Genomic DNA, 57,671 nt, shown 5'->3' with positions numbered 1-57,671 from the left:
TGGCAGCCCGGAAAGCCGGCGGTCGATGAGATCCGCTATCCGGCCTTCGATTCGAATACGAGCGCCGAGCTGTTGCTCAGCCGCGGCGATGTTGACTGGACCGGCCTCTTTACGCCCAATATCCAGCAGACCTACGTGGCGAAGGACCCGGCCCACAATCACTACTGGTTCCCCAACCGCAACATTGTGATGTTGTATTTGAATACGGCCAAGGCGCCGTTCAATCAGTTGGCCGTGCGCCAGGCCATCAGCGCCGCGATCGACCGCGAGCAGATCTACAAGGTAGCCGAGAGCGGCTATGAGCCGGTGGCCAGCCCGACCGGCCTGGTGCTGCCGGCCAACCAGAGCTTCCTCAACCCCAAGTACGCCAACGTCTCCTTCGCCAAGGATGCCAACAAGTCGCAGCAGTTGCTCGATAGCGCTGGCTTCCATAAGGGGGCCGATGGCATCTATGTCGACAGCAGCGGCAAGAAGCTGTCGTTCCAGATCAATGTGGTGACCGGCTGGACCGACTGGGTGACGGCGGTCCAGATCATCGCCAGCAATCTGAAGGCGATCGGCATCGATGCGAAGGTCAACTCGATCTCCTTCAACGCTTACTTCAGCGCCCTGCAGATGGGCAACTACGATATGGCGATCTCCTGGACGAACCCGGGGCCGACGCCGTTCTACCTCTATAATTCTTTGCTCAACAGCACCAACAGCGCGCCGCTGGGCAAGCCGGCCTCCTCGAACTGGGAGCGCTGGATAGACCCGACGACCGATAAGCTGCTGGCCCAGTATGCCACGACCACCGATCAGGCGCAGCAGCAGCAGGCTCTCTATGGTCTGCAGCAGATCATGGTGGAGCAGTTGCCGAGCATTCCGCTGGTCTATGGGGCCACGTGGTACGAGTACAGCAGCCGCAATTTCACGGGCTGGCCGGATGCTAATAATGCCTACGCTTCCCCGGCTCCCTTCGACTTCCCCGATGCCGAAGTGGTGGCCTTGAATTTGAAGCCCGTTGCCTGAAACCCCGTGCGTAGGTGAGGTGGAGGGGCCGATCGGGTGCGGCCCTTCCACCTCCCTCCGCATCGGCTCCCTCCCTCCTTCCCTCCGGCTCGCCCCCTCTGATCTTAAGCGCGGCGGCGGGCGCGCCGTTCGGTTTGGCCTTGGGCGACCCTGACCGACCGCGGGCTGCGATCAGCGAGAGAGGAGGCCGGGATGCGTGGGAATGGCAAAAGGGAATGATACCTGCCTTACTGGGCACGGGCTTGCTTCAAAAACAGGACAGCAACGGGCTCTCTTTCGACAGGCTTTCCAACTCGCTGACAGCGATAAGATAGTAAGGAACAACTTCGGCTACTACCCGGCGGCAGGCGCTGCCTGGCTTCGCTGGGCAGAAGGGAGACCCAGATGAGGCATTTACTGCGCCGCCTCGGCTTCTACCTGGTGGCCCTGTGGGCCTCGATTACGCTGAATTTCATCATTCCTCGCCTGATTCCGGGCGACCCGGCAGGGGCGCTGATGGCGCGCTTCCAGGGCCGCATGACGCCCCAGGCCATCCATGCCCTGGAGCTGCAGTTTGGCATTACGCATGATCCGCTGTGGATGCAGTACCTTCAGTACCTGGGGAACTTGCTCCACGGCGATCTCGGGACGTCCTTTACCTACTTCCCTACGCCGGTGGCAACGGTCCTGGCCCAGGAATTGCCCTGGACCCTGGCCCTGGTCGGCACCTCGGTCTTGATCAGCTTCGTTTTGGGGTCGCTGCTCGGGGTCTTTATCGCCTGGAGGCGCGGCTCGTTTCTTGATAATGTGCTGCCACCTTTCCTGACCTTTTTTTCGGCTATCCCATATTTCTGGCTGGCTCTGATCGCCTTGTATGTGCTGGCCTATACTCTGAACTGGTTCCCGTTGCACGGCGGCTACGATACGTCGCTGACCGTCGCTCTGACGCCGGATTTCTTGCTGAGCGCCCTTAACCATGCGCTCCTGCCCGGCTTCACAATCGTGCTGGCCTCGATCGCCGGCTGGATGCTCGGGATGCGCAATGCCATGATTACGACGCTGACCGAGGATTATGTGCTGCTGGCTGAGGCTAAGGGCCTGAGCGAGCGCCGCGTGATGTTCTCTTATGCGGCACGCAACGCTATTCTGCCGAATGTGACCGGCTTCGCCCTCTCGCTGGGCTTTGTGGTGGCTGGCTCGCTCTTGACAGAGGTGGTCTTCTCCTATCCCGGCGTCGGCTTCGCTTTGCTGCAGGCCGCCCAGAACTCCGATTATCCCCTGCTGCAGGGCATCTTCTTGCTGATCGCCCTGGCGGTCCTGGGCGCCAATTTCCTGGCAGATCTGGTCTATCTGGTGCTTGATCCGCGCGTGCGCTAGGCGGTCTGGCCTGCTCTGGTCTGGCCTGGTGGCCCTAACTAACCGCTGGCCCGACCCGACCCGACCAGGGGCAGGTGGCTGAGCGCCTGGTGCGCACTGAGCACCTCAACGAGAGAGAAGGAGTGATCGATCATGGCCATACTACCGCAGCCGTCGGAGCCAGTGGCGACCCCGGTCGGTCAACCAGGGCAGGAGACGGGCGCCCCCGCTGCCGGGGACGGCGCGCTGACCGCTCTGCCGGGTCTGAGCGTTGGGCCTGCCCCGGTTTCTGAACGGCCCTGGATGGGCCTCTGGCGCATTTTTACGCTGAATCGCAAGGCGATGGTGGGAATGTGCATTGTGGGGTTCTTTTTCCTGGTGGCTCTTGTGGGACCGTTCTTTATCCATACGGATCCGAGTGCCTTGTCGAACGATGTCTTGATGCCGCCTTCGCCGGGCCACTGGCTGGGGACAACCCAGACGGGGCAGGATATCTTCAGTCAGTTGGTGGTGGGCACGCGCGTCTCGATTCTCTGGGGGATGGCCACGGGCCTGGTGGTGACGGCCATTTCGGTTCTGGTGGGCCTGTGCGCCGGCTACCTGGGTGGAATCGTCGATGAGGTGCTCTCGCTCTTGATCAATGTCTTTCTGGTGCTGCCGAGCTTCCCGCTGGCGGTCTTGCTGGCCGCCTATGTGCCCTTTAAGGGGCCGCTGACGGTGGCGGCGGTGATCGCCTTGACGAGCTGGGCCTATCAGGCGCGCGTGCTGCGCGCTCAGACGCTTTCGCTGCGCCGGCGCGATTTCGTGGAGGCGGCCCGCTCGAGCGGTGAGTCGACCTGGCGCATCATCTTTTTTGAGATTTTCCCGAACGAGATCGCTATTGTGGCCGCCGGCTTTGTCGGGACGGCGATCTATGTGATTTTGGCCGCTGCCGGCCTGGAGTTCCTCGGCCTGGGCGATGTGACGGTGGTCGATTGGGGCACGATGTTCTACTGGGCTCAGAATAACGATGCTTTGCTGCTGGGCGCCTGGTGGTGGTTTGCTGCCCCTGGCCTGTGTATCGCTCTGCTGGGGGCCGGGCTGGCCCTGATCAATTTCGGCATCGATGAGGTGGCCAATCCGCGCCTGCGCAGCGAGGCGCGCCCGAGTAAACGCCTGTTGCGGCAGATGCTGGGGCGCGGCGCCGCGGCGGCAGGCTAGTGAGGGGCAATCACCTCTCGCCGCCTTGCGCGGTCTCGGCCGCCGGCGGCTTCGGTCCTCCCTCTCCTCTCCTCGGCAGGGAGGCGGCAGGGCGGGCCGGCGCCGCCGGCTGAGCAGCTCCGCTGGCTGCTCTCTGACGTGAGACTTCACTATTCCCGAGAGGATAGAAAACAGGAGAAGGCATGACGAGTATCCCCACTGTCTCGTTCCAGGCGGTTGAGGACCTGGCTGAACGCTTTCCAACGGGCTTCTTTTGGGGGGCCGCGACATCTTCTTATCAGGTTGAGGGGGCGGTGGCCGAGGATGGCCGCGGCCCGTCGATCTGGGATGATTTTTCGGCTACGCCGGGGAAGGTGGCCGATGGTCAGAGCGGCGCCCTGGCCGCCGATCATTACCATCGCTACCGCGAGGATGTGGCCCTGATGGGACGCCTGGGCTTGAATGCCTATCGCTTTTCGATTGCCTGGCCGCGGGTGCTGCCCGAGGGCCGCGGCTCCCTGAATCAGGCGGGCCTGGATTTCTATGATCGCCTGGTCGATGCTCTGCTGGAGGAGGGCATTCAGCCGTTCGCAACGCTCTACCATTGGGACCTGCCTTCGGCCCTGGAGCGTGAGGGCGGCTGGCGCGTGCGCTCGACGGCCTACGCCTTCGCCGATTACGCTGAGGTGGTGGCGCGCCGACTCGGGGATCGCGTCCTTCATTGGATGACGCTCAATGAGCCGTGGTGTAGCGCCTATCTGGGCTATGGGGTGGGCGCCCATGCCCCCGGCCTGCGCGATCGTCAGGCGGCGGTCGATGCCGCTCATCATCTCTTGTTGGCTCACGGCCTGGCCCTGCCTCGGATGCGGGCCGTCTTGCCCGCCCAGGCTCAGATCGGGACGGCCCAGGTGCTGGTGAAGGTCTATGGGGCCGATGAGCGGCCGGAAACTCTGCGCGATGTGGCCCTGGCCGATGCGTTCTCTAATCGCTGGTTCCTTGACCCGCTCTATCGCGGCTGCTATCCCGAGGGCCTCTTTGCGGCCCTCGGCCTCAATCCTCCCCCGATCGCCGAGGGCGACCTGGAGCTGATCGCCGCCCCGGTGGATTTCTTGGGGGTCAATAACTATTCGCGCATGCTGGTGCGCGGCTCCCCCGAGCCGCCTCTGGCCGACCAGTGCCGCACGGTCTCGCCGGTCCCCAATGCCTGCTATACCGATATGGCCTGGGAGATCTTCCCCCAGGGCCTGCGCGATCTGCTGCTCGATGTGAGCCGCGACTATCCGGTCAAGTGCCTCTACGTGACGGAGAATGGGGCGGCCTTCCCCGATGAATGGGACGGCGGCGAGACGGTCCACGATCCGCGCCGCGTGGCTTACCTGGCTTCGTATATCCGGGCCTGTGCCGAGGCCCTCGAGCAGGGCGCCCCGCTCTGTGGCTATTTCGTCTGGTCGCTGCTCGATAATTTCGAGTGGGCCGAGGGCTACCGCAAGCGTTTCGGAATCGTCTACGTCGACTATGCGTCGCAGCGCCGCGTGATCAAGGAGAGTGGCCACTGGTACGCCGCCCTGGTGCAGGCCTTCCGCTCTCGCTCCCGCCGCTCGTAGGCCCCGCTGAGCAAAGAAACGCCGGCTCTGGCTAGGGTGGGGCGCTCGTTCTCCTGGCTCCTGCCCCGCAGGGACCGCCAGATGGTCTGTCTTGTCCCTGTGCTTGCTTTCCCTCCCCACCCGGCTCTGCCCTCCCACTGGGAGAGGCAGGGCCGGGCCTCCCTCTCCCGCTCTCTTGCTTCCGGCTGGCTGACTGACTGGCTGACTCACTCACTCACTGGCTGCTGATGGGCCGGGCCAGGGTTGCCCGCCCCTCTCCTCGCTCCGCTTCTCTTGTGGCGCGCAACCCCCTCCTGCCAAATCTGACGCTCTGGCGCGTTTTTATTTCTAGTCCAAAGAATGGTAATATACATTGATAAAAGCGGGAGTTTATCAGCTACGTTGCCCCACACACAGGGTGCGTTTGGAGGGAACGCTGATGGTCGCTGGCGATTGGTGTCTCTTGCAAAAACCTGAATTTCTCCGTGCTCTGCAGGTGCTCTCTCCTAAAGAGATCCGTCTGGTGATCGAGAAGCTGAATCTGCTGCTGAAGGACCCCTTTCCCGATGGGCATACGCGCTGTCTGGTACGCCATATGGGAATGCCGCTCTATCGCTTGCGCTGCGGCGACTATCGCATCTTCTATCGTCTGATGCAACCGTATATTTGCCTGCTGGCGCTGCGCCGGCGCGACCAGGCGACGTACTATGAGGAGCTTGATGGCTCCTGGCCGGAGCGGACTGCCGCCTCTGCTTCGGCGCTGGTGGCTGCCGCCGAGGGGGACGTTGACGAGGAAGGCGTTGACGGGGAGAGGTCGCAGCCTGTCAGGGCCGCGGCCACCCCGGCGGCCTCGTGGGAGCGCTGGCTGGCTCCCCAGCCGCCGTCGAAGCGCCCTCTGCCGGAGCCGATTACGCCCGAGCTGCTCGGCCGCCTGCGAGTGCCGTCGGAGTTCCATGCTCGCCTGCTGCCTCTGACGACTCAGGAGGACTTGCTGGATTGCCCGGGGGTGCCCGATGAGTACTTGCTGCTGATCGATCAGCATATGTTTGAGCGGCCCCTGGTCTCGGTGCTGCAGCAGCCGGACTATCTGCTCAGCGATGTCGAGGATTTGCTGCGCTATCGCGAGGGGGAGCTGGTTGGCTTTTTGCTGCACCTGTCGCCCGAGCAGGAGCGCTATGTGGCGCGCGGCCTGCGGGCCGGCGGGCCGACGCTGCTCAAGGGGGGGCCAGGTACTGGTAAGAGTACGATCGCTCTCTATCGTCTGCGGGCCTTGCAGGAGGAGCTGCGCCGCCAGGGACGGGGCGAGGCGCGCTTGCTCCTGACGACCTATACTAATGCCCTGGTGCGCTCGTGCGAGCAGTTGCTGCGCCAGCTCCCGGGGGTGGATCTGCGCTTCGTGGAGGTTCAGACGGCAGATCGCCTGATCTTTCAGCTCCTCAGCGGCCTTGGCGAGCCACCCAGGCCGCTGAGGCCGCGCGAGGAGGAGCAGTTGCTGGGGCAGGCTCTGGAGAGCGTGCGCTTCATGGGGACGCCTGCCCAGCAGCAGGCCCAGCGCCAGGCCCTGGCCCGCCTGGGGACGGAGTATCTGCGCCGCGAGGTGACACAGGTGATTATGGCGCGCCAGATTCCTTCCCTCGAGGCCTACTTGCGGGCGCCGCGTCCGGGGCGACGGGTGGCCCTCTCTCCGCTGCAGCGCCGCGCGGTCTGGTCGCTCTATGAGACCTTCGTGGCCCTGCTGCAAGGCCAGGGCCGCGAGACCTGGCAACAGGTGCGAGCCCGCGCGGCGGCCTGCGCCAGTGCCGGACGCCTGCCTCCTGGCTACGCCTACGAGGCGGTGGTGGTCGATGAGGCCCAGGATCTCGATCCGGCGGCTCTGCGCTTGCTGGTGCTGCTCTGCCGTGATCCGCGCATGCTTTTTATTACTGCTGATGCGAATCAATCGATCTACGGCAATGGCTTTTCGTGGAGCGAGGTCCACGAGTTGCTGCGCTTTCGCGGGCGTAGCTGGCTGGTGACGGTCAATTATCGCTCGACGCGTGAGATTGGGGAGGCGGCCAGGGCCTACCTGCGGGCGCAGGAGGCGAGCGAGCTGGATAGCGAGTCGTGCGAGCGGCGCTATGAGCACAGCGGCCCCGTGCCGGCTCTGCGGCGCGTGGCCTCGCGCGCCGAGGAGGTCAATCTCTTGCGACGCTTTCTGCCGGCGGCGGCTCATGCGCTGCGGCTGGGCATTGGGGCCTGCGCGGTGCTGACGCCGACGGTGCGAGCCGGCCAGGAGCTGGCCGAGGAGCTGGCCGCCCGGGGCCTGCCGGCTCGCTTTATGCGCAGTCAGGAGCTGGATCTGCAGGCGCCGGGGGTGAAAGTGCTGACGCTGCAGGCGGCCAAGGGGCTGGAGTTCCCGGTGGTGGCCCTGGCCCTGGCCGATTTTCCTGAAGAGGGCTGGCATCAGGGGAGCTGTCCCCCGCTCAGCCCCGAGGAGCGGGCTGAGCTGCTGGCTATCGACCGGCGGACACTCTTTGTGGGGATGACGCGGGCCATGCGCGCCTTGCTGGTGGTGGTCCCGCTGGCGGCAACCTCACCTCTGTTGGAAGGCTTCGATACCGCCTATTGGAACGTGGCCTGAGCCTGGCCGGGGGGCCGATGCTGGTCTGCCCAAAGACGGCCCGTCGGCCCCAGGCTGCGGTTGCTGTCCGTCGGGCGGTGTACTACAATACAGCGGAAGACAGCGCTCTATCGCCGCGCTGTGGTGAGGGGCGGGCTGTTGGCAGTCTGTTTCTGATGGAGTTCTACGACAATGGTGCAGCCTGATGCTGCTCTTGGGGGGGACCAGCCGGGTCCGGGGCCTGCCGTCTCTGGCGTGCCTCCCGCTGTGCCGGCCCACCTGGCGCGCGTCTACCGGCGGCTGCTCGAGGTCTATGGCGAGCCTGTCTGGCGGCCTTCCGGGGAGCCGCTGGGGGAGCTGATTGCGACGATTCTCTCGCAGCATACGTCGGATGCCAATTCGGAGCGGGCCTATGCTCAACTGCGGGCGGCGTTCCCTTCATGGGAGGCTCTGCGGACGGCCCCGCCGGACCGGGTGGAGGCGGCTATCCGCTGTGGCGGACTGGCGCATCTGAAGACGCGGCGCATTCAAGAGGTGCTCAATGAGCTGGCGCGCCAGCGACAGGCCCGGCTCCAGGAACCAGGCCAGGCCGCGTCGCCGGGAGCTGAGGGGCTGGAGGCTTTCTTGTTGGCTGAGCTGCAGCGCCGCCAGCCGCTGGCGGCCTGGGAGTATTTGCAGGCGCTGCCGGGCGTAGGCCCGAAGACGGCGGCCTGTGTTCTCTTGTTTGCTCTGGGGTGGCCGGTGATGCCGGTTGATACGCATGTGCATCGGGTGGCGGGACGCCTGGGCTTGATTGGGCCAAAGGTGAGCGCCGCTCAGGCCCATGTCCTTCTGGCCCAGATGACACCCCCGGCCTGGGTCTATGCCCTGCATGTCAATTTGATCCGTCATGGGCGGCGCGTCTGCCTGGCGCAGCGTCCGCGCTGTCCTGGTTGCCCGTTGCTGAGTGAGTGCCGCTATGCCGGCAGCGTCGTTGACGAGGCGGCGCCGGACGGAGCTGAGGCTGCCGCTGATGCGCGGCGGGCGGAGCCAGAGGCGTGAGGCTCGCTCTGGGATGGCTCGCCGGTAGCTCCATTCGCTGGCCCCTATCCGCCTCCGCGCTGGTCTGTGGCAGGCGGGCGGGCTGGCCAGGTGAGCGTGACCAGGGGAGAGCGAACGATAACGGCCAGGGAGAGGAGGGACCCGCGCCGGACGGGCGAAGAGGAGCAAGCGGGTCGTCGCTGAGCCGTTCCCTGGTAATCGGGAGTTTTCAGGAGGAGCGCGATGGCGTCAGACCAGGACTGGAGCCAGATTATCGGTCAGAGCGAGTCGGAGCGCTTTGTGGGGCGCGCTCAGGAGCTGGAGCTGTTCTTGCAGGAACTGCTGCGGGAGCCGCCGCGCACGCTGCTCTTTTATTTGACCGGCCAGGCGGGGGTCGGCAAGACGACCTTGTTGCGCCGCTACCAGGCGCTGGCGCGCGAGCGGGGCTTTCTGGTGGCCGAGTGCGATGAGCGTCAGCGCGATGTGTTGGCGGTCCTGGGCCATCTGGCCGCTCAGTTGGAGCAGGTGGGGCTGCGTCTGAAGGGCTTCGATGAGCGCCATCGCCTCTATTATCAGCGCCTGCATGAGATCGAGAGCGATCCCCAGGCCCCGCGCGGACAGGGAGGGCTGGCCGTCAGTACGCTCTTGCGCATGGCGGTGATCGCCGGGGAGTTCCTGCCGGTGGTGGGGCCGGTCGTCTCCTATCTCGCGCTCGAGGAGGTGGAGGAGCTGGCCAGGGAGTGGGGGCGCTATCTGTTGCGCAAGTTGGGTAACCGCGAGGAGATCGCCCTCTTGCGCGATCCGGAGCAGGTCCTCAGCCAGTTCTTCTTTGCCGATCTGAATCGGGTGGCCGAGCGCTGGCCGCTGCTGCTCTGCTTCGATAATCTGGAGGCCACGCGCCCGGCCCTCTTCGGCTGGCTCTTGCGCCTGTCGGAGTACAGGCCCTCGAGTCGGATCCGCCTGGCTCTGGCCGGGCGCGAGCCGCTGGATAGCGAGTGGGGCCTTTTGCGCGGCGTGACCCAGGTGATCCGCCTGGATGTCTTTTCTGAGGAGGAGGCCGAGACCTTTCTCGATCTCTATCATGTGCGTGATCCGCTGCGCCGCCGCGAGATTCTCGAGCTGTCGGGCCGCCTGCCGGTCTTGATGAGCTGGCTGGCCGCTCCCCATAGGGCCGGAGGCGCCAGCTATGCGGTCCTGCCGGCAGGCGATATGGTCGAACGCTTCCTGCGCTGGGTGACCGATCCGGCCCGGCGGGAGGCCGCCCTCTTGGGGGCGCTGCCGCGCACCCTCAATCGCGATGTGCTGGCCTGCCTGTTGCGCTGCTCGCAGGGGGAGCAGGCTCCGCAGGTGGAGCGCGTCTTCCCCTGGCTGGTCGGCCTGCCCTTTGTGCTCGAGCGCGGCGAGGGCTGGCGCTATCATTCGGTGGTCCGCCGCATGATGTTGGAGTATCTGCGCCGCCGCAGTCCGGCGGAGTACCGCGCGTTGCATGCCTGCCTGGCCTCTTTCTATCGCCAACTGCGCGATGCCCACTATGAGCCTGAGCGCGCTTTCTGGTCGTCTCCGCGCTGGCAGGAGGCGACGCTCAATGCCCTCTACCATGCGTTGATCGCTGAGGCGCGGGCCTGTTGGGGGGAGTTCCTGGAGCTGTTCGTGCTGGCCCTCTATCAGGAGCGCCGCTTCGCCACCCGCCTGATAGAGGTGGCGATGCTGGAGGAGGTGCGCCGCGAGCTGGAGCGGGAACAGGGGGAGCTGCTGGAGCTGCTGCAGGCCGGCCTGCGGGCGATGGAGGTGGGCGATTGGGAGACGGGCCTGCGCCTCTTCGATCGTCTCTGTCGCTGCCCTGAGTTGTCTGGGCGCGGGCTGGCTGCGGCTCTTTTTTTCCGCGGGCGAGTGCATCGCTATCGGGGGGCCGCTGAGGAGGCCCTGGCCGATCTGGAACGGGCCATTGCTCTCGATGAGGGGAATGTCTGGGCCTTCGTGGAACGGGGCCGCCTGCTGCGCCGCCTGGGCCGCTATGAGGAGGCCCTGGCCGATTTGTCGCGTGTGCTGGACCTGAATCCGCTCGATGCTCGCTCGTTGGCGAGCCGCGGCCAGGTGTTGACGCGCCTGGGTCGCTACGAGGAGGCCCTGCGGGACTTCGGGCAGGCCCTGGCGCTGGATGAGGGCTATGGCTGGGCGTTGGTGCGCCGCGCCGAGGTCTGGCGCTTGCGCGGTCAGTATGAGGAGGCCCTGGCCGATGTGGAGCGGGCTTTGACGGTCAATCCCTACGATGCGCGGGCTTTGGGGGAGCGGGGCGAACTCTATCGGGCGCTGGGCCGCTACGAAGAGGCCCTGAGCACGCTGGCGCAGGCCCTGGCGCTGCGCCCCGACTATGCCTGGGCCCTGGCGACGCGCGGCCAGGTCCTGGCGGCCCTCGGACGCCGCTCGGAGGCTCTGGCCGATGCCGAGCGCGCCCTCGCCCTTGATCCCTCCCTGGAAGCGGCTCGCTCGCTGCGTGAGCTGCTGCTGAGGGCTGAGGCCAGCTCTCAGGCCGCCTCTGAGGAGCCAGGAGCCGATCTGGCCGGCTCGCCTACTCAGCCCCTGCCTTCCCCGGATGAGGGGAAGGCCGCTCCCCCGCTGGCTGGCTGATCCTCCGCCGGCTGGCCTTCCCTACCGGTCTCCCCGGCTGGCTTCTCTCCCCCGCTCTCGCTTCTCCCCGCGCCGAACTCGCTCGCCTGCTCCGCCTGGCTGTCCTGGGGACCTTCCCCGGCCGGGACCGGCAGGCCGAGGAGGCGCATGATCTTGAGGGCGTTGGTGGTGGGACAGGGTCCCGGTCGCAGGCGATAGTCGAAGATCATTGCTCCCTGGTGTACTTCCTCGCGCAGGTGGTAGTTGCTGATGCCGGCGATCTCGTCGGCCAGGGCGGTCAGGTCGAGGTCGTGGGTGGCCAGTAGCCCCGCGCAGCGCTTCTCTCCGCTGGCCAGGGCGCGCAGGTAGGCCCGGCTGCCGATGCGCCGCTCGCGGTTGTTGGTGCCGCGGAAGATCTCGTCGATGAGGAAGAGGACCGCCGGGCTGGCCGGGTCTTGGGCGCTGTCGATGGTGTCCAGGAGGGCGCGCAGGCGCCGGACCTCGGCGTAGAAGTAGGAGTAGCCTTCGCTGAGGACGTCGGTCAGGCGCATGCTGGCGAAGGGACGCAGGGGGGTCAGGCGCAGAGCTTCGGCGTTGACGGGGGCGCCAGCGTTGGCCAGGACCAGGTTGAGGCCGACGGTGCGCAGGAAGGTGCTCTTGCCGGCCATGTTGGAGCCGCTGATGATGGCGATGGCTCCTGGCTGACGCAGGGCGAAGTCGTTGAGGACTTTTTTGGTCGGCGGGAGCAGAGGATGGCCCAGCCCCCGGCCTTCGTAGAGGAGGGCCGGCGCCTGGGATCCGCTGAGGATCTCGGGAAAGTGATAGTCGGGGTTGAGGTCGGCGAAGGTGGCCAGCGAGCAGAGGGCCTCCAGCTCAAACCAGCTCTCCAGCCAGCGCGGAAGGTGGCGGGCCAGGCGGGCTTTCCAGCCGTTGAGGCGCAGGGCGATGAGGAATTCCCAGGGAAGGAAGAGGTGCAGGAGAAGGGTGAGCAGGAGGTTCTGCCCGAGGCCGCTCAGGCTGAGCAGCAGGGAGAGGTGACGCAGGGCGCGCGCGGGGCTGAGGCTGGCTGCGCTCTGGCCGTGGGCGAAGGGCTGGCAGTGCTGGCGCAGGTGGGGCTGCTCTGGGAAGCGGCGCTTCTCCAGGGTGGCGAAGATGGCGCTGAGCTGGGCGCAGGTGCTCTGTAGCTGGTAGGCGTCGTCGAAGAGGTCGCCGGCCTCCCCTCGCCTCAGCAGGAAGAGGAGGAGGCTGAGAAGAGCGCTCGCCGGCCACCAGGGCGGCAGGTGGAGGATGAACTGCCCGGCGAGCAAGAGGAGGGTGAGCAGGTTGAGACCGCTCATGAGGAGGAAGGTCCGGCGAAGCTGGGGCCGCGCTTCTTCCCGGCTGAGCCGCTCCAGGAGCTGCCCGGCCCGAAGCAGGCCGCTCTGGCTGCCCGCCAGCCGGGCTTCGATCTGGAGACGGTGGCGGAAGAGGCGTAGGGGGCGCAGCTCGCCGACCAGGGCCTGGCGCCGCCGAATGGTGGCCGGCTCAACGCTCTCGGCGAGCAGCCAGCTCTTGAGGAGCAAGGCCCCCTCGCGCGTGGTGGCTGTGTTGAGCAGGCGGTGCAGCGAGCGGGGGCCGCTGATGTCCAGGTCGAGATCGAAGGGATGGTCGGCCTGGCTGTCGTAGAGGTCGCGTCCGCCAGGGAGGGGGGCGATGGCCTGCCAGTCGACGAGCAAACGGGCCTGCTCGTCATGGATCAGGTCGGCGAGCAGGCGCAGACGGGTCAGGTGCCGCTCGATGCGCCGGTGCCGGGCGGCGACAAGGCCGAAAAGGATCAGGCTGAGGCCGAAGCCGGCCAGGCCAGGCCACCAGCGCAGGCTGAGGCCGAGGGCCAGGCCGAGAGCCAGGCCAGCGGCAAAGATGGCGACGCGCAGCCAGGAGTAGCGGTTGCTGCGAAGGTCTAGACGGGCGATGCGCCGCTGGAGACGCTCTTCGTGTCGTCGGAGGGCCTCCAGTCGGGCGGCTTTCTCGGGATGCATGGACGGTGCTCCTCTGGCCAGATGCGAGTTGGGTGGGATGGCGGCCGGCCTCCGCCCAGGAGAGGGTGGTGGCGGCCGCGCCAGGCCAGGTCGCGCGAGGCTGCCCGGCCCGGCAAGGAGGCGCCACCTGCCTCGGTCCGGCGCGCCTCCCGTTCGTTCAGATGATAGCGCGCCTGGCAAGGGGGGTGTGGCTGAGGGGCGCGGCTGGTCGGCCCTGAGCCGCGCGGCGCAAAAGAGGACCCTGCCCCCAGGTGCGAGGCAGGGTCCTCAGCAACGAAGAGAGGAGGCTCGGGAGGTTGTCGCTCCGCCAGGAACGCGCTGCAGGTGCCGGGCTTCCCTGCTCTGCAGACCTGTTCAGCTTGAGCGGCTGGTTGAGCGCGCGATCCTTCCCGCGGCTGGTCGGGCATCAGGGGCTATGGCCCGCTGGTGCCGGGAATTGGAAGAAGGGTCTCGCTGCCGTCGTGGCCCGTGATGACGACGCCGATGCCGGCCCGCGGCGCCAGGCGCCACCAGCGACGGATCTGCTCCTCATCGGTGGTGGCACAGCTGAGATCGGGCACGCGCGGATGCTCAGCACGGCAGCCCGCTCGCTCACAGGCACAGCGCCCGTCGGGCAGACGCTCGTAGAGCGGTACGACGCGCCAGCCGTGCCGCGCGTAGGATAGGGCGTAGTCGAGCAGGCGTCTTCTGTCGATGGCTCGGTGACGTTCGAGGGAGGTCGCCATCGGATCGGCTCCTTTGCTCTGGTGGGGCGATGGCCGCACTGTCAGGCTCCCCGGCCGCCTGTCCGGTGCGGCGCTCCACCTGCCCAACTGCCTGTCTGTCTGCCTGACTGGGTCGGTTGCGTGATTGGTTGACTGGTTGGTTGAGTGACTGAGTGAGTGACTGACTGATCGACTCGCTGATTCGCTCGCTTGTAACTTGTAATGCGCCAGGACAGACAGGCTGGAGCAGGCGGGAACAGGCCAGAACGGGCCAGGACAGGCCAGGCTCGGGCGCTTCCTCCTCCCTGGCCGCTGGCGCTGAACCCTGCCCCCCGAGAACTACGCTGTTCCACCGTCCACCCGGGAACCACACCGGCCTCTCCGGCGGAGCCCCCACTCCGCCGGAGCCGGTGGGTGCAGCCTTCCAGTAACCAGAAGGATTACTTATATTGTACGAGATGCTCCAAATATATGTTTGTCTATGTATGGCCGCTGGCGCGAGCCAGGCCTCCGAGCAGGGTGGAGCGAGGTCGCGGCCGGCGGCGACGGGGGCCCCCGGTTGTGGGGACGGCCCGGCTCGCCGCTCGCTCGTCTGGCGCTCCGGGCCTCTGCGCCGCCTGGGCGAGAGTACTAAAGGCCAGCAGTGACTTGCATCACTCGTCGGTCTATGCCATAATGGTAACGATGCTAAGCCGATTGGCGCCTTTGCGGATCGTTTTCCGCTTCTGCCCGCCTGTCCGCTTCCGGGACCAGGCCAGCGGCCCGGCCCTGCCCGCTGCTCCACCGACGACGCTTGCGGCGCTCCGCTCAGGCAGGCGCGACGACCGGCCAGAACGAGGAGGGAACTGGGCTGGCCGGCCGGCAGAGAGGTAGAGGGAACGGGCAGACCGATCAACGGATGAGCAGTGCGGCGAGCGCTCCCGGAAGCCGCCCCGCTCGGGGGCGACTGCCCCGGGCTGGCTGGGCCGGCGATCTGCGCTGGGCGCCGCTTGGGCCGGTAAGGTGACAGGTGGTCGCGCCTGTCTGTGCTCGTATACGAGGCCGGGGAGGGCTTTCGTTTATGACTCAGGATCGTCGCCCCGACGAGCAGGAACGTCCGGAGGCGATCGACAGCCGCATCGGCAATTATCGCTTGCTGCGCCGCCTGGGCCGCGGTGGCTTCAGTACCGTCTATCTGGCCCGCCATCTGATTCTGCAGTCGCGTCCCCCGGTGGCCCTGAAGCGCCTGCTGACTCCGCTCGATTCTCCTCGCGCTCGCTCTCTCTTTATTGAGGAGGCCCGCCTGCTGGAGCAGTTGCGCCATCCCCATATTCTGCCCCTGGTCGATGCCGGCATCGATGAGGAGGGCTGCCCCTATCTGGTGACGCTCTACGCCGCCGGCGGCTCCCTGCGCGAGCGCCTGCGCCGCGCCGCCGGGCGCCCCCTGCCGCTTGAGGAGAGCCTGGCGATCGTGGCCCAGGTGGGCGCGGCCCTGCACTACGCTCACGAGCAGGGCGTGATCCACCGCGATTTGAAGCCGGAGAATGTGCTTTTTACCGAGCACGGGGAGGCCCTGCTGGCCGATTTCGGTATGGCTTTCTGGCTGGGTTCGCGCAGCCTGGAAGAGGCCAGCGTGAGCGGGACACCAGCTTATATGGCTCCAGAGCAGTTCCGCGGCCAGGTCTCGCGCCAGAGCGATCAGTATGCCCTGGCTTGCCTGGTTTATGAGCTGTGTACGGGCCACCGCGTCTTCGAGGACCGCGATGCGCTGGTGTTGATGTATCGGCATACGCAGGAGGAGCCTCGCCCTCCCCGGGACTATAATCCTCATCTGCCGCCAGTGGTGGAGGCGGCTATTCTGCGCGGCCTGGCGAAGGATCGTACGGCGCGCTACCCCGATGTGCGGAGCTTTGTGCGGGCGTTGCATGCCTTCCGCCCTTTCTCGGGTCCCGCTCTTGCTGCGCCTGGGACCGATCTGGAGGGGGGGAGCGCGACGGCGCTGGAGGGGTCCTTTGGAGAGCTGGAGGCCCTCCCACAGGAGGGTGACGAGGAGGAGAATGGGGGGCCGCCGCTGTGGGATGCGGCGGAGGATCTGACGCTCTGGCGGGCGGCGGACCAGGAGCAGTCTCGGCCCCACAGGGGTCCGTCCCGCCGCGCCGGCTGGCCCTCCGAGGCGCCGATGCGCTCGCCGGGCGACGACTGGCGCTCCTCTCCTGCGGCCGCTGAGGACGACGCGGACGAGCTGGCCTCGGGGGCGCCTGCTCCGACGAGGACCCGCGTCGCTGAGCGCTGGTCGCCGCCCGCCCCGGGCTATGGGGCCGCGCTCAGACGGCCGGCCCTGGCCGAGAAGGCCCTGGAGGAGCGAGACAGCGGCTCGGCCCTGCTCTCGTCGCCGTCGGTTGGCCCCAGCATTATTGAGCTGGCCCGCCCGTCGCGCTCGTCTCGCCCAGCCGGCCGGACGGCGACCGGCACGCGCGCTCTGGCCGGCCGCCGCTCGCGCCCGCAGTCGGCTGTCCGCCGGCCCCTCGCCGGGCCGGAGCAGCTCCCCGCTCGCCACAGTAGCAGGACTTCGCCGGCCCGCGTCTGGGCTCCGCGTCTGGGCGCGCTCCCGCTTCCGGGCCTGGGCCTGGGCCGCGCCCCGCGCTGGCTGCGCCTGGGCCTGCTGAGCCTGGTTGTGCTGCTGGTGGGGCTGGCGGTGGTCGCGGCGGGGCTGCCGCTGGGGATGGGGCTGCTGCTGCCTTCGGCGACAGTGACGATCAGGCCGACCTCCCATGCCCTGCAGCGCACCTATACGCTGAGCGCGCGCCTGGGCGCCCAGGCCGACCCCGCCCGCCTGCTGGTGCCGGCCCGCCTGCTGTCCTCTCCCCCCCAGTCGCAGACGCGCACGGTCTCGGCCTCCGGCCAGGCTTCTACCCCAGGTACCCGCGCCCAGGGCGTGCTGACGTTTTATAATGGAAAATTTGTACAACAAGTTGTCCCTAAAGGCAAGGTAATAACTGCTTCTAATGGAGTTGAAGTATCAATTGATGCTGATGTGGCCATACCTCCCGGAAATCCACCTAATTTCGGTCAGATAAGTGTCAGTGCGCATGCCGTTAACCCGGGATCATCTGGCAATATCCCTGCCTTATCTATCAATCAGTTTTGTTGTTCTTCTGACCAAACAATTACTGTAAAGAATCTTCAGCCCTTCACAGGGGGGCAGGATCCGCAGAGCTACACCTTTGTCCAGCAGAGCGATCTTGACAACGCTGCCGCGGCCCTGCAGCCGGCCCTTGTCCAGAGCGCGCGCGCGGCCCTGAGCGGTCTGCAGAGCAGCAACGAGGCCAGCGTTGGCGATCCCCAGTGCTCGCCCCAGGTCAAGAGCAACCACCGCGCCGGCGAGCGCGCCAGCTCCGTTACCGTGACCGTGACCGTCACCTGCAGCGAGCTTGTCTACGACCGCGGCAGCGCCCTCAGCATCGCCAGTGCCCTCTTCGCCGCCGACGCCAGCCGCAGCTACGGCAGCGGCTACCAGCTCGTCCAGGCCAGCCGCAAAATCCAGGTCAGCGCCAGGCGCGCCGGCCCCCAGAGCGCCATCCTCACGCTCCAGGTCAATGGTACCTGGAGCTACCGCTTCAGCTCCCAGCAACTGGCGGCCCTCAAGAGCCTCATCAAGGGCCGCGATGCCAGCAGCGCCCTGGCCCTCCTGCGGCGCCAGCCTGGGATCGCCGACGTCTCCCTCAGCCTGCCTCCGGGCCGTCAGGCCCTCCCCGACGATCCGGACCGCATCACCATACGCCTGCCTGGCTGAGCAGGCCCGCCCGGCTCTCCCCCTGCAAGGGGGCCTACCTCTCGCTGACTGCCACCAAAAAAAGAACCCCGCGGCGCCGCCGCGAGGTCGTCGAAGCGAGCAACCAAAGGAGACCCGCTCTTCCCAATCCCGGCTAGAGCCGGTTCAGGGCCACCTGAGCCAGGCTCTGCTCAAGATCGAGCTGGCGATGACCGGGACTGAGGGCCTCCACCACCAGGACCGTGTTGTCTTTCAGCACCGTCAGCAGGGTCTCCTGCCCGAACGATGAGCTGCGCTGCGTCTGAAAGGCCGCGTCGCCCAGGCTCACCGTTGCCGTCTGCCGGCTCAGGTCCAGGGCCGCGCTCTTGGCCTGGTTGTAGAGCTGCTGCGCGCTGGCCGCATCGGCGGCGATCGAGAGCGCCAGCGAGGCACGGGCAAAGCGGCTGTCCGAGGCCGAGCTGTAGAGGCACTCGCTGACGGTGGCGTTCTTCGGCTTGCTCACGACCTCTTGCTCCTGAGAGCGCACGGGAACACCCAGTACCTGCCGGACCTCGTCCGTCGTCGCCAGCGAGCAGGCCGAGGTCGAAGCCGCTACCTGCTTGCTGCCGCCGAAGCCGCAGGCGCTCAGCAGCAGGAGCAGCGCCAGCAACGACAGGCAGAAACCCCACGATCGAATAGGCTGCTGTAGGAGGCGTCTTCCAGGCATCGATTCGCTTACTCCTTCCGTCCTTCCTTCACGTCGCGTCGGTCGCTAGAACCAGGATGCCCGCCGGCCAGCACGTGCCCGATGGCCTCGGGCACCTCAGCGCCGGCTACTGTCTGCCACGTCCCGTCTTCGCTCCCTTTGCAGCTCTCCCCCAAAAGTCAGGCCAGGAGGCAGCGCCTCCTCCGGCTCTTTGCCCGCTCTGCCTCGGGCTTATAGACCGGGCCGACGGTCGCTGACCATCCACCGACCGCCTGGCTGGTCCGAACGTGCCCTCCCGCTGCCGGCTGTCTGGAGGCCGGGGACGGTCAGGACCAGGGGCGGCAGATCGGCTGAGGAGCGGGAGGGCGCCGGCTGGGAACCTGGCTGGCCAGATGGGCCGGCATGGCCGGGGAAAAGGGCCTGCCGCCGCATCGTCCTGTTAGGACGATGGAGCGTACGGCGGTCAGGCCCTCCAGATCGAGGGAGGAACAGTAAAAGGGTTAAGATCTAGGGAAAGAAAATCTGCTGCGTGGCTGATAGCGCCGTGGCGGGCGCGCGCGCCGGGGAGGCGTGCCGGGAGGAGGTTCCTCCTCGGGCAGGAACTCGATCAGCATGGGAGCCTGCACCTCCAGGGCGGTGGCGATCTTCATTAGCGTGCGCAAATTGACCTGCGCGTAGGGATTCTGGAAGATTCGACGCACTGTACGGTCGCTGAGGCTGGCGGCCTTAGAGAGCGCGGAAGGGGTCATCCCCTTGGCCTCGGCTATTTCCTTGACGCGCAGTCTGAACACGATCAGCTCCTTCCTCAGCAGCACAGACGGAACCTGGGTTCGGGTTGCGGGCAGAGCGCCGGTACTGACAGGTGAGCGGACGACCCACCCGGATACATGGCTTGCTCGGGCGTACCATCGACACCTTGAGCTGTGCCATTTCAAGAATGCTTTCGGCAGGCGCCAACAGAATTTTGAGCACAAGGAAACGTAGCCGCCTCCCTCCAAACTTCCGCGACACGGTCAACTGGCTCCTTTCACAACTAAGACAACACTATCTTCACCAACAGCCCGACTCCGCAGGGCCATCTTACAACGCGCCCGGAGTGCCGGCGTCCTGCGTCGGGCCTCCCTGTTTTAAACACAGGCTGCATGCTTGTGCGGCTCCGGCGCATTATCCGGGAGAAAACCCTTCTATCTTATGAGACGATCGAAGAGAGGAAAATTTGAACCTAAATTGTGGCTTTTTTCCAGACTATCAATTTTCTGCTACCCCTCAGGCCCCTCCGACGACCCCTCCCCTTCGGGAATATCCTCGATTAAGTCAGAGGTAGCAACGCCCAGCGCTCGCGCAATTTTTGCGAGTGTGGAGATATTTACCTCTTTATACGGGTTGCGAAAGATGCTCTTGATCGTGCGGAAGTTGACATCAGCAGCCCGGGAGAGTGAAGACATATTAAAGCCCCGAGCTTCAGCAACCTCTCTGACTTTGAGCCGCACCATTGCACTGGTATCCCTGTTGTGGTAGTGCTCTAATTCTACCAGTCTAGCCAGCTTGACAAAATTGTGATCGTGATAGTATCATCTTGATAGATGCTAATTTAGTACTATCACTAAGATAGCAGCCTTGGAGGAATACCCATGAGTGGAAGTGAGATAGCGCGCCTGCGGCGTCAGCTAGAGGCCGAGTATGTAGCTGGGCGCTGGGCCTTATACGGTCTGGCCAGTGGCTGGGCCAAGCACGAATACATTCAGCGGCGGTTGCGCAACATGGAGGAGTACCAGAGCCGGCTGGCCCAGCTTGTTGGGCCGGAGCGGGCGGCGGCCATCGTCTGTGAAGTCATTGACGGCGTGCGTGAGAGCGAGAGCGGGCGTGGGCCTGGCTGGGAAGGGGGAGAGCTGGCCAGCGAGGAGCGAGAGGGGGAGGAGATGAGCGCGCAGGCAGGGCGAGAGGAGGCGGCCCCGGCCTCCTGGGCGGCGAGCGATCGTCGGCGGGGGCAGGAAGAGGAGCCGGAGCGTGGAAGCGGGGAGCAGGAGCAGAGCCGGGAGCGGGCGAGAGAGGCGTCGGGGGCCGACCAGAGCGCCGCCGACGGGGAGGAAGAGGACCTCATCGAAAAGACCCTCTGGCTGCTGGCCTACCGTCACAGCGAAGAGGAAGCCGACATCCTCTATCTGTTCTACGCCGCCAGCGACAAAGAGGCCCAGGTCATCGCCGAGCTGAAGATGGAGCAAGGCGGGCGTCCCTGCTGTCTCCTCACTCTCCGCAAGCTGCCGGGCGGCTTTGGGGTTCCCTATGGGCGCTATCGTGGCCTGATCCACGTCCGCGTCGATGGCAGCGTGGTCGAAGGCGACTATCTCAAGGAGCGGACCGGCACCCAGTAGGCCCGGCGGGCGAGCAGCCTGACCTGGCCCGCCAGAGCAGATTCCCCTCTCTTTCCTACCGAGTGGTTCGCTTGCCTCTTGTCTGTTGTTCTCGAGCGCCGGCCGACCAGGGAGCGAGGGTGTTCCCTTCCCCCTGGTCGGCCTTCTTATAGCCATAGGATCTAAGACCGGCAAGAGCAGCCCCCACACCACCCTCCTATCAGCCAGCCCGGCCAGCGCAAGCAAGCAAGCTATATGGAGCGCCTTCCTGGCCGCCCGTCTGTCTGCTTGCCTCGTCGAGATAGCCGGGCTGGCTTGCTGACCTGGTCGACGCCGGGCCGGGAAAGCGGGGCGTCGACGCCGGGCCGGGAAAGCGGGGCAGGGAAGGAAAGAAGGCTCCCGGCGCGAACGGGAGCCTGTTCTGCCTTCTCCCTCCCTCCCTCGCTTGTGGAACCAGGCAGGCTGGAAGCGGAAGCCATCCGCAGGGAGCCGTCCCCGAGCGGCGGCGGCCCCCTGACTGGAGCGGCCTGCGGAAGCAGCGGCAACCCAGCCATTGCCGTAGGCCGTCAGGATGGGGTATATATACCTCTAAACGGACATCGTGGCGAGCGCATTCTCACCCCGAGGGCGTGCCTGAGTGAGAAGCGGGGGACGCTCCCCAAGCGAGCACGCCGATCAAGCTGCCGATCCCCCTGGTGCCACTGCCGCCGCCGAGCCTGCAAGAGCAGGGCCAAAGAGAGTCAGCAAGCAGACAAGTAAGCAAGCATGACCCGGTTCAGTCACGGTCAGCGAGGAGGCGACCAGCGAGCGAGTCGAGTCTGCCGACAGGACAGAAGACAGGAGAGAGCAACAGTGAGCCAACGAGAGCAGCAACAGGCACAGGCAGGGGCATTCATCCACGGCCTGCTCATCGAGAAACAATGCGACTACGACGCCTTCTACCACCTCACCTTTCTGCTGGGCAACAGCATCCTGCTGCCGGTCTTCAGCAGCGCCTCCAGGATCGTCGGAGCCAGGGGAGCACCGGGTCCGCAGCTTCAGGTAGGGAGAAGCTACCATCTGCTCCTCCTGATGAGACCGAGGCAGCTCAAATACCGTGGAATGGGAGAGGGAGCAGGCAAGCCGGGGCTGGTAGCGCTGGCCCTGCGGCAGGTAGCGCGGGACGCGCGGGGCGTCTCGGGAGAGCGGATAGTGCTGCAACACCACCCCGTCTCGGGGCGCATCATCGACCCTGACTGGGAATGGGAGCACCAGCGCTACATCCTGGTCGAAACGGCCATCGGGCGGGCAGTCCTCAACCGCAAAGCGGCCCAGGACGACCTCAAAGAGCGGGCCGGCGAGCTGGCGGCGGGCAGCCTGCTGGAGTGGGAGCTTTGGCGCAGCGAGCTGCTCGCCGTGCTGGATGGAGCCAGGCCAGGCTCGAGCTAGCGCGAAGCGGGCCGGGGCAGGCCGCTGAAGCGAAGCGGGCCGTGAGTGCCAGATCAAGCAGACAATGGAACGAAGTATCTATAAAAAGGGGCCTGAGCAATTGCGCGCACCGCGAAGATAGTGTACAATGTATCAGGTTCAGGCGAAAAGGCCATTTCTTGGGACATGCGAGGGTAAGGCTGATGAGACAGGCAGATGGCTCAGAGCTGCTCGGTGCAGGCGATCCCCGTGCAGAAGAAATTGGTGTCATCTACGTCGCACCTACGGATGAGCGGAAAGATGTGCTAACGGCCATCCTGACACAAGAGAAGCTGGGACGCAGGCAGATAGCCATTGTCTTACCAGAGCAGAATCGCGCCTTTCAGCGCCGCGTCGACTTCGAGGTCCTCAAGATGCGGCGCAACCCCCAGGCACGGCTGATCTTCATAGCGCCGCCCCGTTCGGAGCCAGCCGAGTACGCGCGCCAGCGTCGCTTTGCGGTCTACTCCTCTCTGGAGAGCTACGCGCGCTCGCTGCAGGACAGGTGGGCGGGAGGCACGGAGGAGGAAGGGGAAGCAGCCTGGCCGCAGCGGCTGCGCCGTCTGCTGGGCCTGCGCGGCAGGACCGGCGGCAGCGAGGGCCAGGACCGGGCGGAGAGAGGTCGGCAGAGAGAGCGACTCAGCCAGAGACCAGGTCCAGCAGAAGAAAGCGCCGTCTCACCTGAACCAGAGCCATCCCAGTCAGGCCCGCGCGGCTCCTCGACGGGCAAGGCCGCAGCAGCCGGCGCCCTGGTGGGGAGCGCAGCAGGCATAGGCTGGGCAGCTCTGCAGCAGGAGCGCCAGCCAGCGGATGAGGAGCGTCCCCCCGCGGACCTGGAGGCCCTTGAAGAAGACGAGGAGCTACCACCGGTCGTAGGCGCGGGCAGGTCGCTGCCGGCCGCCGCCCGCTCTGGAGCGGGCAAGAGCCAGCCGGTGACCCCACCAGCCCAGGAACAGCAACAGGGGCCAGAGCAGGGAGAAGAAGAGCAGGGCGCACCGCCCGTCTCACCGGCAGAAGCGGGTGCCGTGGGAGGAGCGATTGGTCTGGCCGCCGCCCAGTCCCAGGCCAGCCGGAACCAGGGAGAGCAGGAGGCCGCCCAGGATCAGGAGGAGGTCAAAGCCAGTGCCACGCCCCCGCGCACGGCGCCGGGCAGCGCTGGTCCGAGCATCATCCGCTTCCCACACTCGCGCCGCATTACGGCCAAGCTGCCGCTGGCGACCAACGCCTATGCGCCCAACGTGGAGGCGGCCCGCCAGGGGAGCAGCAGCGGCAACGGAGGAGCAGGCAGAATGGCGGCAGCGGCTGGCGCGGGAGCGCTGGCGGGTGCCGCTGCGGGGGCGGCCTTCGCAGGAGCTGGGACGGGTATGAGCAGCGGCGGAGGCAGCAGCGTCAGCGGGGCAGGAGCGCCGCCGGTGGTGCAACCGAGCGGGGTTTCGACCCTGCCGCCGCCGTTGACGCCGCTGCGCCAGCGGGGAGCGAGGAGACGCCGACGGACGCCGCTCCTGCTGGCCTTGCTGGTGGCTGTCCTGTTGCTGCTGCTGATCGGCTGTGGAACGCTGGCGGCGGTGAGGCCACAGTTGCTGGGACCGGTGGCGGCGATGATGCCTTTTGGGACGCCGGGGGCCACGGTGACGATCACGCCGGCCAGCGTCGATGTGAAGAACCAGTACCTGATCACGGGGGTAACTGGGCAGCCCGACCCGGCCCAGCGCCAGATCCAGGCCCGCCTGCTGACGGCCGCCCCGGGAGCGCAGACGAAGACGGCGACGGCCACCGGCCACGGCCAGACCCCCGCCGTGTCGGCCCGCGGAACGGTGACCTTCGTTCACTACGGTGGCACCTGGGAGAGCGTGCTGAGCGGGACAAAATTCCCGCTGGCGAACGGACTGGCCATCATCACCGACGAGACGGTGAGCCTGCCCCCTGTGGATAGCCCGGGCCAGCCTGTCTCCCGAACCGGACGTGCACACGTGGTCCCCGCGGGCAGCGCTGGCAACCTGCCGGCGGGCGCCATCAGCAACCGGCTCTGCTGCGGAAGCGACTCCATCTGGGCCACGAGCGGAGCCTTCACGGGCGGGCAGGACCCAGAGAGCTACACCTTTGTCCAGCAGAGCGACATCGACAACCTGGCCACCCCGCTCAAAGCCAGCCTGGCCCAGCAGGCCCAGCAGCAGTTCCAGCGCCAGCTCCGCCCCGGCGAGCAGCTCGTCGGCCAGCCCGCCTGCCAGACCACCGTCAAAAGCGACCACCAGGCCGGCGACCACGCCAGCAGCGTCACCGTCACCGTCTCGGCCACCTGCAGCGGCGAAGTCTTCGACCGGCAGGCCGCCCTGCGCCTGGCGGCAAGCCTGCTTGGCCAGGAAGCCGGCAAGAAGCTGGGAGCCAGCTACGCCCCCGTGGGCCAGCCCCGGACCACCATCAGCGACGCCACCCTGATCAACGCCCGCCAGGGAGTGGTCTCGATCACCATCACCGCCGAAGGGCTGTGGGCCTACCAGTTCAGCGCCGCCGACAAGGAGCGGCTGGCCCACCTGATTGCCGGCAAATCCCGCAGCGAAGCCCAGCAACTGCTGCAGCGGCAGGAAGGCATCAAAGCCTCCGACATCCAGATCGCCCACGGCAGCGAGCGCCTGCCAGCCGACAGCAAGCAGATCAACATCGTCATCGCCACCATCAGCGGGCTGCAGCCGGGCACGGCCACCTCAACCGTCCCGGCCAGCTCGCCGATCATCACCCCGACCAGGCCCGAGCCGGGGACACCCGGCACCACGGGCAAAGGCTAGAGGGCCAGGGCCAGGCCGGCACCAAGCGGGGCAGGTCCCTGGCCGACCGATCCCCCAGAGGAGCCAGCCACTGGGCAGACCTGTGGGCATCCATTTTACATGGAATAGCGTCGCCGTAAGCAAATAGAACACAGCCAACACACGACCCGTGTTGCCAGACGAACCGGGGAGGGTACCCGTCAATGGCACGCAGCAAGGAGTCCGAACGCAGACAGCAGGAACCAGCCAGGCGCTACCTGGGCAACTACGAACTGCTCCAGACGCTGGGACACGGCGGCTCCAGCATCGTCTACCTGGCCCGTCACCGCATCCTGGCCAGGCGCCCGCTGGTGGCCCTCAAGCGCCTGCTGGCTCCCCTCGAATCGGAACAGGAGCGCGACCGCTTCATCGCCGAGGCCCGCCTGCTGGAAACCCTTGATCACCCCCACATCCTGCCGATCCTCGACGCCGGCATCGATGAGACGGACTGTGCCTATCTAGTGGCCCCCTATGCCGCCGGCGGCTCCCTGCGCGAGCGGCTACGGCGAGCCGGCAGGCAACCCCTGCCGCTGCCCGAAGGACTCTCGCTCATCCGCCAGATCGGGGAGGCCCTTGCCTACGCTCACGGGCGCGGCATCATCCATCGCGACCTCAAGCCGGAGAACATCCTCTTCGACGAGGAGGGCCAGGCCCTGCTGGCCGATTTCGGCCTGGCCCTGATGTTGGGATCGAGGAGTCTGGAGGCAGCCAGCATCAGCGGCACCCCGGCCTACATGGCCCCTGAACAGTTCGCCGGGCAGGTCTCGCGCCAGAGCGACCAGTACGCCCTGGCCTGCATCGCCTACGAACTCTGCAGCGGCCGGCGCCCCTTCGAAGAACGGGACGCGGTCGCCCTCATGTACTGCCACACCCAGCGCGAGCCGCTCCCGCCGCGCTACTGCAACCCCTGCCTGCCCAGGGCCGTCGAGAGCGTCATCCTGCGGGGCCTGGCCAAAGAGCGCCAGCAGCGCTATCCCGAGGTCAGCGACTTCATCGCCGCCTTGCTGGCCGCCGCTGGCGCCAGCCGGCACCAGCCGGAGCCGGAGGAGGAGCCAGAAGCCATTAGCAGCCCCGGGCAGCGGGCAGGAGCCATCTGGGGAGAAGAGCCAGTCCAGCCCGGGGCCGAGGCTGCAGCGGAGAGCCTTATCCCAGTCGAGCGAGAGCAGACCGCCGCCCACGCGGCAGCACCGGCCCAGTCAGCGCTGGGGCCGCTGGTGCCCGCCTGGCAGCCAGGGAAGAGCAAGGCCGGGCAAGAAGCCACCCTGAGACGGTGGCGCTTCCCCCACCTGCGTCGCCAGCAGGCCCAGCGCCCCAAATCCAGCCAGGAGCCTCCCCAGACCGTCGCCCTGGGAAGCAGACGGCCACCCCGGCAAGCCAGAGCCTTGCTACTGACGTCAGCCCCGGCAGCGCCGGTCAAGCCGGTCAAACCGGCAACACTGGGAGGACCCAAACCAGCAAGGCCGCAGCGGCCCCGAGGTGCGGCTCGCTGGCGCTGGCTGGCCGTGCCGATGGTCCTGGGACTGGCGCTGGTGACGGCAAGCCTGGCGCTGGCCTACGGTGACCCGGCGGCCCTCGGCCCCCTGGGAGAAGCCCTGCCCTTCGGCGCTCCTCTGGCCACAGTCCACCTCCGGCCGGCCAGCGTCGCCCTGACGCGCCAGTACCTGGTCACCGGGGTGACGGGACAGCCCGACGCGGCCCAGCGCCAGATCCAGGCGCGCCGTCTGAGCACGACGGCCCGCTCTCAGCCGCAGACGGTTACGGCAACAGGCCACGGGATCACACCCGGCGTGCAGGCCCGGGGAACAATCACGTTTTTCAACGAGGCAAGCATCTCACAAACAGTGCCCCAAGGAACGCTGCTCTACGTCAGGCTCAATCTCAGCGTAGTCACCGACGAAAGTGTAACGCTGCCGCCTATACAAGACCTGAACAACCCCCCAAGTGCCACGGCAAAGGCCCATGTTATCCAGCCAGGCGCAGCAGGCAACTTAGCTGCAGGGGCGATTCATAACTGGTGTTGTTCAAGCACGACTATCTGGGCCCGAAGCGGCGCCTTCACGGGAGGGCAGGACCCGCAGCCCTACACCTTTGTCCAGCAGAGCGACATCGACAAGGTGGCCACCCCGCTCAAAGCCGGCCTGACCCAGCAGGCCCAACAGCAACTTGAGAGCCAGGTTCGGCCCGGAGAGCGGCTCGTCGGTCCCGACTGCAGCACCAGCATCAACAGCGACCACCGGGTTGGCGACCACGTCGGCAGACTCAGCCTCAGCGTCGTTGCCACCTGCAGCGGAGCGGCCTACAACGCTCAGAGCGCCCTCCAGCTCGGGGCCGCCCTCCTGCGCCAGGAAGCCGCCCGCAGCCCGGGGCCGGCCTACGCCCTCGACAGCCAGCTCACCGCCACCATCGCCGACGCCAGCCTCGGCCAGAACCAGCAGGTCATCGTCACCGTCAGAGCACAGGGGCGCTGGACGTATCAATTCAATGAAGCAGCCCAACAGCACCTGCGCCAGCTCATTGCCGGCAAGAGACGCCCTGACGCCCTGCGCCTTCTCCAACAGCAGCCGGGCGTCGCCGGCGTCAGCCTGACCCTGGTACGCAGCCCCAGCCAGCTCCTGCCAGCCGACGCCACCGGCATCAACATCGTCATCGACGGCGCCGCCTGAGAGCGAGTCCTCACCCGACCCAGGCGGGCAAAACCAGCTCACGGCCAGGCCGGCAAGCAAAGAGAGCGCAGGCCCAGGCGGCCATAAGGAAAACGTCTAAACAGGTGAGAGCGCAAGCAGAACTGTGGTAGAATAGAACAACGGCAAGGCAGCACAAAACCTCGCGGTCCAGCCGACTCCGCGGGCAGGGCGCCCGCCAACGTTGCAAGAGAAGAGAAAGGACAGGCACGCAGGCATGCTGGCTTTGGAAGGCAGGCAGCTCGGCAACTACGACGTCATCCGGCGCATTCGCGCCGGCGGCATGGGCGCCGTCTACGAAGGGCGCCAGCGCACCGCCTTTGGCAGGCGCGTGGCCATCAAAGTCATCCTGGGCGACTACGCCAACGACCCCGACATGCGGCGCCGCTTCGCCCGCGAGGCGCGCACCATCGCCCGCCTGCAGCACCCGCACATCCTCCCGCTCATCGAATTCGGCGAAGAGCAGGGGCTGCTCTACCTCGTCATGCCCTTCATCGACGGCGGCACCCTCACCAGCTACCTGCGCCGCGTCTACCGCCCCCGCCAGACAGGGCGCGAACCGCTCCCCTTCGACCTGCACGAACTCATCGACATGTACCTGCAGCTCCTCGAGGCTGTCGAATACGCCCACGACGAGGGCCTCGTCCATCGCGACATCAAATCCTCCAACGTCCTGCTTGAACTATCGCGCAGCGGCGTCCCCCACGTCTACCTGGCCGACTTCGGCCTCGTCCGAGCGGCGCGCCAGGCCGAGAGCCAGATCGGCAGACCCATCCCACTCGACCAGGTCCCCGGCACACCCCAATACATGGCCCCCGAACAAACGCGGGGCATCGTCACCCCGCTCAGCGACATCTACGCCCTTGGGGTCCTCCTCTTCCAAATGCTGACCGGAGAACTGCCCTACGATGACCCCGACGACATCAAAGTCATCCAGATGCAACTGCGCGCCCCCATCCCGCGCCCATCGCGCCACAACCCGCGCCTGCCAGCCACCTTCGACCGCGTCGTCCGCAAAGCAATGGCCAAGCGAGCCGAAGAGCGCTTCCAGAGCATCGCCGCCCTACGCGAAGCCGTCCTGCTCGCCCTCGAAGCAGCCCAGCAAGCCGAGGGCCCGGACGACCTTGCGCCGGACCTCGCAGCCACAGAGACCGACAGCGAACTGCCCGGCGAGCCGCGCCGCTCGCAGCCGCATCCCCTCGCGGCAGGGACCTACCCCGGGGAAGCCTACGAAGCCTACGCCGACCCAGACGAGCCACAGATCGAAGAGCTGCCGCCGGAAGACCTCGCCGCCGCAGCCACCCTGCCCGACATCACCGCCGAAGCCCGCCCGCGTGTCCTGCCCGACCTGCGCTCGCGGCAAGAGCCACGCACCCTGGCCCTGCCCATGCCCGAGCCACTCACCATCCCACGGCGGGGCCGTCCCCCCGTCCTTCCCGAGCAGGCCCGGGCCGCCGTTCAACGCATCACCGAAGAACCCCAACCGCCAATGAGAGGGCATCAGCGCCGCCTCAGCAACAGGCGCCCCCTCTCACTCTTCGTCGCCATCGTCCTCATCGTCATCGTCATCCTCCTGCTCCTCCTGTTCGTAGCCCGCTCCCTCAACCTGGGCCTCGTGCCATCAGGCATTCCTCTGCTCGGCGCCGACCCCAGCGCCACCATCACCATCAGCGTCCAGAGCCGCACCCTCGAAGACACCTATCTGCTGACCGCCTCACCACAGATCCAGGCCGTCGATCCCAACACGCGGGCCATCCCGGCCCGCCTCCTCAAAAGCAGCCGCAGCCTCAGCCAGACCATCGCCACCACGGGCACCCGCAGCACCCAGGGCAGCAACGCCCGTGGCTTCCTCCTCTTCAGCAACCACGGCCCCCAGCCAATCACCATCCCAGCAGGCAGCACCTTCACCGGCAACTCCGGCGTCAGCGTGCGCCTCCTGACCACCGTCATCGTACCAGCCCGACAGGGCGACCAGGACGGAACCGCCCTGGCCAAAGCCCAGGCCATCAGCGCCGGCGCCCAGGGAAACATCCCCGCCGGCGACATCAACCAGCCCTGCTGCGGAGAGTCGAACGCCATCCAGGTCACCAACCCCGCCCCTTTCAGCGGCGGCAGCGACGGCAGCACCGTCCACATCGTTGCCCAGGCCGACCTTGACCGCGTGCGCCAGGCCCTGGTGCCCCAGATCGAGCAGCAGCTTGCCGACCAGCTTCGGGCCGCCCTCAAAAGCGGCGAGACCCTGGCTGGCACCCCCGACTACCAGGTCAGGCTCAATGCCGACCCACCCCTCGGCAGCCAGGCCGACCAGGTGCGTGTCCAGATCCAGGTCACGGGCAGCGTCACCGCCTACGACCCCAGCCGGGCCCGTCAGCTCGCCGGCATCCTGCTCAGCCAGCAGGCCCGGCGCACCCTCGGCGCGGCCTACCAGCTCCAGCCGCGCAGCCTCAAGAGCGCCGACCCCAGCGTCACCCAGCGCGGCAGCGGCGGCATCGTCTACCTCAGCGTCAGCGTACGCGGCACCTGGAGCTACCACATCGCTCCCCAGACCATCGCCCACTGGCAGCAGGACCTGCGCGGCACCGGCAGCGAGGTCGCCCTCACCTACCTGCGTTCCCAGCCCGGCGTCGCCTCCGTCCAGATCAGCCTGCCCCTCGGCAGCCAGACCCTGCCCCAGCGCCCCGACCAAATCCACATCGTCGTCAACGGGCAATAGCCGGCCACCGCGGCGTCGGGCCACCGCCCGGCGGCTCGACTCGACTCGGCTCAGCCCGGCCCGGCCGGCGCCCTTGACAGTGAACCTGCGCAGCAGGTATCATTACCACAGATAACTGACTGATAGTCAGTCGGTTTAGTCATCGGCAAGGCGAAGGCAACTGAGCCAGAGCAAGACTCACGTCAAACTGCAAAGAAAGCAGGCCACCATGAGCCAAACCACCCATGCCGCCTTTATCACCACCAGCGAGCGCGGGCTGCGCCACGACATCCTACCGATGCGCCTCTACCACAAAGCCAAGAAGCTAGGCATCTGGGACCCGAGGGCCATCGACTTCTCCCAGGACATCCAGGACTGGCAGCGCCTCAACGACAACGAGCGCGAAACGCTCCTCTACCTCAGCTCCCTCTTCCAGGCTGGAGAAGAGAGCGTCACCCTCGACCTACTGCCGCTCATCCTCACCATCGCCCGCGAAGGCCGACTGGAAGAAGAGATGTACCTCACCACCTTCCTGTGGGAAGAGGCCAAGCACACCGAATTCTTCCGGCGCTTCCTCGACGAGGTTGCCCACGAACACAGCGACCTCCACCGCTACCACACCCCCAGCTACCGCAAGATCTTCTACGAAGAACTTCCCCAGCGCATGCACGCCCTGCTCAGCGACCCCTCACCCGAAGCCCAGGCTCGCGCCAGCGTCGTCTACAACATGATCGTCGAAGGCGTCCTGGCCGAAACGGGCTACTACGCCTATTTCAACATGCTTGAGCGCCTCAACATCATGCCCGGCCTGCGCCAGGGCGTCGGCTACCTCAAGCGCGACGAATCGCGCCACCTGGCCTACGGCGTCTTCCTCCTCTCGCGCCTCGTCGCCCAGGACCCGCGCCTCTGGGACCTCATCCAGAGCTACATGAGCGAGCTGCTGACCTACGCCCTAGGCGTCATCAACGAACTCTTCGAAGTGCGCGAGAGCCAGGAAGCACCCGCCTTCGACCTGCAGATCGACGAATACCTCTCCTACGCCACCAGCCAGTTCCAGAAGCGTCTCGAGCGCATCGGACGCGCCCGTCAGCAGACCCTGGAAGACATCTACCAGACCAGCGAGGAACCGGCATAGATAGCCTTTCTCCTTCTAGCAGCGTCTCCCTCCCACCCCTGTATGGTCACCATCGCGCGCAGCCCCCTGAGCCGCCTCAGCGGCCCAGGGGGCCTTATCCTCACACCATGTGCTATTACTTAGAATGAAAGGAGAGGAAGAGGAAGCAACCAGCCAGGAGAGAAAGCAACCAGAGGAGAAGAGCCGAGGCCATCGCCTCCTGCGCCTCCTGATCTGGCGCCAGGAACCCAAGGCGGGGCCGGCGGCAGCAAGCAGCCATGACAGCCCAAAGCACCCATCGCCATCCCGTCAAAACCATCGTCATCTTCGACGGCAGTTGCGACTTCTGCACCGCCATCGCGCAACTGCTCCAGCGCCTCGACTGGCGCCGACGTCTGACCTGTCTGCCCTTCCAGATCGGCGGCCTGCCCGAGCGCTACGGCCTCAGCAGCCAGCAATGCGAAGAGAGCGTCTGGACCATCCTTCCAGATGGCCGACGCTACCGCGGCGCCCAGGCCATCAGCCTCATCCTTGACCAACTCATCGGCGTTCCCCTCCTCCAGCGGCTCTACCGTCTCCCCGGCCTCGCCCCACTCGAAGAGGGCCTCTACCGCTGGGTCGCCAACCATCGCCAGTACCTGCCCGGAGTCACCCCCTTCTGCCAGCGACCCGGCAGCCCCTGTGATCCACCAGCCCACCGGACCACCTGAACACTCCTCCCCGACCCGACCCAACCCGGCCCGGGTCCCTCGAGCGGTTCCCGGCAGAGCCACCCACCCCATCCTCTCCCTCACCGTTGGCCAGCACGTCCCCTACTCGCTGGCCAACGGCTCAGCCGGCAGTCTGCCACTGCGCAGCGCCTGGCGCACCTGCTCCACCTCCTGGGGATCATGCAAACAACGCTCGCTGTAGGAACGCTGCCAGATGCGCAGCGGCGGCGTCGGACCGGGCGCGCGCACCTGCTCCAGATGGGCCAGCCAGGCCACAGCCACCAGCGACTTGAAAGCTTCCACCACCCGCCCCAGCGTCATCGCCTTGTTCGTATTCCCCTCAAAGGACACGATAAAGTGCACCTCCTGCGACCCCACCACAAACGTATCTAGAATCAGGCCAGGGAAAGGGCGAGACAGGGCCTGCCAGGTCTCTTCCAGAATACGCCGCAAGGCCGGATCCTCGAAGCCGGGCGCATACGGCTCCGCCTGAATGGTCACCAGATACGTCCCCGTCCAGCCATAGGCATGCGTCGGCAGGCGCAAAGGACGCCCCACCTGGCTCTTCTCAGAACGAGGGGTTGGGGGAATATCCATCGCCTTCTTCATACGAAACACACCTCTTTCCACCTTTCCTCCGCAACTCTCTCCAATCAGCAGAGTAACAAGAGCGGCACAACACGACCGGGCAGATCACAAAAGCACCACTTCCCGGTACTGCCATCCAACAGCTCTTGCACATGGTAACACAGCGGCAAGCCCCCGACAAGCCCTCGGGACCACCGCCCCACCCTCGGGAAGCAGCTACTCCGAGACCGTCCCCGCCACCCGCTGCAGGCAGAACGCCTGGCGAGGCCCCATCTGCAGCAGACGCTCACGCGTCACCTCGATCGCCAGTGGACTCTGATCGCAAGCGATCCAGCGCCGGCCCAGACGCTCGGCCACCGCCGGCGTCACCCCGCTTCCACAGAAGCAATCGAGCACAAGATCGTTCTCCTCGCTGGAAGCCAGCAGTACGCGCTCCAGCAAAGCCGCCGGCTTCTGTGTTGCATACCCATTGCGCTCAGGGTCGCGCTGATGCAGATGACTGATGTCGCACCAGACATCGGCGGGCGTCATCCGCTCATCCTCATAGTAGCGATAGAGGCGCCCACCCGAGTGGATCGTCCAGCAGACGCGCCCATCCTCAGCCACCTGCCGCCGCATATGATTGCGCCGCTCCCGCCCGCGCACCGGACCCACTCGCTCCCCATGAAAGCAGTACTGGCGCGAGCGCGTATACAACAGCAACGTATCATGCTTGCGAGCAAAACCACGCGAGCGCCGCGGGCGCCCTCCGGAATGATAATGCCAGATGATCTCGTTCTGAAAACCACCGCCCGCCGCCGCCGCCTCACGAAAGACCTCATCCAGCAGCAGCCGCGCGAAATGCACGGCCCGCCAATCCAGATGCACATAGAGGCTCCCGTGGGGAGCCAGCAAGCGATAGAGCAGCAAGAACGTCTCATAGAGCCACTGCAGGTAGCCATCCAGGTTACGCTGCCAGCGATCGTGATAAGCCAGGCCGCGCCCGCCGCGATAGGTCCGCTCAGTCATAAAAGGAGGATCGACATAGATCAGGTCAACGGCCCCAGCGAACTCCCCCAGCAAGGCCGGCAGCACCAAACGCTTATCGCCCTCAATCAGACGGTTCTCCCACCCCTCCATCCCCGCGGTCCCCCCAACCAGCTCTGCGCCTGCCCACGGGGCAGGCGGCACATGCTCGCAGGTCTCCAGAAGCGGCGCCGGCGGCAGCCCCGCCGCATAGGGATTGTGCTTATGCTGCCAGATGAGTTCTGCCACCACTGCCGAAGATCGTTCCTTCCTGGATACACCGGGCACCCAGCCAGCTCCCCCCACAGCAGGCAGCCCCTGGCCTGGCCGGCTGAGGATCGCCCACAACCCATTACTATAGCACAGGATAACTCAGCCGCAAATACAGGTCCCGGGTCCCGGGCCTGGCCCACCCAGTCCCATCTCCCCTCGCCGTCCCCTTATCTCCATATAGACATATAGGGATCAAAGAAGGTACAATACAGAACGAGGGGCGGTGGAAGGAAGCGGCAACCCTGATCAGCAAGGGGGTGAGACCGCAGCGACCAGCTCCTGCGAGAGCGCAGCACAGCAGAGTCATCCTCAACCAACCAGACAAGCAGCCAACACCCACTCACCGACCGATCGACAAAGGCACAAACCAATCACCCGATCGCCTCGCCCCAGGTCCACCGGCGGGCGACCCGCCCTCCTCGCCGGCGGCCACCCGGCGACTGGCCCAGCCAGCTCGAGGAGCGTCTCGCGCGCGGCGCGGCGCGGCGCAGCGCCCGTGCGCACCTACCCAGCTCACCATCACAGCAACGGAGGCAAAGCGCTCATGGAAGCAGCAGAAAGTCGCATCACCGTAGCCTCACGCATCGACCGCCTGCCCCTCTCCTCCCTACACCGCCGGCTCAGCCTTGTCCTGGGCATCGGCACCTTCTTCGACCTCTATGACATCTTCCTGGGGGGACTGCTCGGGGCCGTCCTGGCCCCCCTCTTCCACCTCTCCACCTTCCAGACCGCCCTCATCATCGGCTCCGGCTTCTTCGGCATGTTCCTCGGGGCCATCGTCCTTGGCATCATTTCCGACTACCTCGGGCGGCGCAGCATGTACATGATCGACCTGCTGATCTACTCCCTCTTCTCCCTGTTGGCCGCCTTCGCCCCCGACTTTCTCTGGATCATCATCTTCCGCTTCCTCGCCGGCATCGGCCTGGGAGCTGAGCCGCCCCTGACCGACATCTACATGGGCGAAATGATCCCGCGCCACGCCCGCGGGCGCTACACGGCCTGGTCCTACACCCTGGGCTTCTTCGGTGTCCCCCTGGCGGGCTTCGTCGGGCGCTTCGTCGTCAAAAGCAGCTTTCTTGGACTGGACGGCTGGCGCTGGCTGCTCATCGTCGGCTCACTGGGCGCCCTCATCGTCTGGCTCCTCCGCCGCAACCTCCCCGAATCGCCGCGCTGGCACGAGATCCGCAAAGACGAAGCTGCCGCCAACGCCGCCCTGACCAGCATCGAAGAGCAAGTCATGCACGAGCACGGTCTCACGGAGCTGCCCCCGCCCCAGCCGGTCATCGTCGAACCCCAGACGCGCGCCACCATCGCCGAAATCTTCAGCGGCATCTATGCCAGGCGCACCATCATGCTCTGGATCTTCCAGATCCTGCAAACCGTTGGCTACTACGGCTTCGGCTCCCTGGCACCGGTCGTCCTGACCGCCAAAGGCTTCAGCGTCGTCAGCTCTCTGGGCTACGTTGCCCTGAGCTTCCTGGGCTATCCCCTGGGATCATTCATTTCCATTTTCCTTGTTGAGCGCCTCGAGCGCAAATGGCTGATCGTCGTCTCGGCTCTCCTGATCGCCCTCTTCGGCCTCAGCTTCGGCTTCGCCACCTCAGCCGTCATCCTGGTCATCTCCGGCTTTCTCCTCACCACTGTCAGCAACGTCTTCTCCAACGCCTTCCACATCTACCAGGCCGAAATCTTCCCCACGCGCATGCGAGGCACCGCTGTCGGCATCGCCTACAGCCTGAGCCGTCTCGTCAGTGCCATCCTCCCCTTCGCCGCCCTCCCAGTCCTCCACTCCCTGGGGGCCGTCGCCGTCTTCGCCGGCGAAGCGGTCCTCCTGCTCATCCTCTGCCTGGACGTCGCCCTCCTCGGCCCCCGCAGCACCGGACGCACCCTGGAGGTCATCGCCCACTGACCACTCCTCTTCAGGGCCGCGCAACCCGGGCCGGGCCCGGGCCTCTTGCCAGCACCGGCCGGGTGGGGCACAATAGAGAAGAAAGGAGGCTGAGCGCTGAGCGGGAAAGTCTCGCCCCCGCTCAGCCTCTCCTACTCGGTCTTGAGCTACCAACGGAAAAGGACGGACACACGAGCAGCCATGCACCTGAACGACCTCCCTCTCTCAGCCTTTATCGCCCCTGACGGCAGCAACCGGGACGCCGTCGCGACGCTCCTGACGCAGGCCCTCAACCTGGCCCTTGAATACGCCACCCACGCCCTCGACCTGCCTCCCCTGCCCCTGGAGCCATCCGACCTGCCCCCGACCACCCTGCCCGAGCACGGTCTGCCGGAGGGGCTGCTCCTCGACCAGCTACGGGCCCTGCTCGTCGCCTCGATGCACCCCGCCCACCCGGGCTATATAGGGCACATGGACTCCCTACCGACCACCATGTCCCTGGTAGGCGACCTCCTGAGCGCCGCCTTGAACAACAACATGCTCAGCATCGAGATGTCTCCTCTGCTCTCGCGGCTCGAATGGAACACCCTGCGCGAGCTGGCGCGCCTCTTTGGTCTGGGAGAGTGGGCCGGCGGCATCCTTCTGAGCGGCGGCAGCCTGGCCAACCTGGAAGCCCTGGCCATCGCACGCAACCACAGCCTGGGCCTGAGCGACGGTGCTCTGGTCGCCAGCGGCCTGCGTCCCGTCCTCTTCGCCTCGGAGGCCGCCCACACCTCCCTGCAGAAAGCCGCCATGCTGCTTGGACTGGGCAGCCAGGCCGTCATCCCCGTCCCGCTCGACAGCACCGGCCATCTCGACGTCCACCGGCTTCCCCTGCTCATCGAAGAGGCCCTGGCACGCGGAGAGCATCCCTTCTGTCTGGTCGCCACTGCCGGTACCACCGTTGCCGGCCTCATTGATCCGCTGGCCCGCCTTGCCCCCATCGCCCGCCGCTACGGCCTCTGGTTCCACGTCGACGCCGCCTACGGCGGCGCCCTCATCTTCTCCGAGCGGGGGCGCGCCCTGCTGGACGGCATCGAGCAAGCCGACTCTGTCACCTTCAACCCCCAGAAGTGGCTTTATGTCGCCAAAACCTGCGCTGCCCTCCTGCTGCGCAACAGCGACCTCTTCCTGCAAGCCTTTCGCACCGCCGCCCCCTACATGGGCCCGCGCAGCGAGCCGGCGTCGGAGGAAGCAGAAGCGGCAGTCCCCTGCAACCTCGGCGAAATCGCCCTCCAGGGAACGCGCCACAGCGACATCCTCAAGCTCTGGCTCTCCCTGCAGCACCTGGGCCGGCGCGGCTACGCCCGGCTCGTCGACGAGAGCTGTCGGCTGGCCAGCTTCGCCTACGAGCGCCTGCGCAGCCTGCCCGAGCTGCACGTCGCCCATGCCCCGGAAACCAACCTGCTCTGTTTCCGCCTCGAGCCGGCCTGGCTGCCCACCGACCGTCACGACCAGCTCAATGCCTCCCTGCAAGCCTGGCTTCTGGAGCAGGAGCAGATCTTCCTCTCGCTTCCCCTCTACCGGGGTCAGCGCTGGCTGCGGGCTGTCTTCCTCAATCCCTATACCTCCGAAGCGCTTATCGAGCGGCTCGGGAGCGCAATTGAGCGCTTCCTGGCAGGCGAGCGCCGACGGGCCACTGCCAGCCAGACCCATTGACGTCCCGCCGCCCCCAGGCACTATACTCAAGGAATGAGAAGCACCGTCGGAGGAGCAAACAGCCCCGCAAAAGGAGCGAGCAAGAGCATGACAGCCAGCACGGCAGTGAGCGCTGCCCACCTGCGCAAAGTCTATCGGGTCTACGAGCGCGAGGCCGGCCTGGGCGCCGCCCTGCGCGGCCTCTTCCAGCGCCAACTGCAAGAAATCGTCGGAGTAGACGACCTGACCTTCAGCATCGAAGCCGGCGAGATCGTCGGCTTCCTCGGTCCCAACGGGGCCGGCAAAACCACCACCCTCAAGATGCTGGCCGGCCTCCTCTACCCGAGCGCCGGCGACGTGCGCGTCCTGGGCCACCTGCCCTGGCGCCGCGAGCGCGCCTTTCTGCGCCAGATCGCCCTGGTCATGGGCCAGCGCCATCAACTCATCTGGGACATTCCCGTCATCGACTCCTTCGAACTCAACCGCGCCATCTACGGCATCCAGCCGGCTCACTACCGGCGCATGCTTGACGACCTGACGGCCCTCCTGGACCTGGCCCCCCTCCTGCATAAACCGGTCCGCAACCTCTCGCTGGGAGAGCGCATGAAATGCGAGATTGCCGCCTCCCTGCTGCATCGTCCACAGATCCTTTTTCTGGACGAACCGACCATCGGCCTCGATGTCGTCATGCAGCGGCGCATCCGCGACTTCATCCGCGAATACAACCGCCGCACGGGGGCGACCGTCCTTCTGACCAGTCACTACATGGCCGACGTCGAAGCCCTCTGCCGGCGCGTCATCCTCATCCACCACGGCAAGATCCTCTTTGACGGCGACCTCACGCGCCTCATCGAGCGCTTCTCGCCCTACAAGACCATCGCCGTGCGGCTGGAGGAACCAGTTGACCTGCGTCCCTACGGCGAGGTCCTCAGCCAGAGCGACGGGCAAACCAGGCTGCGCGTTCCCAAGAGCGCCGTCGCTCGCCTCACCGGGCGGCTCCTGGCCGACCTGCCAGTCATCGACCTCAGCATCGAGGACCCTCCCATCGAGACCGTCATCGAAGAGATTTTCACCCGCGAGGAGGTGGTCTAAGGCACCATGAGGCAGCTCATCGCCGTCTATCGCCAACAACTCAAAACCGCCATTGCCGAGCAACTGCAGTACCGGGCGGCCCTCGTCATCTGGCTCCTTGAAGTCGCCCTCGGGCCGGCGGTCTCCATCAGCGTCTGGTCGACCGTCGCCCGCAGCGAGGGAGGAGAAGTGAAGGGCTACAGCCCCTCCGGCTTCGCCGCCTACTTCATCGCCACCATGCTTGTCAACTACGCCACCCAGACCTGGGTATTCTGGGAATTCAGCCGGCGCGTGCGCGAAGGCGAATTCTCCCCGCTGCTGCTGCGCCCCATCCATCCCATCCACGGCGACATCGCCCAGCATCTGGCCTACAAGATCCTGATGCTGCCCGTCATCGGGCTGGTCACGCTCGTCCTCCTGCTGGCCTTCCACGCCAGCTTTCTCCCCAGCCTCGTCAGCCTGGTCGCCTTTCTGCCGGCCCTGCTGCTGGCCTTCGCCCTGCGCTTCGCCCTCGAGTGGACCCTGGCCCTGCTGGCCTTCTGGCTCACCCAGGTCAACGTCATCAACCAGCTCTACGTCGTCATTGTCCTCTTCCTCTCGGGCCAGCTCATCCCCCTGACCTTCCTGCCCGCAGGGCTGCAAACCGCCGCCACCTGGCTCCCCTTCCAGTGGATAGTAGCCTTCCCAGCGGAGCTGCTCGTCAACCGCCTCAGCCCCTCGGCTATCGCCACCGGCTTCCTGGTCCAGTGCCTCTGGCTCCTGGTCAGCCTCGGCCTCCTCGCCATCACCTGGCGGCGCGGCCTCAGACGCTACACTGCTGTAGGAGGATAAAAAAATAGCGATGGGCATCAAAGATCTCTTGCACCTTGCCGGTACCTTCCTGCGTGTCAGCGCCCTGGCCACGCTGGCCTATCGCGCCAATTTCTGGCTCCAGCTCGCCGAATCCTTCATCGAGCTGAACACCGCCCTGGCCTTCGTCAGCATCGTCTTTTCCTATACCCACACCCTCAACGGCTGGCGCCCCGACGAACTCCTCTCCTTGATCGGCATCTACTTCCTGATCGGCGGGACCATCAACATGATCATCCTGCCCGGCCTGAGCCGCCTCATCGAACAGGTTCGCGAGGGGACCCTCGACTACCTTCTCACCAGGCCGGCGGAAGCTCAGCTCCTCGTGAGCCTCCAGCAGATCGACCTGTGGAAGCTGCTCGACGTCCTGCTGGGCCTGGCCCTGGTCGTGGGCGCGGCCCTCTGGCACGGCAGCCTGCCTGGTCCGCTCCAGTTGCTGGCCTTCGCTGTGGCCCTCATCGCCGGCACCATCATCATCTACAGCTTTGTCCTCTTCCTGGCCACCCTCTCCTTCTGGTACGTTCGCATGGAAAACATCCTGGTCATCTTCGAAAGCATGTACGAGGCCGGACGCTGGCCCGTCGACCTCTATCCTGGCTGGCTGCGCGCCATCCTTACCTTCCTTGTCCCGGTAGCCTTTGCCGTCACCGTACCCGCCGAAGCCCTCACCGCGCGCCTGACCTGGCTCGCCCTCCTGGGAACCCTTCTGCTGGCCGTCCTGGCCTTCCTCGCCTCCCGCCTCTTCTGGCGCTTCGCCATCCGCTACTACAGCGGCGCCTCCTCCTGACCGGTGGCCAGAACCCTCCGGTCCCTCCCGTCTGTCCCTGCCCGCCCACCAGGGGGAGGGCCGTTCTTTCCCGCTTGACTTCCGGCACAACATATGGTATCTTACAGCCCGTACCTTCCTATATCTTGTGTGTGCTCATTGGCAACCGAAGAGAGAAAGACACCCACAGGGCGATGCTGTCGTGGCATCGCTGAAAGATGGGGGAAGTCCGGTGAGAATCCGGCGCTGTCGCGCAGCGGTAAGCTGCCCGGGCGATCCGTCGTCGCCTGGCTCCTACAGGAGCCGGGCGAGCGGGGAGTGGCCACGGAGCAGCTAAGCCCGAATGCCCACCTGTGGGATCTGGCTCGATCCCTTCGCGTGAAAGGGTAGACCAGCGGCAGCCCGCCTGTTCATACCATGAGGCTGCCTGTGCGTGTCAGCCTGTTTCCGTCGGGGGAACAGGCTTTTTTCATCTTCAAGGAGGGAAAACGGCATGTCATTCTCAGCGAACCAGACGCGCCCGGCCTCGGTCGCAGGGCTGGACCCCGAGCAGGTCCTGGCGGAGGTCTGCCGCGGCTTTGAAGACCGCGCCGATCGTGCCCAGCTCCTGCGCGAGGTCCAGGCCACCCTGGGCGCCGACCTCTCCGAGACAGAGCTTTGGCAGGCCCTGCTCCTGGTGGCGCGTGCCCATATTGAACAGGAACCGGCTTTCAGCTACATCAGCGCGCGCATCCTGCTGCTCTCGCTCTACCGCGAGGCCCTCGGACCAGACGACCAGCTTCCCTGCAGCTTCGCCGAGATGGAGAGCGCCTATCGGCGCTATCTGCCCCGCTACATCCAGCGAGGCATCGAAACCGGTCTGCTTGACCCCCGCCTGGCCGACTTCGACCTGGAGCGCATCGCGGCCCTCATCCATCCCGAGCGCGACCTCCTCTTCACCTATCCGGGGCTTCAGACCCTCTACGATCGCTACTTGCTGCAGTACGAAGGACAGCGCTTCGAGCTGCCGCAGCTCCTCTGGCTGCGCGTCGCCATGGGCCTGGCCCTCAATGAGCAGCACAAAGAGGAGCGCGTCGCCGAATTCTACGAGATCCTCTCGCCGTTCTATTTCACGCCGGCCACCCCGACCCTCTTCAACGCCGGCACCACCCATCCACAGCTCTCCTCGTGCTACCTGACCACCGTCAATGACGACCTCTGGCACATCTTCAAATGCATCCAGGACAACGCCCTCCTCTCCAAGTGGGCCGGCGGCCTGGGCAACGACTGGACCCGCGTGCGCGCCCTGGGCGCCCACATCCGCGGCACCAATGGCCGCAGCCAGGGCGTCATTCCCTTCCTCAAGGTCGTCAACGACACCGCCGTCGCTGTCAACCAGGGCGGCAAGCGCAAGGGCGCCGTCTGCGCCTACCTGGAAAACTGGCACCTCGACATCGAAGACTTCCTCGACCTGCGCCGCAATACCGGCGACGAGCGGCGGCGCACCCACGATCTGCACACCGCCTGCTGGATCTCCGACGAGTTCATGCGCCGCGTCGAGCGCGGCGAGCAGTGGACCCTCTTCAGCCCCGACGAGGTCCCCGACCTGCATGAACTCTATGGCCGCGCCTTCGCCGAGCGCTATCGCCACTACGAGCGCCTGGCCGATGAGGGCAAGATCCGCCTCTTCAAGCGCCTGCCGGCGGTCGAGCTATGGCGCAAGATGCTCACCCGCCTCTTCGAGACCGGCCACCCCTGGCTGACCTGGAAGGACCCAGCCAACGTACGCTCCCCCCAGGACCATGCTGGCGTCATCCATAGCAGCAACCTCTGCACGGAGATCCTCCTCAACACCTCCGAAGAGGAGACAGCCGTCTGCAACCTCGGCTCCCTCAACCTGGTGGCCCACATCGTCGATGGTCAACTGGACCATCCAAAGTTACGGTCAACCATTCAAACGGCCATGCGCATGCTCGATAACGTCATCGACATCAACTACTATCCCACCCCCGAAGCGCGCACGGCCAACCTGCGCCATCGCCCTGTGGGCCTGGGCGTCATGGGCTTCCAGGATGCCCTCTTCCTGCTCGGCCTCAGCTATGCCTCTCAGGAGGCCGTCGAGTTCGCCGACCGCAGCATGGAAGCCATCTCCTATTACGCCATCCTGGCCTCCAGCGAGCTGGCTGCCGAGCGTGGCCCCTACCCCAGCTACCGCGGCTCCAAGTGGGACCGCGGCCTGCTGCCCATCGATACCATCGCCTTGCTCGAACAGGAGCGCGGCGAACCCCTCGAGATGGATCGCAGCACGACCCTCGACTGGGAGAAAGTGCGGGCCCACATTCGCCAGCACGGCATGCGCAACAGCAATGTCTTAGCCATCGCCCCCACGGCCACCATCTCCCTGATCGTTGGGGTCAGCCCCTCGATTGAGCCGATCTACAAGAACCTCTATGTCAAAAGCACCCTCTCGGGCGAGTTCACCACCGTCAACACCTTCCTGGTCAACGACCTCAAGGCCACCGGCCTCTGGAATGCCGACATGCTGGAAGCCCTCAAGTACTACGATGGCTCCCTGCAGGAGCTTCCCATGGTGCCCGAGGAGCTGAAGCAGCGCTACCTGACCGCCTTCGAGATCGACCCGCGCTGGCTCATCGAGTGCGCCAGCCGCCGCCAGAAGTGGATCGATATGGGGCAGTCCCTCAACCTGTACCTGGCCTCGCCCAGCGGCAGGCAGCTCCATGAGATCTACCTGCGAGCCTGGAAAAAGGGCCTCAAGACCACCTACTACCTGCGCACTCTGGCCGCCACCCAGGTCGAGAAGTCGACCGTCGACATCAACCGCTGGGGCATTCAGCCGCGCTGGATGAAGAGCGTCAGCCCCTCGAGCGCCATCCAGGTGAATCGTGGGGCCTTTAAGGAGGCCGTCCCTCCAACTGCGGCCAGCAGCAGCGGCCCCGGCCGGCCAACGCCGGCCAGCCCGACGCTGTCGCCCTTCGCCCCCTCCCCGCAGGCCCCCTCGGCCTGCTCGCTTGACGACGACTGCGAAGCCTGCCAGTGAGAGGACGGCAGGGCTAAGCTGCCAGAGCCAGAGCAGCGCGCTGGGGCCAGACAGTCCTCCCCACGCTCTCGCTCGCTCGCTCTGGCCAGTGGCCCCAGCGGCCGGTCAACCAGCTCGCAGGCCATACCCCGCGCGCGCGTCTGCACGCCCGGCCAGGCGCCAGACGCGCCCATTCACCCAGAGAGAAATCCATCTGTTGATATCCATTTGCCAGCAACGGTGCCAGACAGGCACCCTAGAAGGAGCAACGAACCATCATGGCGCAAGCCTTCAACCCAAAAAAGGATCTGCTTGAAGAGAAACGCCTCATCAACGGACCCGCGGTCAGCGTCAACCAGCTCATGCCCCTCAAGTATCGTTGGGCCTGGGAGCACTATCTCAACGGCTGTGCCAACCACTGGATGCCCAACGAGGTCCCTATGGCCAGCGACATCGAACTCTGGCGCAGCAACCGCCTCTCCGAGGCCGAGCGCCTGGTCATCATGCGCAACCTGGGCTTCTTCGCCACCGCCGAGAGCCTTGTTGGCAACAACCTCGTCCTGGCCATCTTCAAGCACATCACCAACGCCGAATGCCGCCAGTATCTCCTGCGCCAGGCCTTCGAGGAAGCTGTACATACTCACGCCTTCCTCTACATCGTCGAGAGCCTGGGACTGGACGAGCGCGAAGTCTTCACCATGTACCATCGCATTCCGGCTATCCAGCGCAAGGATGCCTTCGAGATGAAGCTGACCTACGCCCTGCTTGACCCCAACTTTGATACCGCCGAGCCGGAGCGCGCCCGCCAGTTCCTGGACAACCTCATCGGCTACTATGTCATCATGGAGGGCATCTTCTTCTATAGCGGCTTCGCCATGATCCTCTCCTTCCATCGGCGCAACCTGATGACCGGTATCGGCCAGCAGTTCCAGTACATTCTGCGCGACGAAACCATCCATCTCAACTTCGGCATCGACCTGATCAACGGCATCAAAGCCGAGAACCCCGGACTCTGGACACCGGAGTTCGAGCGGCATATTATGGAACTGATCGAAGAAGCGGTAGAGCTGGAGATCGCCTATGCCTACGACTGTTTGCCAGAGGGAATCGCCGGCCTGCACGCTCCGGCCTTTGGCCGCTACGTGCGCCATATCGCGGACCGGCGCCTGGAGCGCATCGGCCTGCCGGCGGTCTACCATGAGCCGCATCCCTTCCCCTGGCTGAGCGAGACCATCGATCTGAGCAAAGAGAAGAACTTCTTTGAGACGCGGGTCACCGAGTACCGGTCGGCGGCGACGCTGGAATGGGATTGAGTGGGGCGTGCCCCCGACCGCTGCTGGGTGGCTCCCAAGCGAGCAGATGTGAGGAAAGGAACAGGTTAGGATTATGGTGCAGGCTACCAATCTCGGCTACCCGCGCATCGGCGCCAGACGCGAGCTGAAGCGGGCCTTGGAACAGTTTTGGGCCGGGAAGCTGGACGAGCAAGGACTACGCGAGCAGGCCGCCGCCTTGCGCCAGGCCCACTGGCAGCTCCAGCAACGTCTGGGGCTGAGCCACATCCCGGCCAACGATTTTTCCCTCTACGACCATGTGCTAGATACGGTGCTGCTGGTGGGAGCGGTGCCGCGCCGCTATCGCCATGTCAGCAACGGGGAAGGGCTAGACCTGTCCACCTATTTTGCAATGGCCCGCGGCCTCGAGGCCGGCCCGGGTGGCGAGGCGGTGCCCCCGATGGAGATGACCAAGTGGTTTGATACCAACTACCACTACATCGTTCCAGAGTTTGAAGAGGATCTCTCGTTTCGCCTGGCCTCAAGCAAGCCTCTGGACGAGTTCCAGGAGGCCCGGGCTCTGGGCATCCAGACCCGCCCCGTGCTGCTGGGACCGGTCTCCTTCCTGCTCTTGGGCAAGACCCACCGCGCGGATCTCTCGCCCCTGACCTGGCTCGAACAGCTTCTACCGGTCTACGAGGAGCTGCTCCAGCGCCTGCAGGCCGCCGGCGCCAACTGGGTACAGCTTGATGAACCCTGCCTGGTACTCGATCTGGAGGCCCCAGTCCTGCGGGCCGTCGAGCAGAGCTACGCTTGGCTGCAGCGGGCTGCCCCGGGGCTGCGCCTGCTGCTGGCCACCTACTTCGGCGACCTCGGTCCCGCTCTGCCTGCCCTCCTGCAGCTTCCGATCGCCGCTCTCCATCTGGATCTGGTGCGCGCACCCCAGCAGCTTGAGCCAGCCCTGGCCGGAGCTCCGTCCACGCTGACGCTCTCGCTCGGCCTCGTCGATGGGCGCAATGTCTGGCGCACCGATTTGGAGCAGGCGCTCCTGCTGGTCGAACGAGCGGTCGAACGTCTCGGCTCCGAACGCGTCCTCCTGGCTCCCTCTTGCTCGTTGTTGCACGTGCCGGTCGATCTGGAGCTGGAGAGCGATCTTGATGGCGAGCTGAAACAATGGCTGGCCTTTGCCAACCAGAAGCTGGAGGAGATCGTCCTGCTGACTCGGGCCGCCAACGAAGGGCGGCAGGCCATCGCCGAGGAGCTTGAGCGCAACCGCCAGGCCCTGCAGCGCCGACGCAGCTCGCCGCGCATCCACAACGAGGAGGTAGCCCGCCGCGTCCGTGAGGCCCGTGCCCAGCGTGCGGCTCGACAGCACCCCTACGGAGAGCGCCGCCCGCGCCAGCGCGCTCAGCTCCAGCTCCCGCTCCTGCCGACCACCACCATCGGCTCCTTTCCCCAGACCGAGGAGGTGCGGGCCGCCCGAGCAGCCTTCAAGAACGGGCGCCTCGATGCCGCTGGCTACGAGACCTTCATTCGCGGCGAGATCGAGCGCGCCATTCGCTTCCAGGAGGAGATCGGTCTCGATGTCCTGGTGCATGGCGAATTCGAGCGCAGTGACATGGTCGAGTACTTCGCCGAGCAGCTCGATGGCTTTCTTTTCACCCGCAATGGCTGGGTCCAAAGTTATGGCTCGCGCTGCGTCCGCCCACCGGTCATCTACGGCGACGTTCAGCGCCGCGGCCCTATGACCGTCCGCTGGTCGGCCTTCGCCCAATCTCTGACTTCCCGGCCCGTCAAGGGCATGCTGACCGGTCCGGTCACAATGATGCAGTGGTCATTTGTGCGCGACGATCAGCCGCGGGCCGATACCTGCTATCAGTTGGCCCTGGCGCTGCACGATGAGGTCCGGGACCTGGAGGCCGCCGGCATCCGCGTCATCCAGATCGATGAGCCGGCTCTGCGTGAGGGCCTGCCCCTGCGCCGCTCGCAGTGGGCCAGCTACCTCGACTGGGCCGTCGACTGCTTCCGTCTGGTCTCGGCCTCGGTGCGCGATGAAACCCAGATCCATACCCATATGTGCTACGCCGAGTTCGGCGATATCATCGAGGCTATCGCGGCCATGGACGCCGATGTCCTCTCGATCGAGGCCTCCCGCTCCCGCCTGGAGCTGCTCAACGTCTTTGTCCGCTATCGCTATCCCAACGAGATCGGGCCGGGCGTCTACGATGTCCACTCGCCGCATGTCCCTTCGGTCAGCGAGTATGAGCAGCGCCTGCTGCGCATCCTGGAGGTACTGCCCGCCCACCAGGTGTGGGTCAATCCCGACTGTGGCCTCAAGACGCGCCGCTGGGAGGAAGTCAAGCCGGCCCTGACCAACCTGGTGCAGGCGGTGCGGGCCGTGCGCGCCCGCCTGGAAAGCGAGCAGGGACAGGAACGGCCCGAATCCCAACGCGCCACGAGCTAGCCAGCCTGCCCTGAGCTGCAGGGACATGGGCATGTCGACCCTCGCTGGGACAGGGGGAAAATGCGCCTCCCTCTGCCCCAGCGCCTCCTGGCTTGATCCTGTTCCTCCGCTCTTGCAGGCTTGCAGGCTTGTGGGCACCTCCACTCGCCGGCTGGCCCGCTCTCTCTCCTCGCTCACACCGAAGTGTGAAGCAAGTCACTTCCTCTCTGTGAGCTGCCTCCTAGCCGCGGCTGCTCTTCCAAAGTATGGTCAGGACAGGGCAGACAGCTTCCCCTGCTGCCTTCAGCCGCTGGCTGAGGCCCTCTTCCTTTCCGGCACGCGCTGCTGGCCTGATACAGGCAAGATTAGACAGGGCTGTCTGCCTGCCTCTCTGTGCTATTCCGATCCGATAGAAGCCGAGCATGTCTGACTGGTCCGCTGAAGAGGTGTTCGCCTGGATTCATCTGGATTCATTTTGCTCTTTTGCTTCTTCCTTCTTCAGATCCTCAATGAGGTGGACTTATGACTACATCAGGTCAGCCGGGAGCCTTGGGCGCCTACAGCCTGAGTCGCCTCCTGGGGAAAAACAGTCTGGCCGAGACCTATCTCGGCGAAGAGCGTGCCAGCCAGCAACCTGTTGTCGTCAAACTGTTCACGGTGAGCCTCTCTGGGCAGGATCGTCTGCGCCTCGTTGAGACGCTGCGCGCCGCTGCCCACATCCTGCATCCTGGGCTGGTGCGCATCTTGGGGGCTGGCCTGCACGAAAGCTTCCCTTTTCTGGTAACTGAGTATGCTGCCAGCGGGTCGCTGCGCCAGCGCTATCCCCAGGGAACAAGTCCACGTCCCGAGATGCTGCTGTCGATGGTCGAGCAACTCGGGGCAGCCCTGCAGCACCTGCATCGCCAGGGCCTCTTCCACTTGAATTTGAAGCCCGAGAATATCCTGCTGCGGGACGATGGCAGCCTGATGCTCTGCGACGGCGGCTGGCTGGGACTGCCCCCTCTCTGGCATCATCGCCTGACCGGCGGGCACGAGAGCGCAGCCTACTTGGCGCCAGAGCAGCTTCTGGGCCTGCCGGTGGCAGCCAGCGATCAGTATGCCCTGGCCTGCCTGCTCTACGAGTGGCTCAGCGGCCAGCCGCCCTTTGTTGGCTCTTTCCGCGAAGTCTGTCTGCAGCATCTGCACCTCCCTCCTCCTCCGCTGAATGCGCCAGTGCCAGCAGAGCTGGCCAGCGTGCTCAGGAGGGCCCTGGATAAAGATCCCGGCAGGCGCTTTCCTTCGGTCAAGCTCTTCGTTGAGGCTTGCCTGCAGGCCATGCGTCGGGAAGTCAGTCAACCCGTCATCCCGCCGGCTTCGCCCGCTGCCGCTGCCACTCCCTCTGCCCTCACGCACAGGCCGCTGCCGTCTTCGGCACCGACCCCCGCCGAGCAGGCGCTCCACCCGCAAGATCAGCCAGTGCCACCAGTCGAACAGGGGCTGAAACCCCTTCCGGTCTGTCGTCTCTGCCGTCAGCCTTTGCCTGCCAGCGGCGCGCTTCGGACCTGTCCGGCCTGCGGCTATCCTGCTGATCTGGGCGAGGAGCTGCGCTTTCTCGAGCAGCTAACGGCTGAACTGAGCGGCCTGGTCCAGGCGGGCGCTGCCGCGATCCGCCTGGGGGATCTGGCAAGGCTCTCTGTTCCCTCCCTGCTAGCGCTCAGGCGCGAGGCCCACTTTAGCCCGGCTTTTCTCCCCCTCGTGCAGGCTCTCGAGCGCTATCGGCGCCGTCTGAGGGAGGTGCAGCAACTCATGGCGGCTGGCGGCCAGACCCCAGACCCAGCCTCGTCTCCTGCTCCTGCCCTTAACATCCAGCCCGAGGCTCAACGGCTGCCCCAGAGCGAGATCGTCTTGACTTCTGCAGCACCCCCGGCCGGGCCGGCCTCGCGGCCAGCTCCCGAGGGCGAGGCCGGGACCGAGGCTGCCAGTCCGCTCGACGATACGCTGGTCAGGAAAGCGCTGAAGCCTCCCCAGCGGGCTGGACAGCCCAGCGCGCCCCCGCCACCAGCCTCCCAGACGGCAAGAACGACCTCGGAAAACGGGCAGCAACAGCCCCAGCGCCCAGACTCAGATCGCCAGGCTGCGGCTCTTGCCCAGTCGTCGCTGTCAGGGCCTGCCAACCGGCAGGAGCTGGCTGGCGTGGGCCGGCTTCCAGGCCCCCTGGCCCAGGCTCCCGCCGCGACCGCTGGCAGCCAGGCTGCCCCGGCGCGCCCGCCGCTTCCACCACGTCTAGCACGTTCATCACGTTCCAGCCCCATTGCCACCTTGCGACCGCTGGTTGAGTCGCCGGTGGCTCTGATGGTCGCTCTGGGCACTTTCCTTCTCCTGGCGGCGCTGCTGGTCTTCCACATTGCTAATCGGCAGTATGCGCTTCCGGTCACTCTCTGCGCTCAGGTCTTTTTTGCTTCGATGATTGCCATCACGGGCCGCTCCAGGCACTTCCGTGAGTTCCGGGGGATCTACGCTCTTTTCTTCGCTCTGACTGTCCCTCTCCTCTTCCCCGATCTGGGCTTCCTGCTTCAGCAGGAGCAGTATAGGCCGTGGCTGCTGGCCCTGACAGCTCTCTACGCCGCCGTGACCTACGGCGTCTTGGCCGTCTCTCAGCGCTTTAGCCCCTTCGCCATTCTCTGCACGGTGGCCCTGGTAGTGGCCGCCACCTCTCTGGTGTGGGCCATTGCTCCCGGCTCCTGGGGCTGGTGGGTCGCCAGCGGCTGGCTGGTCCTGGCTCTGCTTGAGGCCGAGGCTCTCACCGATGCCGCGGCGGCCCGGCGCTCCCCTCTGGCACGCCTGCTGCATACCTCTTGGGACGTCCTGCGAACCCCGCTGGCTCTCTCGTCCCAGGTGCTCGGCTACGGAGTGGCCTCCCTCGCTGGTCTGCTCGGCTTCCTGCTCCTTCTGTTTCTCTGGATCGTTCAGCCATCTCCAGACACGCCTTTGTGGGCGAATCTCTTCTCTATTCCGCTCACCTTGCTCCTGGCGCAGGTCTGGTTGGTACGGGTTGGCCAGCACCTGCGCCAGGGTGCCCTGCAGTATCCCTTGATCGCCTTGCTGGCTTTAACGGTCCCTCTGGTCTGTAGTCTGGCCTTCCCGACAGCGGCCCGTCTGGCGAGCGGCCTTGGCCTTCTCGGGCTGGTGGCCTGCCTCGATGGCTACGCACGCCTGGCCTCTCCAGCCTCCTGGCCCTACCTGCGTCCGGGACGAGTGCTGACGGTGGTGAGGTATGGCCTTGTGCTGCCGATCTCTTTTCTGACGGTGCTGCAGCCGCAAGTCACCAGTGAGCGGGAGAGCCTGCTTGCTGGGGCAGCCACGGTCCTGCTCAGCGCCGGTCTGCTCCTGCTGATGGTGCTCTTTCCTGCCTCGGTGGCGGCTGAGGAGGGGGAACAGCTCCTTCGCCCTCGCCGCCTGCCCTGGCTGCAGATCCTGCCTGCGGGCATGGCTCTCTGGGGCTATGCTGCCTTGGGGCAGGCGATCGCCTGGGCCGGCCTCTCACCTCTGTGGTGGCTGGGCCTCTTCTGCGGGGGGCTGATTGGCCTCTCCTGTCTGGTACGCCCCTGGAGCGGGCGCGACTATAGCGCTCCCTGGGAGGCCGTCGTGGCCGTGGCGCTGGGTCTGCTGCTCTTGCTGATCCCTGTGCAGGGCACGGACAGCGATGGGACCCTGGTACCGCTGCTGTTGGGGGCCGCTATCTACGCGGTGCTCGTGGCTCAGCGTCGCTCGCTCTGGCTCTGGCTGCCGGGCTTGCTCCTCCTCGTCGGTTTGGCTGGGTTGGCAAAGTGGATCGCCGATGTCGACCACCTGGTCCCAAATGCCTGGGCCGTCATCTTGCTAGCGGGGAGCCTTCTGCTGCCAGTTCTGGCGGCGCTGCTGCATCGCTTCCTGCCGGCGAACCCTACGCTCAGGCTGCGCTTGACACCTCAGGTCTGGCAGAGCGAGCGGCTCTTGGTGGCCTGGGAATGGGACTGGCCGCTGACTGTGCTGGCCCTGGGGACCGGTCTTGGTCTGGCCGCCCTCCTGATCGCCGATGAAGAGAACTGGAGCAGGGCCGCTCTGGCCGGCATAACCGCTATTCCTCTCATCCAGGAGCTGGCCGCTTCCGGCTGGCTCGCCGTAGCGGAGGCGCTGGCCGCGGGACTGATGGCCTACCTGGCCGGATGGTGGGCCAGAACCCGCCTCTGGCTTGCCCCTGCCGCCCTCTTCGCGCTGGTAGCCCTTTGGCTGATACAAGACGAGTTCTGGGCCTTGACCGCCGTGGTCATGGGGACAGCCGCCGTGGGCATGGCGGTCAGCCGCCTGAAAGGCCGGCGCTGGGCTATTCCCTGGTACGTGGCAGGCCTCTTCAGCCTCCTATTGGTCATGTGGCATTCGCTGCCTCCCAAGACGTACAGCGCCTTTGTCTTGCTGGCCCTGGCGGGGGTAGTGAGTATCGTGGGGCTGGTCGAGGGTCTGCCCGAGGTACTCTGGTTGGTGCCGCTCCTGCTGCTGGAGGCGGCTACAGCGGCCCTCTTCCTGAAGCCCGACAGTTTCCTCCTCCCCTCCGCTTTGCTGGTGCCGGCTCTGGTCCCACTCTCCGCCCTGGTCGGGCTGGCCCTGGGCGTCTGGCAGTCACGAGACGTGGGACGGCGAGGCAGCTTCTGGCGTTGGCGCTGGGCCCTGCCCTGGTACGCCGGTGGCCTGGTGGGAATCGCAACGACCAGTGTGGCCCTCTCAGGAGAACTGTGGACGCAGCCGCCGGTCCTTATTCTCTCCCAGGCCGGCCCCTACTTGCTGTTGGGCTTTGCCTGCATTGTGACCCTCGTTGGGCTGCTCGAGCAGGCGCCAGAGCTCCTCTGGCTCGCACCGGCGCTGGTCCTGGAGACCTGTATTCTGCTCCTGCGAGATCTCTTCTTCCCCAATCCCTTCCCCGCCGCTGGCAGCTCCTGGCTCCTGCCGCTCCTGGCTCCTGGCTGTAGCGGGCTGGGTCTGCTGCTGAGTCGGCTGGGCCAACAGCGGCGCGAGCTGCGCCTGCGCCGTGCCCTGCCCTGGTACGGTGCCGCCCTGCTGGCGCTGGGAGCCGTCAGCCTGGCCCTCTTCTGGCCGGCGGCAGCAGGGCCCTGGGGAGGGAACCCTTACCTGCCTTTGGGCTACGCCGCCCTGCTGACGATCATCGCTGGGCTGGAAGGAGCGCCTGCTATGCTCTGGCTAGTCCCTCTCCTGCTCCTGGAGACCTGCGCGGCGGCTCTCCTGCCAGCGGGGCGCACCAATCTGGCGCTGACCCTGCTGGTACCGGCCCTGGTCCCGCTCTCCGCTCTGATGGGGCTGGCCCTGGGGTGGTGGCAACGACTGCGCTGGCAGCCAGCTCACCAGCCTCCCCAGGATCCGGCTGCTGCCTGGCTCTGGTCCCTGCCCTGGTACACCGGCAGTCTGCTGGCAATGGGAGCCACCAGTCTGGCCCTCTTCGGCGACCTCTGGTCCGCTCCTTCCGTGCGACCGCTCAGCCTGATGGGACCCTACTTACTGCTCGGCTTCGGATCCCTCAGCGTGCCTGTGGCTCTGATCGAGGCCCTTCCCGAGATCCTCTGGCTGCTGCCGCTCCTCGCCGTCCTGGCCACCGTTGCCGCTCAGCAGAAGGGAGGCTCTGACCTGGGGAGCGCCCTTCTCATGCCGGGCCTGGTCCTTCTCTGCACCTTCGTGGCCCTTGGAACGAGTCGCACTCTGCTGGGGCGCCTCGATCGCTCTTCCTCCCCCGTGGAGAGGTGGCTCCGCCTCCGGCTGGTTGCGCCGTGGTATACCACAGCGGCCATCGCGGCTCTGGCAACCGCTACCTTCCCCTTCGTGAGCGCGGGCTTTGGCTGGGCAGGCACCGTTGCCTTCCTACTGCTCGGCTATGCCCTCCTGGCCTGGCTCGTTGCTGTTCTGGAGCGATGGCCTTTGGCGGCGCTGGCAACCAGCATCTTCGGCCTCTGGGCCCTGGGCAAGATTGCCCTGGTCGAGCAGACCCGTGGCTTGTTGCTCCCCGTGGTCCTCGGAGTGCTCTTCCTCTCCCTGCTGGCCGACCGAAGGCCCGGGCCCGCCATCGGCCGGGGGCCAGGCGCCTCGACAAGCGCGATCCGGCCTTCCTGGGCCTTGGGCTGGGTGCCGCTGCTGGTCGTGGGCTGGAGCATACTTGGCCTACAACACCCCGAGCCATTTGCCTCCCTCCCCGCTCCGGAGGCCTGGAGTGCCGCCCTGGCCGCCTTCCTCATCTATGGCTCTGGCCTGCTGCTCCGTCAGGTAGGCGTCTGTTGGCTGGCCATCCCCCTGGCTCTGGAGGCTCTGCTGCAGCTGGGGATCAACGCCAGTGCCGCTGTGGGACGAGAACCAGATATGCAGGGATTGGCGGTCTTCTGCCTCCTGTCCAGCGCCTGCCTGGCCAGCGGAGCAATTCTTGAACGGCGCTGGCCGCTGCGCGCCTACGTCTTCCCCCTCCTGGCTGCCAACTGTGCCGGCGTCCTGGCCTTGGGGATCGCTGGCAGCCTTTCTTCAGATCCTCAGAGGATCCTGCTGGCCTCTGCCCTGCTGCTGGGCTATGGTCTCCTGATCTGGCTCCTGGCTCTGGGCCTGGGCTTAGCGCTGCTCACCCTCCTTACAGGGCTGTGGAGCGTCTGGGGACTGGCTTTACTGGCGGGGCCCTCTTTGCGGGGTCAGCTTTCGTTCTTGGGCCTGTCCTTCGGCAAGGATCAGGCGGTGATCATTGTCGGCAGCCTGGCCGCGCTGCTCGGCCTGCTCGGCCTGCGCCGACGGCGGAAGGTTCCTGGACCTACCCCCAAGTATGAGGAGAAGGCAGCATGAGAGAATTCTCCCACCCTCTCTTCGAGCGTCTGCTCTGGAGCTGGCCCTGGTACCTCCTGGCCAGCCTGGCAGCCCTTTCCGTCGGGCTGAGCGCCTCGCCCTACCGGCTCGTCGGGCTGGCCTGCTTTGTCCTGCTTGCCACCCTGGCCATGCTCCGCGAGCGTCTTCCCGAAGCCCTCGTCTTGCCGGCTGCTCTCCTGGCCTGGCTGCTGGCCCTGCTGCCGGCAACCCTGGGCTGGTCGCCGGCAAGAACGCTCTTGCTGGGCACCTTCGTCTGTGTTCTGCTCTTCCTGTCGCAGTTCCTCTGGCGCCTCATCAGACCGGCGCCCCTCTGGCTGGCTCCTGCCACACCAGCCCAGGCGCTCGCCCTCAGTGGCCAGTTCACTATTGTCCTGATCAGCATCAGCATCGAGCTGACAGGACAGCTACACGGCGCCTGGTCAGGACTGCCAGCTTCGGCGCGACTGCTCGACCTCTCTCTGCAGACTGGTCCGCTCTCTCTGACTGTCCTGGGCTTGCTTCTGATCTGGCTCTCTCTATTGCAGTCCCGCCGTGCTCCGCGTCTCTGGATGGGCTATACCGCTGGCCTGCTTCTGACGGTAGCCCTTTCCTGGGAGATCGGCAGCCTCTGGCAACCCTCTCTCGACCTCCTCTGTCTGCCTCCAGCAAGCTACCTGGTCGTCCTGAGTCCCTTCCTGCTGCGCGATCGCCAGACTCGCGGCAGCCAGGCGGTGGGGCGCATGCTGGTCGTCGCCGGCTCCTGCCTGCTGCTGCTGCCCGCCTTCATCTTGAGCATCGTCAGCGATACGACGGGACAGCTGGTTTCGCTCCTGCTGCTGCTGGCTGAGTCGCTGGCCCTCTTCACCTTCGGCATTGCTGTGCGCGTGCGCTTCTTCGTCTTGGGCGGCGCCGCCCTGGTCGTGGGAGGGGCCATGAGAGCCGTTGTCTATACCCTGGTCAATCCCCAGAGCGCCCTCCTGGTCTGGCCCGCTCTTAGTCTGGCTGGCCTGGCCCTCCTGGGCGGCTCCATCTTCCTGACTCTGCGCCGCTCGGCTCCCCAGCCCTGAGCGGCGGAAGACGGATCGCCTGCCTCCCAGAGGCTTCAGACATAGCCCCGCAGGCGATCCGCCTCCCGATAGGCCATCTGCGCCTCGCGCTCTCGCCCCAGCTTCTTCAGCGCGTTGCCACGCCGCTCGTGCAGATCAGCGTCGCCAGGCTCCCTGGCTAACAGCTGCTCATAGAGCGATAGAGCCTGGGCATACCTCCCCAGCACAAAGAGCGCGTCCGCCCGTCGCAGCGATGGCTCCTCGCGGCCAGCCCGCTGCTCCGCCTCCAGCGCCAGGCGGTAAGCCTCCCGCGCCTCGCCCTCGCGCCTGAGCTTGAGCAAGGCATCGGCCTGCCCATAGCGGGCATCCACCAGGTCGGGATCACAGCGCAGGGCCTCCTCGTAGGCTGCCAGAGCTGCCCGGTAGGCTCGCTGCTGGTAATAGGCATCGCCCCTGGCGCAGTGAGCCGCCGCAAACGTCGGCTGAAGCTGCACAGCGCGCTCCAGGGACGCCAGTGCCTTCCCATAGTCCTCACGCGCCAGGCACAGCAGACCGCGGCCATAGTGCGCAGCCACATTGCTCGGGTCGGCCTCGAGCGCCAGCTCATAGGCGCGCAGGGCCTCGGCGACTCTGCCAAGCCGTTGCAGGGTCGCCGCCCGCCCACTCTGAGCATAGCTATCGCCTGGATTCTCACGCAGGGCCTGCTCGTAGGCGGCGAGCGCCTCCTCAAAGCGGGCCTGCTGCCAGCAGGTATCGCCCAGCCAGCGCCAGTCGAGCCGGAGCTGCGGATCAGCGGCGGCTGCCCGCAGATAGCTGCCGAGCGCCTCTGCGTAGTGTCCCTCGCGGAAAAGCTGGTCGCCCGTTGCCTTCAGCACCTGGGCCTGCGTCAGGGCTGGCTGAACTGGACCCACCTCGAGCCTGGGTTCCTCCGATGGTGGAGCCTGAGCGGCAGCAGAGTCCACCACTGGGGAGCTAGCAGGCCGAGGCTGAGGACTGCCTGGGAGCGGCGCCGAAGTCGGAACCGGATGGAGCAGGGGCGCTGCAGAGGAGGAAACGGTGGACGACGAGAGCTTGCGAGTTCGCTTGAGCGCCAGACTCTCGTGCTGCGGCCGCCTATCGGTAGGATCAAGGCTCTCTAGCAGCCGGTAGCGCTCCAGGGCCGCCTCAAGCTCTCCCCGGGCCGCCTCCTCGCGGGCGCGCTGCAGCCAGCAGCGCTTGAAGCCCTGATACTGCTCGGGATCATGCGGCGCCGTGCGCAGCGCCAGGAGAAACTCGCCCACTGAGGCGTGGCGCTCCGCCGGCTCCTTCATCAGGGCCTTCAAGATCGCCAGCTCGATGTGGAGAGGTACTGCCTGAGGGCAGAACCGTGACAGGGGCGGGGGCAGCTCCTCACGGTGCTGCCGGGCCCAGCCCAGCCAATGGCCACCGGCGGCGGCAAACGGCCTGTGACCTGTCAGCAGCTCGTAGGCCAGGCAGCCCAACGCATATTGATCGCTCGCCGGCGAGACCCGTCCCTCAAACTGCTCAGGCGCCATGTAGGGGAGCGTCCCAGCAATCGAGAGCCGCTGCGTCACCGCCGCATCCAGAATGACAGCAATGCCAAAATCGGCCAGCAGGGCTGTTCCAGCGGCATCGAACAAAATATTCTCGGGCTTCAGATCGCGGTGAATCACCGGCCTCTCCTGACTGTGGGCATGCTCCAAGGCCCGGCCAACCTGCTCGAGAATCTGCAGGGCCTCCTCCAGCGGCAAGCCGCCTGGCTGCTGGCGCAGGCGATCGCGCAGCGAACCGCCAGCGGCATAGGCGGCGATCAGATAGGGGGGAAAGTGCTGATCGAGACCGGCATCATAAAGCGGCAGGATATGCGGATGTCGCAGCTCCTCTAGCAGACGGGCCTCTTGTAGAAAGGCCTGCCGCTCCTTTGAGGAAACCCCACGCGCCCCGCTGAGAAACTTGACCGCTGCCCGACGGGGCAGCAGCAGGTGCTCGGCCAGATAGACCTCGCCAAAGCTGCCACTTGCAAGGCGCTCGCCAAGGCGATAATTCCCAAGCTGTTGACCTGTATAGCTACCTGGTGCCGTCGTGGCCATTGCTCTCACGCAGGCCTGAGATGGAGGCCGTTCCTGCCCCGGGCAGGGCGCGCTCATTCTTTGCCACCCTGTGGCTCACTACCAGCTAAGGATACCATAAGCGGGGAAAACGTACCAGTGGGACACTGTCGCGACAGCAGGAGAAGGCGAGCAAAATGAACCTGGTACCGCGGCTGGTCCCTCAGCCACGGCACCAGGCTGCTGCGCAGGTAATGGAGCTTTGCCGCCAGAGCAAAGACTCTTACACTCCAACCGGCCTAGAAGGGAGGATAGGCGTTCTGGACCAGGGTATCAAAGCCCGCCTGGAACCAGGCCCCCGACACCGGCGCGTTCGGCATCGCCCCCGTCGGCTGGTTGTTGTTCATCGAATTGCCCCCATAGGTGGGGTCGCACATCCTGTCGAAGCCCTTGCCCGTCGGGTTGTTGGGTCCCTGCGGGATCAGGCTGCTCGACCCGTCCGACTCCCCGGGCGGCTTGATCCACACAAAGGCGTCAAACCCACTCGCCGGGTTGGCCTGCGGGCGCGCTCCTATCCCGCCCGGCTGGTTGCACCAGTTCCCC

At 66.0% G+C, this 57,671-nt stretch carries 34 protein-coding genes and 1 riboswitch (1 of these 35 running past the window's edge); of the genes, 25 read left to right on the top strand and 9 right to left on the bottom strand.

From position 1 onward, the window contains the following. From ACFMO7_RS17635 to ACFMO7_RS17605, 7 genes are all read left to right on the top strand, one after another. Positions 1-1,011, top strand: partial view of an ABC transporter substrate-binding protein gene (locus tag ACFMO7_RS17635; protein ID WP_376796800.1) — the 3' portion only. It extends 693 nt beyond the left edge of the window; 1,011 of the gene's 1,704 nt are visible here — the last part of the coding sequence; its start codon lies beyond the left edge, outside the window; its stop codon occupies positions 1,009-1,011. Between the two features lie 384 nt (positions 1,012-1,395). Then, positions 1,396-2,367: an ABC transporter permease gene (locus ACFMO7_RS17630; RefSeq protein ID WP_376796799.1), complete on the top strand. Its 972-nt coding sequence runs from the start codon at positions 1,396-1,398 to the stop codon at positions 2,365-2,367. Between the two features lie 132 nt (positions 2,368-2,499). Beyond that, a complete protein-coding gene (locus tag ACFMO7_RS17625; protein ID WP_376796798.1) occupies positions 2,500-3,546 on the top strand; it encodes an ABC transporter permease in 1,047 nt (348 codons plus the stop codon). A gap of 182 nt (positions 3,547-3,728) precedes the next feature. After that, positions 3,729-5,129, top strand: coding sequence for a GH1 family beta-glucosidase (locus ACFMO7_RS17620; RefSeq protein ID WP_376796797.1), 1,401 nt, complete (start codon positions 3,729-3,731; stop codon positions 5,127-5,129). A gap of 418 nt (positions 5,130-5,547) precedes the next feature. Then, a complete protein-coding gene (locus tag ACFMO7_RS17615; RefSeq protein WP_376796796.1) occupies positions 5,548-7,728 on the top strand; it encodes a UvrD-helicase domain-containing protein in 2,181 nt (726 codons plus the stop codon). 171 nt (positions 7,729-7,899) lie between these two features. Continuing rightward, positions 7,900-8,748 (top strand): endonuclease III domain-containing protein, encoded by an 849-nt coding sequence (nth, locus tag ACFMO7_RS17610; protein ID WP_376796795.1) that lies wholly within the window; start codon positions 7,900-7,902, stop codon positions 8,746-8,748. A 222-nt stretch (positions 8,749-8,970) separates the two neighbouring features. Then, entirely contained in the window at positions 8,971-11,355 is a 2,385-nt protein-coding gene (locus tag ACFMO7_RS17605) for a tetratricopeptide repeat protein (protein WP_376796794.1), read from the top strand. Here ACFMO7_RS17605 and ACFMO7_RS17600 read toward each other — a convergent pair. Both ACFMO7_RS17600 and ACFMO7_RS17595 read right to left on the bottom strand, forming a co-directional pair. Next, positions 11,301-13,352, bottom strand: a complete 2,052-nt coding sequence (locus tag ACFMO7_RS17600; RefSeq protein ID WP_376796793.1) for a hypothetical protein — start codon at positions 13,350-13,352, stop codon at positions 11,301-11,303. The genes ACFMO7_RS17605 and ACFMO7_RS17600 overlap by 55 nt on opposite strands. Before the next feature lie 413 nt (positions 13,353-13,765). Continuing rightward, entirely contained in the window at positions 13,766-14,077 is a 312-nt protein-coding gene (locus ACFMO7_RS17595; protein WP_376796792.1) for a bifunctional DNA primase/polymerase, read from the bottom strand. A gap of 1,039 nt (positions 14,078-15,116) precedes the next feature. Between ACFMO7_RS17595 and ACFMO7_RS17590 the strand changes: the two genes are divergently transcribed. Next, on the top strand, positions 15,117-17,828 hold the full coding sequence (locus ACFMO7_RS17590) for a protein kinase (RefSeq protein WP_376796791.1): 2,712 nt from the start codon (positions 15,117-15,119) through the stop codon (positions 17,826-17,828). 133 nt (positions 17,829-17,961) lie between these two features. On the opposite strand, the gene ACFMO7_RS17585 is transcribed toward ACFMO7_RS17590, so the two are convergent. The 3 genes from ACFMO7_RS17585 to ACFMO7_RS17575 form a co-directional block, all read right to left on the bottom strand. Beyond that, entirely contained in the window at positions 17,962-18,513 is a 552-nt protein-coding gene (locus ACFMO7_RS17585) for a hypothetical protein (RefSeq protein ID WP_376796790.1), read from the bottom strand. 479 nt (positions 18,514-18,992) lie between these two features. Further along, positions 18,993-19,283, bottom strand: a complete 291-nt coding sequence (locus tag ACFMO7_RS17580; RefSeq protein WP_376796789.1) for a helix-turn-helix domain-containing protein — start codon at positions 19,281-19,283, stop codon at positions 18,993-18,995. Between the two features lie 468 nt (positions 19,284-19,751). After that, complete coding sequence (locus ACFMO7_RS17575) at positions 19,752-19,985, bottom strand: helix-turn-helix domain-containing protein (protein WP_376796788.1); 234 nt, start codon at positions 19,983-19,985, stop codon at positions 19,752-19,754. 138 nt (positions 19,986-20,123) lie between these two features. Here ACFMO7_RS17575 and ACFMO7_RS17570 point away from each other — a divergent pair, with 138 nt between their 5' ends. From ACFMO7_RS17570 to ACFMO7_RS17540, 7 genes are all read left to right on the top strand, one after another. Then, entirely contained in the window at positions 20,124-20,864 is a 741-nt protein-coding gene (locus tag ACFMO7_RS17570) for a hypothetical protein (protein ID WP_376796787.1), read from the top strand. Positions 20,865-21,695: 831 nt separating this feature from the next. Further along, positions 21,696-22,271 (top strand): hypothetical protein, encoded by a 576-nt coding sequence (locus ACFMO7_RS17565; protein WP_376796786.1) that lies wholly within the window; start codon positions 21,696-21,698, stop codon positions 22,269-22,271. 182 nt (positions 22,272-22,453) lie between these two features. After that, complete coding sequence (locus ACFMO7_RS17560; protein WP_376796785.1) at positions 22,454-25,072, top strand: hypothetical protein; 2,619 nt, start codon at positions 22,454-22,456, stop codon at positions 25,070-25,072. 182 nt (positions 25,073-25,254) lie between these two features. Then, a complete protein-coding gene (locus ACFMO7_RS17555; RefSeq protein WP_376796784.1) occupies positions 25,255-27,753 on the top strand; it encodes a serine/threonine-protein kinase in 2,499 nt (832 codons plus the stop codon). Between the two features lie 235 nt (positions 27,754-27,988). Next, positions 27,989-30,484 carry a protein kinase gene (locus tag ACFMO7_RS17550; protein ID WP_376796783.1) on the top strand — a complete coding sequence of 832 codons (2,496 nt, stop codon included), beginning with the start codon at positions 27,989-27,991 and terminating at the stop codon, positions 30,482-30,484. A gap of 208 nt (positions 30,485-30,692) precedes the next feature. Further along, the gene (locus ACFMO7_RS17545; RefSeq protein WP_376796782.1) at positions 30,693-31,598 is read left to right on the top strand and encodes a R2-like ligand-binding oxidase; all 906 of its coding nucleotides are present in this window, start codon (positions 30,693-30,695) and stop codon (positions 31,596-31,598) included. Between the two features lie 257 nt (positions 31,599-31,855). After that, positions 31,856-32,287 carry a thiol-disulfide oxidoreductase DCC family protein gene (locus ACFMO7_RS17540; RefSeq protein WP_376796781.1) on the top strand — a complete coding sequence of 144 codons (432 nt, stop codon included), beginning with the start codon at positions 31,856-31,858 and terminating at the stop codon, positions 32,285-32,287. Positions 32,288-32,389: 102 nt separating this feature from the next. Here ACFMO7_RS17540 and ACFMO7_RS17535 read toward each other — a convergent pair whose 3' ends face one another. Together ACFMO7_RS17535 and ACFMO7_RS17530 are read right to left on the bottom strand one after the other, a co-directional pair. Continuing rightward, positions 32,390-32,896 (bottom strand): hypothetical protein, encoded by a 507-nt coding sequence (locus tag ACFMO7_RS17535; protein ID WP_376796780.1) that lies wholly within the window; start codon positions 32,894-32,896, stop codon positions 32,390-32,392. Between the two features lie 195 nt (positions 32,897-33,091). Next, the gene (locus ACFMO7_RS17530) at positions 33,092-34,132 is read right to left on the bottom strand and encodes a DNA methyltransferase (protein ID WP_376796779.1); all 1,041 of its coding nucleotides are present in this window, start codon (positions 34,130-34,132) and stop codon (positions 33,092-33,094) included. A gap of 565 nt (positions 34,133-34,697) precedes the next feature. On the opposite strand from ACFMO7_RS17530, the gene ACFMO7_RS17525 reads away from it, so the two are divergent. The 10 genes from ACFMO7_RS17525 (at position 34,698) to ACFMO7_RS17480 (ending at position 55,041) form a co-directional block, all read left to right on the top strand. Next, a complete protein-coding gene (locus ACFMO7_RS17525; RefSeq protein ID WP_376796778.1) occupies positions 34,698-36,062 on the top strand; it encodes an MFS transporter in 1,365 nt (454 codons plus the stop codon). A gap of 180 nt (positions 36,063-36,242) precedes the next feature. Beyond that, entirely contained in the window at positions 36,243-37,739 is a 1,497-nt protein-coding gene (locus ACFMO7_RS17520) for a pyridoxal phosphate-dependent decarboxylase family protein (protein WP_376796777.1), read from the top strand. An 87-nt stretch (positions 37,740-37,826) separates the two neighbouring features. Further along, the gene (locus ACFMO7_RS17515; protein ID WP_376796776.1) at positions 37,827-38,810 is read left to right on the top strand and encodes an ATP-binding cassette domain-containing protein; all 984 of its coding nucleotides are present in this window, start codon (positions 37,827-37,829) and stop codon (positions 38,808-38,810) included. Between the two features lie 6 nt (positions 38,811-38,816). After that, a complete protein-coding gene (locus ACFMO7_RS17510; protein WP_376796775.1) occupies positions 38,817-39,620 on the top strand; it encodes an ABC transporter permease in 804 nt (267 codons plus the stop codon). A gap of 10 nt (positions 39,621-39,630) precedes the next feature. After that, on the top strand, positions 39,631-40,425 hold the full coding sequence (locus tag ACFMO7_RS17505; protein ID WP_376796774.1) for an ABC transporter permease: 795 nt from the start codon (positions 39,631-39,633) through the stop codon (positions 40,423-40,425). Positions 40,426-40,575: 150 nt separating this feature from the next. Next, a riboswitch (cobalamin riboswitch) is annotated at positions 40,576-40,774 on the top strand. Between the two features lie 123 nt (positions 40,775-40,897). Then, positions 40,898-43,441 (top strand): ribonucleoside-diphosphate reductase subunit alpha, encoded by a 2,544-nt coding sequence (locus ACFMO7_RS17500; RefSeq protein ID WP_376796773.1) that lies wholly within the window; start codon positions 40,898-40,900, stop codon positions 43,439-43,441. Between the two features lie 257 nt (positions 43,442-43,698). Next, positions 43,699-44,733 (top strand): ribonucleotide-diphosphate reductase subunit beta, encoded by a 1,035-nt coding sequence (locus ACFMO7_RS17495; RefSeq protein WP_376796772.1) that lies wholly within the window; start codon positions 43,699-43,701, stop codon positions 44,731-44,733. 73 nt (positions 44,734-44,806) lie between these two features. Beyond that, on the top strand, positions 44,807-47,155 hold the full coding sequence (gene metE / locus ACFMO7_RS17490) for a 5-methyltetrahydropteroyltriglutamate--homocysteine S-methyltransferase (RefSeq protein WP_376796771.1): 2,349 nt from the start codon (positions 44,807-44,809) through the stop codon (positions 47,153-47,155). Positions 47,156-47,656: 501 nt separating this feature from the next. Continuing rightward, positions 47,657-53,974, top strand: a complete 6,318-nt coding sequence (locus ACFMO7_RS17485) for a protein kinase (RefSeq protein WP_376796770.1) — start codon at positions 47,657-47,659, stop codon at positions 53,972-53,974. Continuing rightward, a complete protein-coding gene (locus tag ACFMO7_RS17480) occupies positions 53,971-55,041 on the top strand; it encodes a hypothetical protein (protein ID WP_376796769.1) in 1,071 nt (356 codons plus the stop codon). Before ACFMO7_RS17485 ends, ACFMO7_RS17480 begins: the two co-directional genes overlap by 4 nt. Positions 55,042-55,076: 35 nt before the next feature. Here the strand turns inward: ACFMO7_RS17480 and ACFMO7_RS17475 are convergent, their stop codons facing one another. Both ACFMO7_RS17475 and ACFMO7_RS17470 read right to left on the bottom strand, forming a co-directional pair. Continuing rightward, complete coding sequence (locus ACFMO7_RS17475) at positions 55,077-57,110, bottom strand: tetratricopeptide repeat protein (protein WP_376796768.1); 2,034 nt, start codon at positions 57,108-57,110, stop codon at positions 55,077-55,079. A gap of 257 nt (positions 57,111-57,367) precedes the next feature. Beyond that, on the bottom strand, positions 57,368-57,671 hold a 304-nt coding region (locus ACFMO7_RS17470; RefSeq protein ID WP_376796767.1), incomplete at its 5' end, for a glycoside hydrolase family 6 protein.

Origin of the sequence: Thermogemmatispora sp. (assembly GCF_042408735.1) — a bacterium.
Lineage (GTDB): Bacteria > Chloroflexota > Ktedonobacteria > Ktedonobacterales > Ktedonobacteraceae > Thermogemmatispora.
The sequence above is the reverse complement of the archived record's forward strand: the minus strand, read 5'-3'. Positions and strand labels throughout refer to the sequence as shown.

Excerpts from the sequence above, each read along its gene's own strand:
- ACFMO7_RS17605 (WP_376796794.1), top strand. The coding sequence starts at position 8,971 with ATGGCGTCAGACCAGGACTGGAGCCAGATTATCGGTCAGAGCGAGTCG.
- ACFMO7_RS17615 (WP_376796796.1), top strand. The coding sequence starts at position 5,548 with ATGGTCGCTGGCGATTGGTGTCTCTTGCAAAAACCTGAATTTCTCCGT.
- ACFMO7_RS17480 (WP_376796769.1), top strand. The coding sequence starts at position 53,971 with ATGAGAGAATTCTCCCACCCTCTCTTCGAGCGTCTGCTCTGGAGCTGG.
- ACFMO7_RS17475 (WP_376796768.1), bottom strand. The coding sequence starts at position 57,110 with ATGGCCACGACGGCACCAGGTAGCTATACAGGTCAACAGCTTGGGAAT.
- ACFMO7_RS17600 (WP_376796793.1), bottom strand. The coding sequence starts at position 13,352 with ATGCATCCCGAGAAAGCCGCCCGACTGGAGGCCCTCCGACGACACGAA.
- ACFMO7_RS17515 (WP_376796776.1), top strand. The coding sequence starts at position 37,827 with ATGACAGCCAGCACGGCAGTGAGCGCTGCCCACCTGCGCAAAGTCTAT.
- ACFMO7_RS17505 (WP_376796774.1), top strand. The coding sequence starts at position 39,631 with ATGGGCATCAAAGATCTCTTGCACCTTGCCGGTACCTTCCTGCGTGTC.
- ACFMO7_RS17595 (WP_376796792.1), bottom strand. The coding sequence starts at position 14,077 with ATGGCGACCTCCCTCGAACGTCACCGAGCCATCGACAGAAGACGCCTG.
- ACFMO7_RS17570 (WP_376796787.1), top strand. The coding sequence starts at position 20,124 with ATGAGTGGAAGTGAGATAGCGCGCCTGCGGCGTCAGCTAGAGGCCGAG.
- ACFMO7_RS17500 (WP_376796773.1), top strand. The coding sequence starts at position 40,898 with ATGTCATTCTCAGCGAACCAGACGCGCCCGGCCTCGGTCGCAGGGCTG.
- ACFMO7_RS17555 (WP_376796784.1), top strand. The coding sequence starts at position 25,255 with ATGGCACGCAGCAAGGAGTCCGAACGCAGACAGCAGGAACCAGCCAGG.
- ACFMO7_RS17540 (WP_376796781.1), top strand. The coding sequence starts at position 31,856 with ATGACAGCCCAAAGCACCCATCGCCATCCCGTCAAAACCATCGTCATC.
- ACFMO7_RS17590 (WP_376796791.1), top strand. The coding sequence starts at position 15,117 with ATGACTCAGGATCGTCGCCCCGACGAGCAGGAACGTCCGGAGGCGATC.
- ACFMO7_RS17550 (WP_376796783.1), top strand. The coding sequence starts at position 27,989 with ATGCTGGCTTTGGAAGGCAGGCAGCTCGGCAACTACGACGTCATCCGG.
- ACFMO7_RS17560 (WP_376796785.1), top strand. The coding sequence starts at position 22,454 with ATGAGACAGGCAGATGGCTCAGAGCTGCTCGGTGCAGGCGATCCCCGT.
- ACFMO7_RS17620 (WP_376796797.1), top strand. The coding sequence starts at position 3,729 with ATGACGAGTATCCCCACTGTCTCGTTCCAGGCGGTTGAGGACCTGGCT.
- ACFMO7_RS17485 (WP_376796770.1), top strand. The coding sequence starts at position 47,657 with ATGACTACATCAGGTCAGCCGGGAGCCTTGGGCGCCTACAGCCTGAGT.
- ACFMO7_RS17625 (WP_376796798.1), top strand. The coding sequence starts at position 2,500 with ATGGCCATACTACCGCAGCCGTCGGAGCCAGTGGCGACCCCGGTCGGT.
- ACFMO7_RS17630 (WP_376796799.1), top strand. The coding sequence starts at position 1,396 with ATGAGGCATTTACTGCGCCGCCTCGGCTTCTACCTGGTGGCCCTGTGG.
- ACFMO7_RS17575 (WP_376796788.1), bottom strand. The coding sequence starts at position 19,985 with ATGGTGCGGCTCAAAGTCAGAGAGGTTGCTGAAGCTCGGGGCTTTAAT.
- ACFMO7_RS17495 (WP_376796772.1), top strand. The coding sequence starts at position 43,699 with ATGGCGCAAGCCTTCAACCCAAAAAAGGATCTGCTTGAAGAGAAACGC.
- metE (WP_376796771.1), top strand. The coding sequence starts at position 44,807 with ATGGTGCAGGCTACCAATCTCGGCTACCCGCGCATCGGCGCCAGACGC.
- ACFMO7_RS17525 (WP_376796778.1), top strand. The coding sequence starts at position 34,698 with ATGGAAGCAGCAGAAAGTCGCATCACCGTAGCCTCACGCATCGACCGC.
- ACFMO7_RS17520 (WP_376796777.1), top strand. The coding sequence starts at position 36,243 with ATGCACCTGAACGACCTCCCTCTCTCAGCCTTTATCGCCCCTGACGGC.
- nth (WP_376796795.1), top strand. The coding sequence starts at position 7,900 with ATGGTGCAGCCTGATGCTGCTCTTGGGGGGGACCAGCCGGGTCCGGGG.
- ACFMO7_RS17585 (WP_376796790.1), bottom strand. The coding sequence starts at position 18,513 with ATGCCTGGAAGACGCCTCCTACAGCAGCCTATTCGATCGTGGGGTTTC.
- ACFMO7_RS17510 (WP_376796775.1), top strand. The coding sequence starts at position 38,817 with ATGAGGCAGCTCATCGCCGTCTATCGCCAACAACTCAAAACCGCCATT.
- ACFMO7_RS17535 (WP_376796780.1), bottom strand. The coding sequence starts at position 32,896 with ATGAAGAAGGCGATGGATATTCCCCCAACCCCTCGTTCTGAGAAGAGC.
- ACFMO7_RS17545 (WP_376796782.1), top strand. The coding sequence starts at position 30,693 with ATGAGCCAAACCACCCATGCCGCCTTTATCACCACCAGCGAGCGCGGG.